A 55966-nucleotide genomic window follows, 5' to 3' on the forward strand; every position below is an offset into this window, starting at 1 on the left:
CACCACGCCGCCCGCCAGCTCCGAGTTGCCGAGCCCGCGGGCGCGCTGAGGCGGGCCGTGGGGGCGTACGGGCCCTGTCAGCCGCCGTCGGCACCGGGGCGGCCCGCGCCGGGACCCGCCGGGCCCTCGCCCACCGCCACCGCGTCCGGCAGCCAGCCCGTCGCGCCGAGGACCGCCGCCGCCACCTCGCCCACCGTGCGGCCGTCCGTCGCCACCCGGTGCGTGCCCGCGGGGACGCGCGCGTCCAGGTGCCGCGCCATGTGCGCGCTGCGGCGCAGCTGCCGTGCCAGCTCCGAACCCCGCTCCCGGGCCGTCAGGCGCTGCTCGGCCGTCGCGTCCGTGGCCGTGAGCAGGACGCGGACGAGGCGCGGCGACCCGAGGGCCTCCGTGAAGATCCACTCCTCGCTGCCGAGCACGGCTGCCGTGTTCGTGTACACGAGCCGACGGCAGCCCAGAGCCGCGTAGTTCGCCCACAGCGCCGCGAGGTTGCGGGTGGTGAGCCGCGAGCGGTCCGGGTCGTCCGGCGGCGCGGGATGCACCGTGTCCAGTACGTCGCCCTCGATCAGGGCGTGACCGACGTCGGCGGCCCGCAGCCGGGCCGCGACCTCCCAGCCCACGGACGTCTTGCCGACCCCGGAACGGCCCCCGATGAGCAGGACCTCCGGGTGTGCCCCACCCAGCGGCTGTGCTTCCCTCAGCGCATTCATGACCGCGAGCGTCCCAAGCAGGGCTGCCCTCACGCCACCCGGTATTCCTGCACCTCCCCCGACCGCAGCGCGAGCCCGTGCCCCACACCCCCGTCCGGCCGCACCGCCCCGCCCGTCGGGTCGAGTACGCCGTCGAAGAACATCGACTCGATCCGCACGTGGTCGTGGAACCACTCCACGTGCCGCAGGTTCGGCACGCACGCCGCGGCCGCCGCGTGCGCGTGCGGGGCGCCGTGCGCCGACACCTCCAGGCCGTGCGCCTGGGCCAGGGCCGCCGCGCGCAGCCACTCGGTGAGGCCGCCGCAGCGGGTCGCGTCGACCTGGAGGCAGTCCACCACGGGGACCATGCGGGCGAAGTAGGGCAGGTCGCAGCCGTACTCGCCGGCCGTCACGTCACAGACGAGGGCGTCCCGTACGAGGGCGAGCCCGCGCAGGTCGTCGGACGACACCGGCTCCTCGAACCAGCCGACGCCGTGCTCGGCGAGGACCCGGCCGACGCGCACCGCCTGCTTGCGGGTGTAGCCGCCGTTCGCGTCGACGTACAACTCGGCCTGCCGGCCGATGACCTGGCGGGCCGCGCGGACCCGGGCGATGTCACGGGCCGCGGCGCGGCCCCAGTCCTCCCCGACCTTGATCTTGACGCGGGGGATGTGCTGGCCGTGCACCCAGCCGTTGAGCTGCGCCGCCAAGTGTGTGGCGTGGTACGTCGTGAAGCCGCCGCTGCCGTACACCGGCACGTCGGCGCGGGCCGCGCCGAGCAGCCGCACCAGCGGCACCTCCAGGAGGCGGGCCTTGAGGTCCCACAGGGCGATGTCGACCGCCGAGAGCGCGCGGGTCGCGATGCCGGGGCGGCCCGCGTCGCGCACGGCCTTGGCCATCGCGTCGTGCGCCGCCGGAATGTCCAGGGCGTCCCGGCCCGTGAGGACCGGCGCGAGCTGTTCGCGCACCACGTCGACGGCGGCGCTGGGCGCGTACGTCCAGCCGGTGCCGGTGGTGTCGGCGGCGCGGACCTCCACGACGGCGATCGTCGTGGCGTCCCAGGCGAACGTGGCGTCGGCCTCCGGCGCGTCGGCGGGCACCGTGTACGCGGACACGACGGGCGGCTCCAGAGGGACCGCGTCCGACGGGGACGGACCGGGCGGCTTCATCGGACGGCCTCTCTCACGACGGGACGGACGGGCCCGCCCGCGACGGGACGTCCGCGACTTACGCGCCCGCGCGCCCCGCGAGAGCCCCGCTGGGGGCCGGTCCGCCCCGCACGGGTAACCCGTGCTTCCACGCGGCAAACGGCGGGGCGTTTCACCCCGGCGGCCACGGGCACCTGGGAGGTCCGTGCGGGAGCACACGCACCGTCGCCCGCACCGGTAGCCCAGAGGCATCCGTGCGCGAACACCGTACGGATGCCGTGCCGCACTCCACCGGAGGCGCAACGTGAGCCGAGCATCCCACCGCCCGCACGTCGTGATCGTCGGTGCCGGCTTCGCCGGGTTCCAGGCCGCGCGCACCCTCGCGCGGCTCGCCCGCCGCCGGGCCGACGTCACCCTGCTCAACCCCACCGACTACTTCCTCTACCTGCCCCTGCTGCCACAGGTCGCCGCGGGCGTCCTCGAACCGCGGCGCGTCACCGTGTCGCTCTCGGGCGCCCTCAAGCACGTCCGGCTCGTCCTCGGCGAGGCCGACGGCATCGACCTGGAACACCGCGCCGTGCGCTACACCGGCCCGGAGGGCGAGCGCGGCGAACTGACCTACGACCGCCTCGTCCTCGCCGTCGGCAGCGTCAACAAGCTGCTGCCGGTGCCCGGCGTCGCCGAGCACGCGCACGGCTTCCGCGGCCTGCCGGAGGCGCTGTACCTGCGCGACCACGTGACCCGGCAGATCGAGCTCGCCGCCGCCGCGCCGGACGCCGCCACCTGCCGGGCCCGCTGCACCTTCGTCGTCGTCGGCGCGGGCTACACCGGCGTCGAAGTCGCCGCGCACGGGCAGCTGTTCACCCGGTCCCTGGTGCGCCACAAGCCGCTGCGCGCCGGGATCGAACCCCGCTGGCTGCTCCTGGACATCGCGCCGCGCGTCCTGCCGGAGCTCGACCGGCGGCTCTCGACGACCGCCGACCGCGTCCTGCGCGGCCGCGGCGTGGAGGTCCGCACGGGCACCTCCGTGAAGGAGGCCACGCGCGAGGGCGTCCTCCTCGACGACGGCGACACGGTCGACACGCGCACCCTCGTGTGGTGCGTCGGCGTGCGCCCCGACCCGCTCGTCGCCGGGATCGGCGAGCCCCTGGAGCGCGGGCGCCTCGTCGTCGACCCGTTCCTGAACGTGCCGGGCCACCCCGAGGTGTTCGCCTGCGGGGACGCGGCGGCCGTGCCCGACCTGGCCGAGCCGGGGAGGTTCACGGCCATGACCGCCCAGCACGCCTGGCGGCAGGGCAAGGTCGCGGGCCGCAACGTGGCGGCCTCGCTCGACATCGGCAGGCGCGGCGCCTACCGCCACCACGACCTCGGCTTCACCGTCGACCTCGGCGGCGTCAAGGGCGCCGCCAACCCGCTCGGCGTCCCGCTGTCCGGGCCGCTCGCCGGGGCCGTCACCCGCGGCTACCACCTGGCCGCCATGCCCGGCAACCGCGTGCGCGTCGCCGCCGACTGGCTCCTCGACGCGGTCCTGCCGCGCCAGGGCGTGCAGCTCGGCCTCGTCCGGTCGTGGTCGGTGCCGCTCGACACGGCGTCGCCCGAGCTCGCCCGGGTGCCCGGCGGGCCCGCCCCCGGCCGGAGCCCCGAGTCCGCGCCCGAGACCAAGCCCGAGGAGTGAACGACCATGACCGAGACCACCCCGCGCGGCTCCACCGCGCCGGACCAACTCAGCGAACTGGCGCGGCAGTTGCGCGTCGACTCCGTGCGCGCCGCGGCCGCCGCCGGATCCGGGCACCCCACCTCGTCCCTGTCGGCGGCCGACCTGGTGGCGGTGCTCTTCGCCCGCCACCTCAAGTACGACTTCCAGCGCCCCGACCACCCCGGCAACGACCGGTTCATCCTCTCCAAGGGACACGCGTCGCCGCTGCTGTACGCCGCGTACAAGGCGGCGGGCGCGCTCGGCGACGAGGAGCTGCTCACCTTCCGCAAGCAGGGCAGCCGCCTCGAAGGCCATCCGACGCCGCGCCGCCTGCCGTGGGTCGAGGTCGCCACCGGCTCGCTCGGCCAGGGCCTCGCCGTCGGCGTCGGCATGGCCCTGTCCGGCAAGCGGCTCGACCGCATCCCCTACCGGGTCTGGGTGCTGTGCGGCGACGGCGAACTGGCCGAGGGCGCCGTGTGGGAGGCCGCGGAGCACGCCGCGTACGAGCGCCTGGACAACCTCACCGCGCTCGTCGACGTGAACCGGCTCGGTCAGCGCGGGCCCACCCGGCACGAGGGCGACCTCGACGCGTACGCGCGCCGCCTGAAGGCCTTCGGCTGGCACGTCGTCGCCGTCGACGGGCACGACATCGAGGCGGTCGACCGCGCCCTGCACGAGGCGCGCTCCACCACCGGCCAGCCCACCGCCGTCCTCGCCCGCACCCTCAAGGGCAAGGGCGTCGCGTCCGCGGAGGACCGCGAGGGCCTGCACGGCAAGCCGCTGCCCGACGCCGACGCCGCGGTCGCGGAGCTCGGCGGCCCCGGGCGGCTGCGCGTCAACGTCCAGGTGCCGCCCGCGGCCCGCGTGCTGCGCGCCACCCGCAGCGGCCACCTGGAGCTGCCCCGGTACGAGGTGGGCGCCGAGGTGGCGACCCGGGACGCCTTCGGCCAGGCGCTCGCGGCGCTCGGCACGGCACGCGGCGACGTCGTCGCCCTCGACGGCGAGGTCGGCGACTCCACCCGCGCGGAACTCTTCGCCAAGGAGCACCCCGAGCGGTACTTCGAGTGCTACATCGCCGAACAGCAGCTGGTCGCCGCCGCTGTGGGCCTGGCCCGGCGCGGCTGGGTGCCGTACGCGGCCACGTTCGCGGCGTTCCTCACCCGCGCCCACGACTTCGTGCGCATGGCGGCCGTCAGCGGCGCCGGCATCGGCCTCGTGGGCTCGCACGCGGGCGTCGCCGTCGGCCAGGACGGGCCGTCCCAGATGGGCCTGGAGGACCTGGCGATGTTCCGCGCCGTGCCCGACTCCACCGTCCTGTACCCGTGCGACGCCCCGCAGACGGCGCGGCTCGTCGCCGCCATGGCCGACCTCGACGGCGTGCGCTACCTGCGCACGACGCGCGGCGCGACCCCCGTCCTCTACGGCCCCGGCGAGGAGTTCCCCGTCGGCGGGTCCAAGGTGCTGCGCTCCAGCGACGCCGACCGGCTCACGGTCGTCGCCGCCGGAGTGACCGTCCACGAGGCGCTCGCCGCCGCCGGCGCCCTCGACCGCGAGGGCATCCCGGTGCGCGTCGTCGACCTGTACTCGGTCAAGCCCGTCGACCGGCGCACGCTGCGCGAGGCCGCCGAGCGGACGGGCTGTCTGCTCACCGTCGAGGACCACCGGCAGGAGGGCGGCATCGGCGACGCCGTCCTGGACGCGTTCAGCGACGGCAGCCCCGTGCCGCGCCTGGTGCGCCTCGCGGTCACCGGCGTGCCCGGGTCCGCGTCGCCCGCCGAGCAGCTGCGGGCCGCGGGGATCGACGCGGAGTCCATCGCGGCGGCCGTACGGCTGCTCGTGGAACACGTGGTGCGCTGACGGGGGAGCGGACATGAGCGAGACGCGCACCGTGCGGGCGGGCCGCCGCACCGTCGCACTGCACCGGGCCCGGAAGCCGTTCATCCCCGAGGGCGCGGGAGACGCCGCGGGAGGCGCCGTGTACACGAAGGGGGACCTCTTCGACTACTACCGGTCCGTCGCCCCCTTCATGCTGCCGCACCTGCGCGGCCGCCCCCTGATGCTGGAACGGCACCCGGACGGGATCCGCGGGCCGCGCTTCATGCAGAAGGACACGCCGGACCACTACCCGGACTGGATCGGCCGCGCCGAGGTGCCCAAGGAGGGCGGCACCGTCACGCACACCGTGTGCGACGACAGCGCCACGCTCCTTTACCTCGCCGACCAGGCCTGCGTCACCCTGCACCGCTGGCAGTCCCGCGTCGGCCGCGTCGACCGGCCCGACCGCATGGTGTTCGACCTGGACCCGGCCCGGGACGGCACGCCGCAGGACGTGTACGGCGCGGTGCGCGACGCCGCCGGGCTGCTCGGCGAACTCCTCGACCAGGTGGGCCTGCCGTCCGCCGTGATGACCACCGGTTCGCGCGGCCTGCACGTGGTCGTCCCCGTCAACGGCCGCCACCACGTCGACGACGTCCGCGACTTCGCCAAGGAGCTCACCGGCGTCCTCGCCGCCGCGCACCCGGACCGGTTCACCACCGCGGTCCGCAAGAAGGACCGCGGCGGACGGCTCTACCTCGACGTGCTGCGCAACGGGTACGCGCAGACGGCCGTCGCGCCCTTCTCGGTGCGGGCCAGGCCCGGCGCGCCGGTGGCCGTGCCGCTCGCCTGGGAGCAGCTCGACGCCCCCGGCACGCACGCGGCCCGCTGGACCATCACCGACGCGGTCGCGCAGGCCCGCACGGACCCCTGGGCGGGCCTGCTGCGCTCGCCCCGCGCGCTCGGCCCGGCCCGCCGCAAGCTGCGGGCGCTGCGGGGCGGCTGAAGGACCGGCGGAGGTTTGCCCCCGCGCGACCCGGTCACTCGGGTCAGGAGGTGGCCATGACGCATACGTCCCGCAAGCAGAACAACACGACAGCGGAGTCCGAAGACCTGCCCGGCCCCGTTCAGGTGCTGCGGCACGCGCGGGAGCAGCTCTCCGAACTCACCGGCCTCGCCGCCGAGTCCGTCTCGTCGTTCGAACGCACCGACGACGGCTGGGAGCTGGAGGTCGAGGTCCTCGAACTCGCCCGCGTACCGGACACCATGAGCCTGCTCGCGACCTACGCCGTGAGCCTGGACCCGGGCGGCGGGCTCACCGCCTACCGCCGGGTGCGCCGCTACGAGCGCGGCCGCGCCGACCCGCACCGCACGGGCGGCTGACCGGCACCCCTACCGACAGCCCAGCAGACCGACGACATCCCAGACACCCTCACCCAAGGCAAGGAGGACCGGTCGGCATGACCGTCGTCCCAGCACAGCAGAGCGGCGGCGCAGGCGGCACCAGCGGCCTGTACGACGTCATCGAACTCATCCTCGACCGCGGCCTTGTGATCGACGCGTTCGTGCGCGTCTCGCTCGTCGGCATCGAGATCCTCAAGATCGACGTGCGCGTCGTCGTCGCCAGCGTCGACACCTATCTGCGCTTCGCCGAGGCCTGCAACCGCCTCGACCTGGAGGCCGGGCCGAAGCGGAGCCCCGGCCTGCCCGACCTGGTCGGCGAGATCACCGAGTCGGGTGCGCGCGGCAAGTCCAAGGGCGCGCTCAGCGGCGCCGCCCAGACCGTGTCGGACGCCTTCAAGCAGGCGCGCGAGGAGGGCCGCTCCGGCGAGGAGGAGGCCGCCCGGCCGCGCCGGCGCAGCACGTCACGCTCCCGGAAGGAGGAGACGGAGTGACCACGTACATCTACGGGATCGCCCACAGCGGCCACCCGGCGCTGCCGGAGGGCATGGGCGGCATCGGCCAGCCGACGCGCCCGGTGCGCGTCCTCAGGCACGGCAGGCTCGCCGCGATCGTCAGCGACAGCCCCGACGACCTGCGCCCCAAGCGGCGCGACCTGCTCGCCCACCAGAGCGTCCTGGACGAGGCGGGCGCGGGCGGCCCCGTCCTGCCGATGCGTTTCGGCAGCCTCGCGCAGGACGACCAGGCCGTGCTCGACGTCCTCGACGAGCTGGCCGACCACTACGAGGAGCGGCTGCGCTCCCTGGAGGGCAGGGCCGAGTACAACGTGAAGGCCGTCCACGACGAGCAGGCCGTCCTGCACCAGGTGCTCGCCGAGAACCCCGAGCTGCGCGCCCTGGCCGAGGCCAACCGCAAGGCGGGCGGCGGCACCTACGAGCAGAAGCTGCGGCTCGGCGAGCAGCTGACCGCCGCCGTGCAGGGCCGCGAGGCCAGCGACGGCATCGAGGTGCGCCGCGCCCTCGAACCGTGCGCGGAGGCCGTAAGCGCGGGCCCCGAGGGCACGGGGTGGCTCGCCAACTACTCGTTCCTGGTGCGTCGCGAGTCCGCGGAGGGCTTCGTGGCCGCCGTCGCGGAACTGCGCAAGACGCAGCCGCACCTGGACGTGCGCGTGCACGGCCCGCTGCCCCCGTACAGCTTCGTCGACTCCGTCGGCCCCGTCGCGCCCGCGGACGACGCGGCGCGGGCGCGCTGAGGCCCGCCCGTGGGACTCGTCGGCGAACTGCTCGCGCTGCCGCTCGCCCCCGCCCGCGGCACCCTCTGGGTGCTCCGCCAGGTGGTCGCCGAGGCGGAGCGGCAGTACTACGACCCCTCGGCCATCCGTGCCGAACTCGCCCGGCTCACCGAGCTGTTGGAGGCGGGCGAGATCGGTGAGGCCGAGTTCGACCGCCGTGAGGACGAGCTGCTGACGCGGCTCGGCTACGGCGCCCGGCGGGGAGCGGCTCCGGAGGCCGCTCCCCGGACCGCCTCCCAGGACGGCCCCGGGACCGCTCCGGAGGAGAACAGGACGGCGACACGATGAACCGTTTGGCAGTGGGCCTCGCCGTAGGCGCGGGGTACCTCTTGGGACGGACCAAGAAGGCCAAGCTGGCCTTCGCCGTCGGCACCATGGTCGCGGGCAGGAAGCTGAAGCTGAGCCCCGCGTCCCTGGCCCGCGCGGTGACCGACCAGCTGGAGAACAACCCGCAGTTCAAGGAGATCGGCGACCAGCTGAAGGAGGACCTGCGGGGCGTCGGCAAGGCGGCGACCGGCTCGCTGCTCGACCGGCGCCTGGAGTCCTTCGCCGACCGCCTGCACGACCGCACCCTCGACGTCCGGGACCGGATGGAGGGGGCGGTGCCCGGCATGGACGGGGCGGACGGGCCGGACGGCGCGTCGGACGAGGAGCCGGAGGGGCCGGAGGGCGCCGACGAGCCCGAGCGGTCGCGCGCGTCGGACGAGAGCGACGAGAGCGACGAGGGTGATGAGCGCGACGAGCGCGACGAGCCCCGTCAGAAGGGCGGCACGGCGGCCAGAAAGACGCGGTCGGCGGCCAAGAAGGCCACCCGGTCGGCCACGGGCAAGAGCGGGGCCGCCACGGGGTCCGGGCAGGCCCGGAAGAAGAGCCCGGCACCCCGCAAGGCGCCCTCCGCCCGCTCCAGCCAGAGCCGGGACGGCGCGCAGCGCGGCACGGCGAAGCGGGCCCCCGCGAAGCGGCCCGCGGCACGGAAGTCCGGCCGCGCGAAGGGGGGCGACGATGCCTGACACGCGCGAGCGGATCCGCGACACCGCGAGCGGGGCCACGGGCTCCGCGAACGGCGCGGGGCCCGGGGGCGCGCTGAGCGCCGCCCTGCACGGCCCGGGCGCCGACCGCCTGAAGGACGAGGTGCGGGCCTACCTCATGGCGCAGGCCGAACGGGCCCTCGTCGGCGTCGGCCGCAAGCTCGGCGACGCCACCGTCAAGCTCAACGACGTGGCCGAGGGCCGCAGCCCGGGCTTCGCCCGCCTCGCCCTCGACGGCGGCCGCAAACTCGCCTCCGGCAAGGGCCCGTTGCGCAGCGCAGTGGAGGTGGGCGGCAGCCATCTGAAGGACGCCGTGACCGGCTCCCTCAAGGGCGCTCTCGACAAGGCGCGCGGCAAGGGCGGCAAGAGCGGCAGCGGGCAGAAGCCCACCGTCATCCTGGAGCACGTCGACGTGGGCGTGCCCGTGCGCGAGGCGTACGAGCAGTGGACGCGGTACGAGGAGTTCGCCACCTTCACCAAGGGCGTACGGGACGCCACCGAGGTCAGCGACACCGAGTCCCACTGGAAGCTCAAGATCTTCTGGTCCAGCAGGAGCTGGACGGCACGCCTCGTCGACCAGGCGCCCGAGGAACGCCTCGCCTGGACGTCCGAGGGCGCCAAGGGCACCACCAAGGGCGTGGTCACCTTCCACCCGCTCGGCGAGCGCCTGACCCGGGTCGTGCTGGTCATCGAGTACTACCCGAAGGGCCTGTTCGAGCGGACCGGCAACCTCTGGCGCGCCCAGGGCCGCAGGGCCCGCCTCGACCTGAAGCACTTCGCCCGCCATGTGTCGCTGCGCTCGGCGGCACAGGACGCCGAATCCGAATCCGACGCCGATACCGACAGCGAGGACGTGGAGCCCGAGGAGGACGCCGAGGACGTGGCGTACCGCGAGGACGACGACACGTACCCGGAGGAGGCCGTCGAGGAAGAGGACGACGACGGCGAGTACGCGGAGGGCGAGGCCGAAGCGGACGAACCCGTGGCGGCGACCCGGAGCCGTCGATGACGACCGCGAGCAGGCTGCCCGATTCGTACGGCCAGGGCGGCGGCACCAACCTCGCCGACGTCCTGGAGCGCGTCCTGGACAAGGGCGTCGTCATCGCCGGGGACATCCGGATCAACCTGCTCGACATCGAGCTGCTCACCGTGAAGCTGCGGCTCGTCGTCGCCTCGGTGGAGCGCGCCAAGGAGATGGGCATCGACTGGTGGGAGGACGACCCGGCCCTGTCCAGCAAGGCGCACAGGTCCGAACTGGCCCGGGAGAACGCCGAGTTGAAGCAGCGTTGGGAGCGGCTCGAACTGACCAGGGGCGGGGCCGCGGCCGAGCGCGGAAGCGATGCCGAACGTGACCGCGGAGGTGAACCGGAACGTGACCGCGGAAGTGAACCAGAACGTGAGCGATGACGTAACCGATGATGTGCCCGATGACGTGACCCACGGTGGGGGCGACGACGCGAGCGGCGAGCTGCGCTACGTCTACGCGGTGTGCCGCCCGCTGCCCGGGCCGCTGCACGCCGACCTCACCGGGGTCGGCGGCACGCCGCCCCGGCAGCTGGCCCACGAGGGCCTGGTGGCCGTCCTCAGCCCCGTCCCGGCCCGGGACTTCGGCCTCGAACCGCTGCGCGCGCACCTGGAGGACCTGGACTGGCTGGCCGAGACGGCCCGCGCCCACCAGCACGTCATCGGCGCGCTCGCCGCCGTGACGTGCCCGCTGCCGCTGCGGCTCGCGACGGTGTTCCGGGACGACAGCGGCGTACGCGCCATGCTGGAGAGCGAGAACGCGCGGCTGCGCCGGATCCTCGACCGCATCGACGGACACGTCGAGTGGGGGGTGAAGGTGTGGCTGCACGCCGACGCCGGCGGCCTCGCGTCCGCCGGGTCCTCGCGCCCGCGCGGCGCTCCCGCCTCCGGGCGCGACTACCTGCGCCGGCGCAGGGAGCAGCGCACGGCGGGCGAGGAGGCCGCCGCGCGGGCCGAGGTGTTCGCGCGGCGGCTGCACGCCGAGCTCGCGCGGTCCGCCGCCGCGTCCCGGCAGCACCCGCCGCAGAGCCCGGCCCTCGCCGACGCGGGCGGCGGCCTGAACATCCTCAACACCGCCTATCTGGTGCCCCGTTCGGAGGCCGAGGAGTTCCTGGAGCGGATCGGCCGCACCGAGGGCAGCCAGCCGGGCCTGCGCGTGGAGGTGACGGGCCCCTGGGCGGCGTACTCCTTCACGGACGACCCGGCTTCCACGGACGAGTCGGCTTCCACGGACGAGTCGGGTTCCAAGGACGATTCGGGTTCCACGGACCGCCCGGCTGCGGGCGGCGGGGCGAGGAAGGGCGCTGAGGGCGGATGACGGCGATCGAGCCCCTGCACGGCCGTGAGATCGCGCTGGTCGACCTCCTCGACCGGCTGCTCGCCGGAGGCGTGGTCATCGCGGGTGACCTCACCCTGCGCATCGCGGACGTGGACCTCGTCCGCGTCGACCTGAAGGCGCTGATCAGCACGGTCGGCGCGGCGGTGCCGTCGCCCTGGCCCGACCGCTGAAAGCCCGGCCGCCGAACGGGAGCGAACCCCCGACCACCGAACGGGAGCCGACCGTGGACCTCGAACCCCAGACCGTGGAGCGCGACCTCGTCGCCCTCGTCCTCACCGTCGTCGAGCTGCTGCGCCAGCTCATGGAGCGCCAGGCGCTGCGCCGCTTCGACACCGGTGAACTGACGGAGGACCAGGAGGAGCGGATCGGGCTCACGCTGATGCTCCTGGAACAGCGGATGGCCGAGCTGCGCGAGCGCTACGGACTGCGACCCGAGGACCTGAACCTGGACCTCGGGCCGCTGGGACCGCTGCTGCCCAGGGAGTGACGAGCCTCCATCGCCCCCGGATCACCTCCGGCACAGCACCTCGCCGTGCAGCACGGCGAACCAGCCGTCCGGCGCCCGCCCCCACTCCCGCCAGGCCTCGGCGACGGCTCGCAGCCGCTCGGCGTCGGCGTGCCCGCTCCCGACGGCGCGGTCCGCGTACGCGGACGCCACCGTCCGGTCCGCCCAGAGCCCGGCCCACCAGGCGCGCTCGTCGGGCGTGCTGTAGCACCAGGTGCTCGCCCCCGCGGTGACGTCGGTGAAACCGGCCGCGAGGGCCCAGGACTTGAGGGCGCGGCCCGCGTCCGGCTCCCCGCCGTTCGCGCGGGCCACGCGCCGGTACAGGTCGAGCCAGTCGTCCATGCCGGGCGTGCGCGGGTGCCAGGTCATCGCCGCGTAGTCGCTGTCGCGGGCGGCGACGATGCCGCCGGGCGCGCAGACGCGGCGCATCTCGCGCAGCGCGCGCACCGGGTCGCCCACGTGCTGGAGCACTTGGTGGGCGTGGACGACGTCGAAGGAGCCGTCCGGGTATTCGAGGGCGTGGACGTCCCCGACGGTGAACTCCACGTTGCCCAGGCCCCGTCCGGCCGCCGTCGCCCGTGCCTGGTCCAGGATCTCCGGCGCCCGGTCGAGACCCGTGACGTGTCCTTCCGGGACGAGCGCCGCGAGGTCGGCGGTGATGGTGCCAGGACCGCAGCCGATGTCGAGCACCTTCATGTGCGCCCGGAGCGAGCCGACGAGGTACGCGGCGGAGTTGGCGGCGGTGCGCCAGGTGTGGGACCGCAGGACCGACTCGTGGTGGCCGTGCGTGTAGACGGCCGCGTCGCGTCGCGGCCCGTCCGCCGACGCGTGCTGAGACCTCTGCTGTGACATGTCTGGACTGTACGCCGCCGTACCAGATCATGAGACCTGCGTATCAAGATATGGACTGTGGGCTACGGGGTGCGGTCGCGGTCCGGCGGCGTCGCACCGGGCCGAGCGGAGCCGCGCTCACACCAGTTGCGAAGGGCGGTACACCGTCAGCGCCTCCGGCAGCTTCTCGATCAGCAGCTCGCCCTCGACCGGTGTGATCTCGCCGTCGTACGCCACCACGGTGCCGGGCGCGAGGCCCGCGACGCGCAGCTTGCGGCGGCGGATCGCGGTCTGCACGGGGGAGCGCTCCACCGGCGAGGTGAGGGCGGCCGCGAGCAGCCGGGCGCCGGGCCTGCGGCCGCCGTGCACGATGCGGACGTCGAGGAGTCCGTCGGCGAGGTCGAACCGCCGCGCGGGCGCGAGGCCCAGGCGGTTGTACACGCAGTTCCCCGCGAACAGCAGCCACAGCGCCCGTTCGGTGCCCTGGAACTCGGCCCGCATCGGCTGCCGGTCCGAGCGCAGCACGTGGGCGGCCGCGAGGACCCCGGCGGGCCAGCCGCCGATCCGGTGCGACCACCGCTCGCGCTCGCGCACGAGGTCGGGGTAGACGCCGAGGCTGAAGGTGTTGAGGAAGTAGCCGTCGCCGTGGCCCGCGCTGAACCGCCCCACGTCCACCGCGACCGCGTCCCCCGCCTCGACCGCGGCGGCGACCTCGCGCGGGTCCTCGGCGCCCAGGTCCTGCGCGAAGTGGTTGAGCGTGCCGCCCGGCACCACCACGAGCGGCACGTCGTGCCGCAGGGCGGCGGCCGCCGCCGCGTTGACGGTGCCGTCGCCGCCGCACACGCCGAGCACCCGCGCGCGCTCCGCCGCCTTGTCGAGCTCGGCGCCCACCTCGTCCGGCGCGCACCGTACGACCTCGGCGTGCGGCAGCGCGTCGAGCAGCGGGCGCACCCGGTCCGGGGTCCGCGCGCCCTCGTTCACGACCACCACCAGGCCGCGCCCGCCCGGCAGGGCGGGGGCGTCGACGCGCGGGCGGCCCGGCGGCGGCAGCTGGGACCGGGTCGGCACCAGGCCGCGCACGGCGTAGGCGGCGCCCGCGCCCAGGGCGGCACCGGCGAGCACGTCGCTGGGGAAGTGCACCCCCGTGTACACCCGGGACAGGGCGACGGCACCGGCGAGCGGCGCGACGGCCGCGCCCAGGCCACGCGACTCCAGGGCCACGCCCGTGGCGAAGGCGGCGGCGGACGCGGCGTGGCCCGAGGGGAACGACGTGGTGATGGGCTGGCGCTTGAGCCGCCGCATCAGGGGCACGCCGTCGAGGAGCGGCCGCGCCCGCCGCACCGAGCGCTTGCCGAGGGTGTTGATGGTCGCGGACGCGAGCGCCAGCGAGGCCACGCCGCGCACGGCGGCGCGCCGGGCCCGGGGGTGCCGGGTCGCCGCGAGCGCGGCGCCCGTGGCGAACCACAGCACGCCGTGGTTCGCCGCCCGGCTCAGCCGCGGCAGGACCTGGTCGGCCCCGGGCCAGTGCTGCTCGGCCACAGCCGTGAAGACCCGGCAGTCCAGCGAGACGAGACGGGCCTTGGGCCCACGGGCAGGGGGCAGGGGAAGCTCGGCGTCAGGACTCATGGAACCCGGGTACCCGGGGAACGCCGCCGCCAACGGCAGAGTGATCCGCCCCACTCCGAACCACCCCGCCCCGAACCACTCCGCCCCGCTCCGCACCGCCCCTACCCGCCCCGAGCGGCCTCGCCGCGCACCCCGCGGCCCGCGACCGGGAGATAACCGTTTGCCGCCCACGCGCGGGCCCACGGACAATCGCCCTCATGGGACATCTAGAGGCCGCGCACATCGAGTACTACCTTCCGGACGGCCGGGCGCTGCTCGGAGATGTCTCCTTCCGCGTCGCCGAGGGCACATCGGCCGCCCTCGTGGGGCCGAACGGCGCGGGCAAGACCACCCTGCTCAAGCTGATCGCGGGCGAGCTGCGCCCGCACGGCGGCACGGTCACGGTCAGCGGCGGCCTCGGCGTCATGCCCCAGTTCGTCGGCTCCGTGCGGGACGCGACGACCGTGCGCGACCTCCTCGTCTCGGTGGCGCACCCGCGGATCCGCGAGGCCGCGCGCGCCGTGGACGCCGCCGAGCACGCCCTCCTCACCGTCGACGACGAGGCGGCCCAGCTCCAGTACGCGCAGTCCCTCGCCGACTGGGCGGAGGCCCGGGGGTACGAGGCCGAGACGCTGTGGGACATCTGCACCACGGCCGCGCTCGGCGTGCCGTACGAGAAGGCGCAGTGGCGCGAGGTCCGCACGCTCTCCGGCGGCGAGCAGAAGCGCCTGGTCCTGGAGGCGCTGCTGCGCGGCACCGACGAGGTGCTGCTCCTCGACGAGCCCGACAACTACCTGGACGTCCCCGGCAAGCGCTGGCTGGAGGAGCGCCTGAAGGAGACCCGCAAGACCGTCCTGTTCGTCAGCCACGACCGCGAGCTCCTCGCCCGCGCCGCCGACCGGATCGTCAGCGTGGAGCCCAGCCCCGCGGGCTCGGACGTGTGGGTCCACGGCGCCGGCTTCGCCACGTACCACGAGGCGCGCCAGGAGCGCTTCGCGCGCTTCGAGGAGCTGCGCCGCCGCTGGGACGAGAAGCACGCGCAGCTCAAGAAGCTCGTGCTCGACATGCAGCAGTACGCGTCGCGCAGCGACGAGATGGCCTCGCGCTACCAGGCGGCCAAGACGCGGCTGCGGAAGTTCGAGGAGGCCGGGCCGCCGCCCGAGCCGCCGCGCAAGCAGGACATCACCATGCGCCTGCACGGAGGCCGCACCGGCGTGCGGGCCGTGACCTGCAAGGACCTTGAGCTCACGGGCCTGATGGAACCCTTCGACCTGGAGGTGTTCTACGGCGAGCGCGTGGCCGTGCTCGGCTCGAACGGCTCGGGCAAGTCCCACTTCCTGCGCCTGTTGGCGGGCGACCCCGAAAGCCCGGTGGCGCACACGGGCCAGTGGCGGCTCGGCGCCCGCGTCGTGCCCGGGCACTTCGCGCAGACACACGCCCACCCCGAGCTCGAAGGCCGCACCCTCCTCGACATCCTGTGGCGCGAGCACGCCAAGGACAGGGGCGCGGCGATGTCACGGCTGCGCAGGTACGAGCTGACCGCGCAGGCCGAGCAGCGCTTCGAGAAGCTGTCCGGCGGCCAGCAGGCCCGCTTCCAGATCCTGCTCCTGGAACTCCAGGGCGCCACCGCCCTGCTGCTCGACGAGCCCACGGACAACCTGGACCTGGAGTCCGCGGAGGCGCTCCAGGAAGGCCTGGAGGCGTACGAGGGCACGGTGCTCGCGGTCACCCACGACCGTTGGTTCGCCCGCTCCTTCGACCGCTTCCTCGTCTTCGGCACCGACGGCCGGGTCCGCGAGACCCCGGGGCCCGTCTGGGACGAGCGCAGGGTGGAGCGCGCGCGGTAGCGTGGCCGACAGCGCAGGGAATTCCGCCGTACGCTGCGCAGTTGGAGACACCGTGTCCGTGAGGACGTCCTTCAGGACGGGCGACGTCGACGAGGCAAGGCAGCTCATCGAGGCCACGTACTACAGCAACTTCATGGACGTGTGCGAAGGGCCGCGGCCCTTCCGCGCGCGGTACGACATCGGGGAGCTGGGGGCGCTCACGCTCGGCGACATGAGCTGCGGCGCCGACGTCCGGATGCGCTTCGGCGAGCTGGGCGCCTACCACGTCAACATCCCGCTCAGCGGACACCTGTCCTGGCGGCAGGGCCCCGTGCCCTCCGCGACGGCGACGCCCGGCAGCGCCGCGGTCTACCAGCCGGTGGGCGACACCGTCCTGGACCGCTGGTCCGGCGACTGCCGCCTGCTCGCCGTGAAGCTGGACCGCGCGGCCCTCGAAGGACGCCTTGAGCAGCTCATCGGCAGGCCGCTGCGCGGCCCGGTGTCCTTCGGCCCGGTCTTCGACACGCGGCACGGCGCCGGACGCGGCTGGGCCCGGCTCGTGCGCACCGTCGTGGCGGACCTGCGCGAGGACGACGGCGTCCTGACCCACCCACTGGTCGCCGAGCCGCTCCAGGACGCCCTCCTGAACGGCCTGCTGCTCGCCGCCGACCACCGCTACCGCGACCGGCTCGCCGACCCCGTGCACCAGCTGCGGCCCGCCCCCGTCAAACGCGTGGTGGACGCCGTCCAGGCGCGCCCCGAGCACCCGTTCACCACCGCGTCCCTCGCCGCCGAGGGCCGCGTCGGCGTGCGCTGGCTCCAGGAGGCCTTCCGCCGCTACGTGGGCATGTCGCCGATGGCGTACGTACGGGACGTGCGGCTCGGACGGGTCCGCGAGGAGCTGCTCGGGGCCGGGCCGGGGGAGCGGTCCGTGAGCGAGGTCGCCCACCGCTGGGGCTTCACCCACCTCGGCCGGTTCGCCGAGCAGTACCGGGGGCGGTTCGGGGAGCTGCCCTCCCAGACGCTGCGGCGCTGACCCGAGCGCGCGGTCCGCAGCGAGCGCGCGGTCCGCAGCGAGTGCGCCGGGCGGAGCGTGTGCGCTATCCGGACGCGGTGCGCTATCCGGACAGACCGTGCGCACAGCGGATCGTCGGCGCGCGGGTGCCCGCCTAACGTGACTCTGTCGCCGGGTGGACCGGTCGTGTCGCGGGGGTCCTAGCCTTCTCCCGGGACGGGCCGTGGACGGAACCTCGGTGCTTCCGGCCCGGCTCCGCTGAGCGCCGGGCCGGTTTCGGACCGGCGGGCCCGGTCGTTCCCCCTGGCATTCCCCCGTGTGCCATCGGGCCCGCCTCTCCGAACGCCGCCGAACCCTTCCAGGCCGCTGCCAGGTGGCTTCCAGGTCCCTTCCCGGCCCCTCCCCGGTGGTTCGCGCCGGGCGTCCCGGTCAGACTCGACAGCACGGCAGCCGCCGGACCGACGGACGGGAGACCGCATGAGCGCCAGCGAGGACCGACGGGTTCTGGAACGGCACGGCCAGGCCCTGGACCAGTTCACCGAGCGGGTCCACGCGGTCCGGCAGGACCAGTGGGACGCCGCGACGCCCTGCGCGCGGTGGACGGTCCGCGACCTCGTCAACCACCTCGTGGCCGAGCAGCTGTGGGCCCCGCCGCTCGTCCGCGACCGCGCCACCGTCGAGGCGGTCGGCGACGCCTTCGACGGCGATCAGCTCGGGCCCGACCCCGTCGCCTCCTGGGACACCGCCGCCGCGGCGTCCCGCGCCGCGTTCCGCGCGCCGGACGCGCTCGCGGGCACCGTCCACCTCAGCTACGGCGACACGCCCGCGCGCGACTACTGCGCCCAGATGACCACCGACCTGGTGGTGCACACCTGGGACCTGGCGCGCGCCATCGGCGCCGACGAGCGCCTGCCCGGCGAACTCGTCGCCGCGGCCGCGCGCGAAGTCGCCCCGTACGCGGCCGACCTGGCGAAGAGCGGCCTGTTCGCCGCCGCGGTGCCGCCACCGCCGGAGGCGGACGCGCAGACGAAACTCCTGTGCCTGCTCGGCCGCACCCCCTGAACCCGCACCCCCTGAACAGGGCCGTGCCGCCCGCTCAGCGGGCGGGGCCCGCGCCGCCGTCAGGCGCGGCACGGCTGATGTCGGCGAGCGCGGACGCCGGGTCCTGCTCGATCGCCAGGTCGCCGAGGCTCACCATGCCCACCGGCCTGCCGCTCTCCACGACCGGCAGCCTGCGCACCGCGTGGTCGCGCATCAGGCCGACCGCCGCCGCCACTTCGTCGTCGGGGCCCACCACCACCGGGTTCGGCGTGCACACGGCCTGCGCGCTGACCGTCAGCGGGTCGGCGCCCTCGGCCACGGCCCGCAGCGTGATGTCCCGATCGGTGAGCACCCCCACCACCTGATCGCCGTTCGCCACGACGACGTCGCCGATGTCCTGGGCGCGCATCAACTGCGCGGCCTCGACCAGCGAGGCGTCGGGCCTGACCGCGACGACCCCCGGTGTCATGACTTCCCTCACGTACTCCGCCATGTCCGCAGAGACCTCCTTCGTCCGTCAGCCTTCGTTCGTCAGCCTTCGTCCGTCACCGATGCGACCCCGCCCGCAGTACCCCTGTGCCGCCCCTCCATGCCTCACCTGGCCGGAGGGGGCGCGATCCGGCGCGCGGCCGAGGTTTGCCCGGATGGGCGGGGGAGACCCGGGGCGCGACCTCCCTCACATCGAAGCCTTCACGCAGAGGGGAGGAGCGGTCATGGCGGTTCTCGCCGTGTTCATTCCGGTGCTGCTGCTGGGCGTGGTGCTCGCGCTCGGCCGGTACGAGGAGCTGTTGCTGCCACCCGCGGAGCGGTCCGAAGAACCCTTCGAGCCCTTCGTGGGCGACGGCGCGCACCGCGCCCTGTGACGGACGCGGCCGGGCGGTGCCCGAGCCCCACACCGGACGCCGCCCGAGCGGACACGGGCCCGCCGTATGCCCTTCGCGTCACTCCCGGGCCTCCCCGGACCGGGTCTCCCCGGACGCCGGGGGAAAACCCGCGCCCTGGCCGTCGCGGCGTTTGGTGCGCGGTGCGAGGGGCAGGCGGAAGGGAGTGCTTCGGAACGGAGGCACGTCCGTGGGAGAGGCTTCATTCGCCCCGGGTGTGCCCTGACGCGGCACGTGCCCGCACTCCCACGGTGACCGTGCGACCCCAAGCACCGCCAAGGGAGTTGTGACGCACCATGCCTACGGACGCAGCACGTCCTGAGGAAGCCGCGGCTGTCCCCGCAGAGACCTCGTCGAGCACGACGAACTCGTCGAGCACGACGAACTCGTCGAGCCGAACGAACTCGTCGAGCACGACGAACTCACCGAGCAAGACGAACTCACCGAGCAAGACGAACTCATCGAGCACGACGCACCGCGAGCGCCCGCACCACGGCCGACCCGGCCAGCAGCCGCAGCGCCCCCAGCGCCCCGCGGCGCGGAGCTCCCGTGCCGGGCGCCCGCGCGCCTCCCGGCACCCCCACGACGACGCCCCCGACACCGCCGCGGCCTTCGCCAGGCTGTGCGCGCTCCCGCACGGCCCCGAGCGGGACGCCCTGCGCGAGGAGGTCGTGCGCGCCTGGCTGCCGATGGCCGAGCGGCTCGCGGGGCGGTTCCGCAACCGCGGCGAGTCCCTCGACGACCTGCGCCAGGTCGCGGCCCTCGGCCTGGTCAAGGCCGTCGACCGCTACGACCCGGAGCGCGGCAACGCCTTCGAGAGCTACGCCGTGCCCACCGTCACCGGCGAGATCAAACGCCACTTCCGCGACCACATGTGGACCCTGCACGTGCCCCGGCGCGTCCAGGACCTGCGCAACCGCGTGCGGTTCGCCTGCCAGGACCTCTCCCAGACCGTGTCCGGGCGCGCCCCGACCATCGCCGAGATCGCCGAGCGGGCCGGGATGAGCGAGGAGGACGCGGCCACAGGCCTTGAGGCCCTCGACAGCTTCACCGCCCTGTCCCTGGACGCCGAACTGCCCGGCAGCGACGACGGCTACGCCCTGCGCGACACGCTCGGCGGCCCCGACCCCGCGCTCGACGTCGTCGTGGACCGCGAGGCCGTCAAGCCGCGCCTCGCTGCGCTGCCCGAGCGCGAACGGGCCATCCTCTACATGCGGTTCTTCGGCGACATGACGCAGAGCCGCATCGCCGAGCACCTGGGGATCTCCCAGATGCACGTGTCGCGCCTCATCAGCCGCTGCTGCGGGCGGCTGCGGGACGAGATCACCCGCGACCTGACGCGGCACCCGGCCCGCCCCCGCCCCGCCGCGTCCGGCGAGATCACCCGGGACGCCGCATAGCGAGCGCGATGTGACGGGACATCACGTCCACGGCGCGCGCCTCCGCCATCGAGAAGGCGAGGCGCGCGCCGGTCCTGAACAGGCTGAGCACCCCCTCGGGCGGACCGCCCGTGCCCGCGCCGAGGGCCACGCACAGCAAGGACGTCACCTGCGCCCGGACGAGCACCGGCGCGCCGGACGCGTCCCGGCCGAAGCCGTCCTCGGGGTGCGGCCGCACCTGGAGGACGGGCGCGCCGCAGCGCACCGTCTCCAGCACCAGCGGGCAGTCGGCGGGATCCTGCGCGAGGACGTCCGCCACCGGCCCGCCCCGGGGCCCGAGCACCGTGGTGCGGCGCGGCCGGGCGGCGCCCTCGTCGGTGATCACCCAGTCCGCGAACGTGCCGTGCAGGACGCCGGCGGCGCGCCGCAGCACCTCGGCCGGTTCGCCCGGCGGGGCGGTGAGCAGCGCCGCCGTCATCGCGTCCGACAGTTCGAGCAGCTCGGCGTGGCGGGTCGCCTCGGCCAGGTCGGGGGCGCGGCCCCGCAGGGCGCCGAACGTGCCGTGCTCGTCGGCCCGCGGCTCACCCGCTCCCACCGGCTGCAGTACGACGAGGACGACCGTGCGGGGCTCCGTGCCGGGCCGCAGCGCGGTCAGGGTCGCCCGCAGCGGCTGCTCGGGGCGCGGCTGGAGGCGCACCGTCAGGCTCCGGTCGCCCTCGCCGCGGGCGACCGCCGCGGCCTGTGAGCGGAACGCGATCCCGTCGGACGGCGTCAGGAACCCGGACAGCGGCCGTCCGGTCGCGTATCCGCCGCGCACCCCCGTCAGGCCCGTCGCCGCGCCGTTCATGCGCCGCACCACGGTCTCGGCGTCGACGAGCACCACGGGCAGCGGGAACCGCTGGAACACCGCGCGCAGCAGCCGCTGTTCGTCGCGGTCGGACGAGACGGCCGCGGCCGGGCCGTCCACCGAGAGCCGCTCGAACCCCGGCCACAACCGCTCGGCCGCGTGGTCCAGTTCGAACAGGGCCGCGTCGAGCATGGTGCCGAGGTCGCCGGACGGCACGGCGCGCGACGCCTTCAACTCCGCGACGCGGCGCACGAAGTCCGCGAGCTCCTCACCGAACTCCTCAGTCTGGGGCATGCGTCGAACGTAACCGCTGGACCCGTTTTCCGGAGGCTTCCGCGGGAAACCGCACAGGTGGGAAGCAAGGAGGAGAGCGCCATGCCGATGCCGATCGGACCGGAGGGACCGGAATCCGTCCTGCCCCAGCGCAGACTGTCCGAACTCGCCGAACAGGCCGTGCGGTGCACCGCCGCGTGCTGCGGCGCGGGCACCACGGTCACCGACGGCGGCGACGAGCTGCCCACCGCCGTCACCCACCCCGACCTCGCCGGGCTCGTCTCCGTCCAGCTCCGCTCCGGCGAGGGACCCATCCCGGCCGCGCAGGAGCGCGGCGCAGCGGTGGACGCCGCCGACCTGCTGCGCGACGAACGCTGGCCCGAATACCGTGCCCTCGCCCTGGACTCCGGCGTCCGCGCGAGCGTGACGCTGCCGTTCAGGCGCTCCGGCCTCACCCTCACCCTCAGCCTGTTCAGCTTCCGCCCCGGCAGCCTGGACGACGTGAGCTGCGGCCCCGCGCAGGCGCTCGGCGACCTCGCGACGGCCGGCCTGGTCCGCGACCGCCACTACCGCGCCGCCCTCACCGAGCTGGACCACCTGGGCGAGGCGCTGCGCACCCGGCCCGTCGTCGACCAGGCGCGCGGCATCATCATGCACGTCCTGAGCTGTGACGCGGACCAGGCCTTCGGCCTGCTGCGGCGCATCTCCCAGACCACCAACCGCAAGCTCTCCGAGGTGTCGGCGGCCCTGGTGGACACCCGCGGCCGCGGCCTGGAGCGCGAGCTGACCACACTGGCGAGGCGGAGCCTTTAGCCCGTCCGGCGCGGGACGACGAGCGCGCGTGGCGCGGAACGGCTCGAATGAACCCATGCGCACTTCCGTCCCGCTGGCCCTGGCCCCCCTCACCCTGGCCCTGTACCCCCTCCTCGCGCTCGCGCCGCCCGCCCACGCGGAGGGCGGCGCGGCCGCCGAGGTCACCCCGGCGCGCGCCGCGCCCGGCGAGCAGGTCACCGTCTCGGTGGCCTGCCCGGCCACCGGCACCACGCCCCCGCAGACGATGGACGCCAGCTCCCAGGCCTTCGAGCAGGGCACCGTCACGCTCCAGCGCGTACCGGACCACCAGAACCGGAACCCCGGCGGCGCCGGTTACCAGGGCACCGCCCGCATCGCCCCCACCACCGGCTTCGACGGCGGCGGCCCGAACGCCGCCGGACCCGTCTCGGAGTGGTCCGTGGACGGCGTGTGCCCCGACGACGGCCAGTGGCAGGCCACGTTCACCGTCACCCGTGCCGCGCCTGGCCCCTCGCACACGGCGCCCGCGCCCGCCGCGCCGCACGGCGTCCGCGCGGGCCGGGGCGGCGCCTTCACCGACTCACCGGCGGCCCTCGCCGCCGGTGGCGTCCTGGTGGCGGGCGCGTGCGCCGCCGCCGTCCACCGACTGCGCCGCGATCGCGCCTCCACGCGCTGACCGCCGCACGGAGCAACGCGTCCGCCCCCGGAAGATGGAGCGGCGCCGCCGTGGGTACGCACAGACCCGACGGCACGCGGATGGTCACACGGGTGGCCAGGGGAGCGCACGGAGGTGCCCATGCGGCGGACGGACCAGGCGGCGCGCGGCCGCGTCCGGTCGGGCCCGCCCCTGCCGGAGCCGGGCCTGCCGGTCCTGCCGGAGCTCGCCGCCGTGGTCGCGGCCGCGGCGGGCCGCACCCACGCGCCCCCGCCCGGCGGCGACCCGGCGCTGCGCGCGGCGGCCGGCGGCTACTGGGACCGCCGCGGCCTGCCCGTCGAGCCCGGGCACGTCGCCGCCGCGCCCGGCGCGGCCCCCCTGCTGCTCGCCGTCGCCGCGGCCGTCGGCGGCGACGTCCTGCTGCCCCGGCCGTGCGCCGCCTGGTGGGAGCCCCAGGTGCGGCTCCTGGGCCGCTCCGTCTACCACGTGCCGACGCCCGCCGAGTGCGGCGGCGTCCCCGACGCGTACGCCCTCCTGGAGACCGTCCGGCGCGTCCGCGCCGAGGGCGGGGCGCCGCGTCTGCTCGTGCTCTCCGTCGCCGACGACCCGACGGCGACGGTGCCGCCGCCCGACGCGGTCCACGAGGCCGTCGAGGCCGCGGCGGGCGAGGGCCTGCACATCGTGAGCGACGAGACGTGGCGCGACACCGTGCACCGCCCGCACGACACCGTCCTGATCGGCCCCGCCGAGATGGCCCCGGGCCGGGTCACCGTCGTCAGCGACCTCGCCGGTGCCTTCCTGCCGCCCGCCCTGCCCGCCGCCGTCGCCCGCTTCCCCGCGGACGGCCCGGGCGCCGCGCTGCGCGCCCGCGCCCTCGACGTGCTCACGGCCCTGGGCGCGACCCTGGCCGCGCCGGTCGCCGCCGCGGCGACGTACGCGCTCGGCGAGCCGGACGAGATCACCGCGCGCCTGGCCGCCGCCAACCGGCTGCACGCGCGCCTGGCCGCCGCCCTGCGCGAGACCGTCGTCGGCGCGGGCGCGCTCGCCCGGCCCCCCGCGGTCGGCCGACACGTGTACGCCGACCTCGGCCCGCTGCGCGCCGGGCTCGCCGCGCGTGGCGTCACGGACGCGCAGGAGCTGGAGGACCACCTCCAGGAGCGGCTCGGCCTGCCCGCCCCCGGCGGCCACCGCTTCGGCGACGACATCGACGCGCTGCGCGTACGCCTGTCCACGGGAGCGCTCCTCGGGCCGGGCCCCGAGGAGCGCTCCCGTGCGCTCAGCGCCCCGGAGCCACTGGAATCGCCGCACGTGGAGCGGGCGTTGGCCAGGATCGGCTCGGCCCTCGACGACCTCCGCGCGGAAGCACAGCGATGGGAGCCTCCTCGGTGACGCAGACACAGCAGCAGCCCCAGGACACGGACGCGGACACGGCGCGGGCACGACGGGCGGACGCGACGGACACAGCGGCCGCGACGGCCGCGACGGACACGACGCCCCCGGCCCGCGCGCCGGGCCGGACATCGACGGACGTCCGCCGCCCGGTCGCCCCGGCGCGCGGGCCCGGCTCGCCGCGCCTGTGGCCCAAGTCGTTCGCGGACCGGCTCACCGCGCCGCTGCCGGGCCTGCTGGCCTTCGCGCGGTTCGCCCGCGAAGGCGCCCTCCGGCCCACCCCCGCGGGCCTCGCCGACATCGCCCGGCTGCCCTTCGCACCGGGGCCGCTGCCCCGCGTCGACGCCCGTACCGTCGCCGTGACCTGGGCGGGCCACGCCAGCTGGGTCGTGCGGATCGGCGGCCTGACCGTCCTCACCGACCCCGTCTGGTCCCGGCGGATCCTCGGCACCCCCGCCCGGGTCACCCCCGTCGGCGTGGCCTGGAGCGCGCTGCCGCGCGTCGACGCCGTCGTCATCAGCCACAACCACTACGACCACCTCGACGCGCCCACCCTCAAACGGCTGCCACGCGCGACGCCGCTGTTCGTGCCCGCCGGGCTCGGACGGTGGTTCACCCGGCGCCGCTTCACGCGCGTCACCGAGCTCGACTGGTGGGAGAGCGCCGAACTCGACGGCGTCCGCTTCGGCTTCGTGCCCGCGCACCACTGGTCCAAGCGCGGGCTCAGGGACACCTGCCGGAGCCTGTGGGGCGGATGGGTGCTCACCGACGGCGAGGGGCAGCGGGTGTACTTCGCCGGGGACACCGGGTACGGGCACTGGTTCGCGCGCATCGGGGAGCGCTACCCCGGCATCGACCTCGCCCTGCTGCCCATCGGGGCGTACGAGCCGCGCTGGTGGCTGCGGGACGTGCACTGCGATCCGGAGGAGGCGGTGCGGGCCGCCCGCGACGTCGGGGCGCGGCGGATGGCCCCCATGCACTGGGGCACGTTCCTGCTGTCCGCCGAGCCGGTGCTCGAACCCCTGGAGCGGGTGCGCGCCGCCTGGGCAGGGGCGGGCCTCGCCCCCGGTGACCTCTGGGACCTGCCGGTGGGCGGGTCGCGGGTACTGGGTCCCGGCTAGGCCCGCTCCGACGCGGCGCCGCGCGGGCGCAGACGGCGCCACAGGGCCGGGGCCGTGCTGATGACGACGGTGAGGCCGACCGCCAGGGCCACGCCCTGCCAGGGCTCCTTGAACAGGGAGCCGCCGAGGATGCCGATGAGCTGGTAGGTGACCGCCCAGGCCAGGCACGCGGGGAGGTTGCCGCGGGCGAACGTGCGCAGCGGCATCCGGGCCAGCAGGCAGGCCAGCATGACGGGAAGCCGGCCCGCGGGCACGAGCCGGGACAGGACGAGGACCAGGACGCCGTGGTCCCGGAGCTTGTCCTGGGCGCGGGCGAGCCGCTCCTCGGGCGCGCGGTCGCGGATCGCCTCGAGCCAGCGCGACCCGTTCTTCGAGCGCATGCCGCGCCGCCCGAGCCAGTACAGACCGATGTCGCCGCAGAACGCCGCGAGCGAGGCCACGCCGAACACGACGAGCAGCGCGAACGGCGAGGTGTCGCTCTGGTGGAAGGCGACCACCGCCGCCGAGCTGACCAGCGCCCCCGTCGGCACCACCGGCACCAGGGCGCCGACCACCACGAGCAGGAACAGCGACGGATAGCCGACCGCCTGCTGCGTGGAGTCCGGCGACACCTGGGCCGCGGCGGCGAGCATCATCGGGCGGCCTCCGGCCGGACGCTCTCGCCGTGCGCGAGGCGGTGCACCGCCACGTCCGGCGCCCGGCGCGCGGCCTGCCGCACGAACTCGTCGCCCGGCGTGTGGAACTCGTGCGGCCGCACCGCGTCCATGCCGATCGGCCAGTACGTGCCGTAGTGCACCGGCACCGCGCTGCGCGGCGCGATCCGCGCCAGGGCCTCCGCGGCGCGGGCCGGGTCGAGGTGGCCGTGCCCCAGATAGGGGCCCCAGCCGCCGACGGGGAGCAGCGCCACGTCGACGGCGCCGACCTCGTCGGCCATCGCGTCGAACAGGCCGGTGTCCCCGGCGAAGTACGTCCGGGCCGCGCCCTGGACGACGTACCCGAGGGCGGGGGAGCGGTGCGGGCCCACCGGCAGGCGGCGGCCGTCGTGCAGGGCGGGCACCACCCGCACGACCACGCCGCCGTCCCCGACGGGCACCTCGTCGCCCGGCGCGACCTCCCTGAACCGCAGGTGGGACAGGCGGCGAAGCCCCGGCACCGAGCGCGCCGCGCCGCGCGGGACAAGCGCCAGGGTGCCGGGCGCGAGCCGGGCGAGGGACGGCACGTGCAGATGGTCGGCGTGCAGGTGGGAGAGCAGCACGACGTCGGCGACGGCGGCCTCGGGGGGCGGCAGGGCGCCCCTGCGGCGGCGCAAGTGCGCGAGCCGGCGCGCGAAGAGAGGATCGGTCAGGACGCGCGTCCCGGAATCCTCGACCGTGCAGGTGGCATGGCCCCACCAAGTGACCGTGACGTCCGGCCGCACCGTTCCTCCTTCGTGTGACTGTCTCCGAGCCTACGGCCAGGAGTAGTGTCGTCGGCTGACGCCAGAGGTGAGGGGGACGCCATGGGAAACACCTGCGGGGGACCGGCCCGCGCGGTGCGGGTGGCCGCCATCGCCAGCCTGACGCCCCTGGAGGAGCTGGACAGCGACCCGTTCCTCGTCGACTCGCGCAGCCAGCACGCGATGTGCGCGCGCTGGGCCGCCGCCCACGGCTACGTGGTGACCCGGGAGCTCGTGGTGCGCGGCCTGCGCGCCGACCACGCCGTCTTCTGGAACGACGTCGACGCGGGCCTCGTCGATCTGTTCGTGGTCCCCTGCCGCCGGGTCCTGGAGCGGGCGCTGCGGTCCGCCGACGAGTTCACCGCGGAGTGCGCCCGGCGCGGCGTCCGCATCGAGACCGCGGGCTTCGAAGAGCCGTGCTACGACTCCCACATGAAGGCCCGCGTCCACCGCCGCCTCTCCATGCCGACCGCGGGCTACGACGGCTGCTGACCCCCGCTCCGGTGCCCTGGCGCCTGCCGGGTTCCCGGGCCTGTGACAGGCTGAAGGGCAAGGTCGGGTCGTGAGGCGGGCGGAGCGCGGTGCGTGGTGGTCGGTGGCGGACGGTGGGGCGCGGCCTCGGGCGGGTGATCGCCGTCTGGGCGGTGAGCACGCTCACGATGCTGGTCCTCGCCGGCATCCTGCCGGACTTCAAGCTCCAGTCGGACGACGGCGACAGCGCCACCCGCATCGCCGTGACGGCGGCCCTCGGCGCGGGCGCCTTCGGCCTCCTCTCCGCGCTGGTGTGGCCGCTGCTCGTGCGGGCCCTGCTGCTCGTCCCCGCCCTGGTCATCGGCCTGCTCACCTTCTTCCTGAACGGCTCGCTCCTGCTGCTCGCGCTGCGGCTCATCCCCGACGGCCGCGGGGACGCGAACGCCGAGACCGCCGTGGTCGTGGCGGCCGTGATGTCGGCGGTGGCGTCGGCGACGGGCGGCGCGCTCGCCGTCCGCGACGACGACGCGTACCGGCGCCGCCTCTACCGCCTAGCGGACCGCAGGCGCCGCCGTGGCGCGGGACCGCAGCACGCCGGCACCCCGGGCACCGTCTTCCTCCAGCTCGACGGCGTCGGCCACGACGTCCTGTGCCGCGCGGCGCGCAAGGGCGTGCTGCCCACCGTCGCCCGCTGGCTCGGCGCCGACGGGGGCCCCGGCGCGCGCGCCACGCACCGGCTCACGCCCTGGCGCACCGACTGGTCGAGCCAGACCGGCGCGAGCCAGCTCGGCATCCTGCACGGCAGCAACCACGACGTGCCCGCCTTCCGCTGGTACGAGAAGGACACCGGCGAGGTCATGGTGTCCAACCGGCCCGCGTCCGCCGTGGAGCTCCAGCGGCGTGCGATCGCCCGCACCGGCGACGGCGGCCTGCTCACCTACGACGGCGCGAGCCGCGGCAACCTCTTCAGCGGGGGCGCCGACCAGCTCGCACTCGTGCTCTCCATGGCCGCGCGGCGCGGCAAGGAGAACCGCTCGCGCGCCGGGTACTTCGCCTACTTCTCCGACCCCGCCAACGCCGTCCGCACCGCCCTGTCCTTCGTCGCCGAGGTCGGCCGCGAGATCGGCGAGTCGACCCGGGCCCGGCTGCGCCGCCGCCGCCCGCGCGTGAGCAGGGGCGGCCTGTACCCCTTCATCCGCGCCTTCGCCACCGTCGTGGAGCGCGACGTCGTGGTCGCCGCCGTCATCGGCGACATGCTCGCCGGGCGGGCCGCCGTGTACGCCGACCTCGTGGCGTACGACGAGGTCGCGCACCACTCCGGGCCCACGAGCGGCGACGCGGAGAAGGTCCTCAGACGGCTCGACCGGTCCCTCGTGCTGCTCTCCCAGGTCGCCGAGCACGCGCCCCGGCCGTACCGCATCGTGCTGCTCTCCGACCACGGCCAGAGCCCCGGCGAGACCTACCGCGCCCGCTACGGCCTGACCCTCGGCGACCTGGTGCGGGCCGGCTGCGGACTGCCCGTGCCGCGCAGGGCCCGCCGCACCCGCAGCGGCGCCGAGGCCCGCGCGGCGGTGCGCGCCGCGCTGCGCAGGCCCGTGGAGGAGGGCACCGGCGAGCACCGGCCGCGCCGCATCGCCGAGCCCGTGGTGCTCGCGTCCGGGAACCTGGGGCTCGTCTCCTTCCCCGACGTGCCCCACCGCATGACGCGCGAGGAGATCGACCGGCGCCACCCCGCGCTCCTGCCGACGCTCGCCAACCACCCGGGCATCGGCTTCCTGCTGGTGCGCAGCGCGGACCGCGGGCCCCTCGTCCTGGGCGCGCGCGGCGCCGAGGTGTACCTGGACGAGCTGCCCGCGGACCCGGGCCCGGACGCCCTGGGGCCGCTCGCCGACTTCGGGCCCGGCGCCGCCGACGCCGTGCGGCGCACCGACGGCTTCCCGCACACCGCCGACATCATGGTCAACTCCGCGTACGACCCGCTGGACGGCGAAGTCCTCGCGTTCGAGGAGCAGATCGGCTCGCACGGCGGGCTCGGCGGCGCCCAGTCCCGGCCGTTCCTGCTGTCCCCGCTCGCGCTCTCGCGGCCCGTCGCCGAGGGCACCGAGCTCGTCGGCGCGGAGGCCGTGCACCGGGTCCTGCGGCGCTGGCTGCGCGAGGCGCACGGGCCGGAAGTGCCCCGCGTCACACCTGCGGATGATCGCCTTCCGGACCCGGTGGCACCGACAGCATTTCCGGCCGCCGACCACGTCGTACAGGACAAAACGCAGTGATTTTGCAGCGCGTCCCCGGTGCCTGACCATGGGCCCGCGCCCGGCGATCCCGGGCGCCCGGCACGACGAGAGGCGCACCACCCCATGCACGACACCGGATCCGCACCACCGTCGGCTCCGGCCCCGAAGCAGGACGCGGCGGCCGCGCCGCACGACGACGGCAAGCACGCGCGCCGCTTCGGACTCCCCATCGCCACCTGCCTCGTCATGGGCAACATCATCGGCGGCGGCATCTTCCTGCTCCCGGCCTCCGTCGCGCCCTTCGGCACGATCAGCCTCGTCGCGTTCGCCGTCCTGACCGCGGGCGCCATCGCGCTCGCCCTGGTCTTCGGCCGCCTCGCCGAGCGGGACCCGCGCACCGGCGGCCCGTACGTGTACGCGCGGGAGGCCTTCGGCGACTTCGCGGGCTTCCTCGCCGCCTGGGCGTACTGGATCACGACCTGGGTGTCGAACGCGGCGCTCGCCGTCGCCGCCGTCGGCTACCTCGACGTCCTGATGCCCGTGACCGACCACAAGTGGACCGCCTGCCTGGCCGCGCTCGTGCTCCAGCTGCTGCCCGCGCTCGCCAACCTCGCCGGGACGCGGTACGTCGGCGCCGTGCAGCTCGTCGCCACCGTGCTCAAGTTCCTGCCGCTGCTCCTCGTCGCCGTCGGCGGGCTCTTCTTCTTCGACCCGGCGAACCTCGGCCCGTTCCGGGCGGGCGACGACAGCGCGCTCGGCGCGGTGTCCGCCGCAGCGGCGATCCTGCTCTTCTCGTACCTGGGCGTGGAGTCCGCGGCCGTCAGCGCGGGCGAGGTGCGCGACCCGCGGCGCAACGTGGGCCGCGCCACCATCCTGGGCACGCTCGGCGCCGCCCTCGTCTATCTGCTCGGCACCCTGGCCGTCTTCGGCACCGTCGCGCACGACAAGCTGATCACCTCCACCGCGCCGTTCTCCGACGCCGTGAACGTGATGTTCGGCGGCTCCTGGGGCGGCACCGCCGTCGCGCTCGCCGCGCTGGTGTCCATGGTCGGCGCGCTCAACGGCTGGACGCTCCTGAGCGCCCAGACGCCGTACGCGGCCGCGAAGGACGGCCTGTTCCCGAGCGCGTTCGCCACCAAGCGGCGCGGCGTGCCCACCGTCGGCGTCCTCGTGACCGTGGTCCTCGCCTCGCTCCTGACCGTGTACAACTACACGGCGGGGCCTTCCGGGGTCTTCGAGGTCCTCGTGCTCGTCACCACGTTCACGGCCAGCGTGCCCTATCTGCTCGCCACCGCCGCGCAGATCTACTTCCTGGCCTCGGGGCAGCGCGAGCGGGTGCGCCGCGGGCGCCTGGTGCGCGACGCCGTGCTCGCCTGCGCCGCGTTCGGCTTCTCGATGTGGCTGGTCGCCGGGGCCGGGTACGCGGCCGTCTACCAGGGCGTCCTGTTCCTCTTCGCGGGCGTGCTCGTGTACGCGTGGATGGCGGCCCGCCGACAGCGGGCCGCCGGTACGCCTTCCTCCTAGTCCCCGCCCCGCCGCGTCACCGCGCGAGCGGCGCCGTCACCCAGCGCCGGGTCCTGAAGCCGTCCTCGGGGCCGATCTCGATCAGCTTGCGGGCGCCGACATAGGCCTCGTTGCCGGTCACCTCGTAGCCCACCTGGAACGTGCCGGGGACGTCCCTGACCTCGGGCCGGGACTCCCGCGCGACCGCCGCCGCGTAGTCGCCGTCCTCGCCCGTGCCGCGCACCGCGAGGTCGGCGAGCAGCCGCTCCTGCGCCACCGCGAGGGCCTCCTGCGGATCGCGCGGGGCCGGTGCCCCGCCCTCCCGGGCGCCCTCGGCCGCGGGCGGCGCGACCCGGCTGCTGGGCTCGCGCGAGGTGCCGACGGCCCCGCGGGTGGCCAGCTGGGCCTCCACGACGTTGCCGTCGTTGTCGAGGCCGACCCGGACCAGACCGCGGTCGGGCGAGATCACCGGGACGCCGTCGAAGGCCTGCCGGAACGTGACGTGGGTGACCAGGCTCTGCGGCACGCCGAGCTCCGAGCCGTCCTTGGTGCCGGAGTTCTGCATCAGGTCGTGCACGCCCTCCACGACCAGCTCGGCGCCGTCCGCGTGCTCCTCGGCGAAGGCGCGGGCCCGCTCGATCGCGATCTCGCTCGGCAGCCGCGTGGTGTTGCGGTGGTTCGGCTCGGCGAGCCGCAGCCAGCGCACCGCGTGCGGGCCCGTGGAGACGGTGCGGTCGCCGGACGTGGCGCTGAGCACGCCCTGCCGCTCGACCTGCACCTCTTCGAGGGCGGCGGCCGGGAAGTCGGCGATGCGCCCGGCCCGGAGCAGCTCCTCGCTGGGGTCGCGCGGTGCCAGCTGGACGACCTGGGCGTCCTGCGGCGCCTCGGTGAACCGGTCGGCGAGCGACTCGCGCGCGTGGTACCAGCGCCACGCGTACCAGTTGTCCGGCACGGCGTCGCGGAAGAAGTTGCGCTCCGTGTTGAGCCGGTTGACGGCCTCGGCCTGGGTGGCGCCGACCGCGCACACGGAGGGGGCCTGGCCGTGGTAGATATCCCAGCTGCCGTTCAGCCACGCGTCGCAGAACGTCTGCCCGGACCGCCACTTCTCCCAGAACTTCTTGCCGTAGTCCGGGTTGTCGATGCTGACGGTCTCGAAGCCGAAGAGCATCCGGAAGCCGACGTTGGGCCCGGCCCAGGTGCGGATCGGGGAGTGTCCGTCGAGCACCCGGAGCGACAGACAGGTCGACCAGAAGACATACTTCGCCTTCTCGTTGCCGAGCGCCATCCGGTTCGAGTAGGCGCGGGTGCGGCCGTCCCAGGCCGCGCCGAGCGGCGCGACGAAGACGCCGTTGCCGTCCATGGTGCCGTGGCCCGAGTGGTACACGGCGCACGCGGCGTCCATGCCGTAGCGGTCCTGCCAGTTGTCGTACGCCTCCTCGTACGCCCACACCTGGACGCCGCCGTCGGCGAACCAGAAGTTGCGGTCGTAGAACTGCTGGAGGTACGCGAGGAAGCCGGTGGCGTCCTCGTGCGTGTACGACAGCGGCGAGGCGTCGGCGAACCTCTCGATGCTGAACGCGCCCCACCAGCCGAACGTCGAGTCCCGCTGTCCGGCCGCGGCCGGTTTCTCCGGTTCCAGCGGAGACGGTCCGCGGTCCGCGTAGTTCATGCGCATGGCCTTACCCCCTGGGTGGTCTCCCCGTCGCGTGGCTGAACCGCACGCGGTCGAGGGGGCCTAAAAGTGTCACCGCGACCGGGGCTTGCCCAGGTGACATTCCGGCCATAGGGAACGCGCCACGGAGGTGCCGCGCCGCCCCAGGGGCCCCGGCGGCCCGGGCGTTCGCCGCCGCCCTGTTCGTACCGGCCCCCGGGCACCAGCGCGGCCCCCTCGAACACTCCGAGGGGGCCGCGCGGCCGGGCGGGAAGCGGAGGCTGTCTACTTGCCGTCTACCGGCCGAGGTAGGCGTCGAGAACCGTCACGGTCGACGCGTTCCCCTGCCGGTCGGTGACCACGGCACGGAAGGAGACGCCCTTCCCGCGGGCCGGGTTCGTCACCTCGGCCTTGCCGCCGCTGACCGTGAGCTCCGTCCACGTACGCCCCTTGTCGTAGCTGGCGTACGCGGTCAGGGACGCGAGGTTGCCACCGGCCGCGTGGCCCTGGACGGTGACCGGGACGGACTGTTTCACGCCTGCCGGGGCGCGGCTGTCCAGACCCAGCTTCGGCGTGAACCGCACGGTGGACACGGGCAGCGCGGCCTCCCCGTCCACGTGCCGCGAGCGGAACGTCCAGCTCGCCTCGACCCGCGAGGACACCGCGGCCAGCTTGGGGGAGCGGGTGACGGACGCCGTCAGGCGGTACTCCGCGTCGTCCGCCGGGACCTTGAAGCCCTCGGCGCCGGTCACCGCGTCGTCCTTCTCCGCGACCTTCACGCCGTCGCGGTACAGGACCGACTTCTGCGCGGTGTAGCGCGACCAGCCGGGGTGCCCCCGGCCGTCGGCGACGACCGGGATCCGGCCGCGCAGTTCGTCGCCCTTGCGGAAGACGCCCGTGCCGGGGCCGAGGAGCGGGCCGAAGACGCCGGTGTTGAACGTCTCGGTGTAGGCCTTCCCGGCCCGGAAGGCCCGCGGGTCCCGCTCGTAGGAGCTCTCCAGGGGACGGTCGCCGCCCGCGTCCTCGTCGCCGTACTGAGAGAACTCGACGCCCCACTTCGCGCCGTCGAGCGCGGACACGTACGCCGTCGTGGTGCGCGGCAGCCGCTGCGGCGGCAGGATCGGCGAGATGCCGCCCGCCTCCGGGAGGTATCCGGCGACGGACAGGTCGCCCCACCGGCCGGGGGCCGACGCGCCGGAGCGGATCGTCAGCTTCGCGAAGTCGGCCTTCCTCAGGTGCCGGGTGTAGCCGGTCGCGAACTTGGTGACCTTGCCGCCGAGCATGACGTCGTAGCGCTGGTCCGCGCCCTTGCGCCAGGTCCCGAGCCACTGCTGGCCGAAGCCGCCCGGCACCGCCGGGCCGAGGTGCGCGGTGCGCAGGCTGCCGAACCTGCTGATGTCCAGGGCGCCCAGCTCGTTGCCCGCGTACGTGTAGCGGGCGTCCAGGAACGCCAGCTCGGCCCCGGGGTCAGGGACGGTGATGTCGACCGGCTTCGCCCTGCGGGCGTCGAGCGTCACGGTCATCTTCTTGTTCACGGTCAGCTTGGGCTGGACCAGCCAGTCGATGCCCTTGTCGCCGTTGTCGGGATCGACGTAGACCGCCGAGTCCAGCAGGTAACTGCCCTTGGCGATGCGGACCTTGACGGTTCCCGAGGGGCTCTGCGGCCACAGGTTCTGCCCCTTGTCGCCGCCGGTCAGGCCCTGGAGCAGGGTCACGTGGTCCGGCGTGGGCCGCCCGTCGCGGCCGACGGTCCTCAGCGTCACCTCGTACCGCTCGATCTCGCGCTCCACGACGGCCGCCGTGCGCACGCTCTGCCCGCCGCCGGTCGCGGTCACGTACGCCGCGTACGTGCCGTTGACCGAGCCGCCGGGCCGGGTGTCCGCGACGAGGTCCACGGCCGCCCTGCCGCCCGCCGGGACCGTCAGCTTCCGCTTGCCGAGGGCGAAGAAGCCGGCGGGGGCCGGGCGGCCCTTCGGGTCGGTCGCCGTCACCGCGAGGTCGAGCGTGACGTCCCGGTCGCCGAGGTTCTCGTACGTGACCTTCTTCGTGACCGGCTTGTCGTCGGCGTGCGGCCACAGCTGCTTGCCGAAGTCGAGCGACACCGGCCGCGCGATCACCGTCTGGTCGACGGCCCGGTCCACGGCGATCCGGCCCGCGCCCTGCTCGAAGGGGCTGTACGCGCCGCCCCGCGCGGACGCCGTCAGGGCGCCCTTCAGCTCGGTGTGCTTCCAGTGCGGGTGCCGCTGCTTGAGCAGCGCGGCGGCGCCCGCGGCGTGCGGGGCCGCCATGGAGGTGCCGGAGATCGTCAGATAGCCGTCCGGCTTCTGCCCGACCTGCTTCTCGATCTGGCTGCCCGGGGCCGCGGCGGCCGTGATGTCCACGCCGGGCGCGGTCACGTCGGGCTTGACGGTGCCGCCGCCCGCGAGCGGGCCCCGGCTGGAGAAGTCCGCGAGCTTGTCGTCGCCGTCGACCGCGCCCACGGTGAGGGCGGCCTTCGCGCTGCCCGGAGAGCCGATGGTGCCGGGCCCGGACTCGCCGTTGTTGCCCGCGGAGACGGCGAACAGGACGCCCTTGTCGGCCGACAGCCTGTCGACCGCGGCCTCCAGCGGGTCGGTGCCCTCCGAGTCCCCGCCGCCCAGGCTCAGATTGACCACGTCGGCGCCCTGCGCGGCCGCCCACTCCATGCCCGCGACGATCCCGGAGTCGTCGCCGAAGCCCTCGTCGTCGAGCACCTTGCCGCTCAGGACCTTCGCGCCGGGCGCGACGCCCTTGAGCTTCCCGCCCGAGGCCGCGCCCGTGCCCGCGGCGGTGGACGCCACGTGCGTGCCGTGCCCGACGCGGTCCTCGACGTCGGGGGCCGCGCTGAAGTTCTTCTCGGCCACGACCTGGTCCTTGAGGTCGGGGTGCGCGGAGTCGACGCCCGAGTCCAGGACGGCGATCGTCACGCCCTTGCCGTCGTACCCGGACCGCCAGACCTTTGGGGCGCCGATCTGCGGGACGCTCTTGTCCAGGGTCGCCTCGCGGGTGCCGTCGAGCCAGAGGCGGCGGACCCCGGGCGCGTACCCGCGGGCGTCCGTGAGGGTCCGCCACAGCAGGGCCGCGTCCCGGCGCGGGGTGCGGACGGCCTCCGCGTTCAGGGACGGCAGGACGCGGCGGACCGTGGTGTCCCCGGCGGCCCGGACACCGGCGCGTGCGCCGCGTGCCGGGCCCTCGTAGCCGACGATCAGCTTCAGGCCCTGCTGCCGGGGCGTGCGGTCGGCCTCGCGGCTCAGCTCGGTGACGTCGAACAGACGCCGGTCCACGCGCCCTTCGGCGACGAGCCGCCGCGCGTCGTACGGCAGGACGAGCGTGCGGCCGCCGACGGTCTGGGTGTGCACCGGGATCCGTTCGCGGCCCTCGGCCGGGCGGAAGCCGGTCACGCGGCCCGCGGCGTCGACGTCGACGCGGTCGCCGGTGACGAGGGTGAGCCGCTGCGCGGGACCGGCCCCGGCGCCGTTCCCGGCCCCGCCCACGCCCTCGGCCCCGGCCGACAGGGCGGGCCCCGCGGCTCCCCCGGGGACCGGTCGGCCGCCCTCGGCCGCCGCCGGTCCCGTCAGGCCCGCCGTGAGCGCCGCGGCCACCGCTGTCGCGACGGCGACCGCGCCCGCTCTGGTTCTGTGATGGCGCACGTGTCCCCCAATCGAGTTCAACTTTGTTACGTAGACGGACAGTTGATGCGGAAGGTTCATCGCGGGGCGCAGGCGGACACCCGCCGGGCACCGCCCGGGTGATCCTTCTTACGGCCCCGTACCGACCCCGTACGCCGCGATTTCCCCCGGAGTGTGATCGGATGGGGGCCACCGAACTTCACTGAAGGGATTTGGCATCGTGGCTACCACGCGCTCCGCACACACGGTCTGGGAAGGCAGCCTGACCGAGGGCTCCGGCACGGTGACCTTCGACTCCTCGGGCATCGGGGAGCAGGCCGTGTCCTGGCCGTCCCGCGCCGAGCAGGCGAACGGCAAGACCAGCCCGGAGGAGCTCATCGCCGCCGCGCACTCCAGCTGCTTCTCGATGGCGCTGTCCCACGGCCTGACCGGCGCGGGCACCCCGCCCACCAAGCTCGTCACGTCCGCCGACGTGACCTTCCAGCCCGGCACGGGCATCACCGGCATCCACCTCACCGTCGAGGGCGAGGTGCCCGGCATCGACGAGGCCGCCTTCCTCGCGGCCGCCGAGAACGCCAAGGCCAACTGCCCGGTCAGCCAGGCGCTCACGGGCACCACGATCACGCTGTCGGCGAAGCTGGCCTGACCCGCCGCGGACACCGCGCGAAGCCGTCGGCCCCGTACACGGGGGCGGCGGCTTCGTCGTGTCTCCTGCGGCACCGTACGCGGCATTGACAATGACCCGCTCAAGTTTTGTGCTGGAGGGCGGAGTACACCGCGTCGGAAGGGGTTGTTGGACATGGCACGTGCGGTCGGCATCGATCTCGGCACGACCAACTCCGTGGTCGCCGTCCTGGAGGGCGGCGAGCCCACCGTCATCGCGAACGCGGAGGGCGCCCGCACCACGCCCTCGGTCGTCGCCTTCGCCAAGAGCGGCGACGTGCTCGTCGGGGAGGTCGCCAAGCGCCAGGCGGTGACGAACGTGGAGCGCACCGCACGCTCCGTCAAACGCCACATGGGCGACCCGGCCTGGCGCTTCCCCGAGGGCGCCGCGGTCGGCGGCCACCGGTACACCGCGCAGGAGCTGTCCGCACGCGTCCTGCAGAAGCTCAAGCGGGACGCCGAGTCCTACCTCGGCGAGGACGTCACCGACGCCGTGGTCACCGTGCCCGCGTACTTCGACGACGCCCAGCGCCAGGCCACCAAGGAGGCGGGCGGGATCGCGGGCCTGAACGTCCTGCGGATCGTCAACGAACCCACGGCCGCCGCGCTCGCCTACGGCCTCGACAAGGGCGACGACCAGACCGTCCTGGTCTTCGACCTCGGCGGCGGCACCTTCGACGTGTCGCTCCTGGAGATGGGCGAGGGCGTCATCGAGGTCAAGGCAACCAACGGCGACACGCGGCTCGGCGGCGACGACTGGGACCAGCGCATCGTCGAGTACCTCGTACGGCAGTTCAAGAACGCGTACGGCGTCGACCTGGCCAAGGACAAGATGGCCCTGCAACGCCTGCGCGAGGGCGCGGAGAAGGCGAAGATCGAGCTCTCCTCGGCCAGCGAGACCGACATCAACCTGCCCTACATCACGGCCTCCGCCGAAGGGCCGCTGCACCTCTCCGAGAAGCTCACCCGGGCCCAGCTGCAGGAGCTCACCGCGGATCTGCTCGACCGCTGCAAGGGCCCCTTCCACCAGGCGGTCAAGGACGCGGGCGTGCAGCTCTCCGCGATCGACCACATCATCCTCGTGGGCGGCTCCACCCGCATGCCCGCGGTCACCGACCTGGTCAAGGAGCTGACCGGCAGGGACCCGCACAAGGGCGTCAACCCCGACGAGGTCGTCGCCGTCGGCGCGACCCTCCAGGCGGGTGTGATCCGCGGCGACGTCAAGGACGTCCTGCTGCTCGACGTGACCCCGCTGTCCCTCGGCATCGAGACCAAGGGCGGCATCATGACCAAGCTCATCGAGCGCAACACGACCATCCCCACGCGCCGTTCGGAGACCTTCTCCACCGCCGAGGACAACCAGCCGTCGGTCGGCATCCAGGTCTTCCAGGGCGAGCGGGAGATCGCCGCGTACAACAAGAAGCTCGGCGTCTTCGACCTGACCGGGCTTCCGCCCGCGCCGCGCGGAGTCCCCAAGATCGAGGTCACCTTCGACATCGACGCCGACGGCATCATGCACGTCTCGGCGAAGGACGAGGCCACCGGGCGCGAGCAGCGCATGACCGTCACCGGCGGCTCCGCGCTGCCCAAGGACGACATCGACCGGATGGTCCGCGAGGCCGAGCAGTACGCCGAGGAGGACCGCAAGCGGCGCGAGGCCGCCGAGACCCGCAACCAGGCCGAGCAGCTCGTCTACCAGACGGAGCGGTTCCTGCGCGAGAACGGCGACCGGATCCCCGCCGCCACCAGGGCCGAAGTGGAGGCCGCCGCGGCCGAGTTGAAGAGCACCCTGGACGGCGGCGACACCCAGGCCGTCCGCGCGGGCGCCGAGAAGCTCGCCACGGTCAGCCAGCAGATGGGGCAGGCCATGTACGCGGCCGCGGGCGCCTCCGGCGGCGGGGCGCGGCCGGAGGACTCCGGCGAGCGGCCGCCCGCCGACGAGGGCGTGGTCGACGCGGAGATCGTCGACGACGAGCGCGACGGGAAGAAGGGCGACGGCAGGAAGGACGGCGGCGACGGGGCGGAGGGCGCCGGGGAGGGGACGCCGTAGGACGCCTCCCGGGCGGGCCCGCCTACCCCTGGTCCTGGAGGTACTTGACCGTCGCCGGGTCGGCCGGCAGCAGGGTCTCGACGGCCAGCTCGGCGACGGTCACGTCCATCGGCGTGTTGAACGTCGAGATGGACGAGATGAAGGACAGCACCCGGCCCTCGTGCTCGATCCTGAGCGGCAGCGCGAAGTGCGGCACCTGCCCGTCCGCCGCCGTGTCCTCGCCCGGGTCCGCCACGGGGTAGGCCGCCACCTCCTCGTACAGCGCGCGCAGCGCGTGCGAGCGCTGGAGCGCGATCTGCCGCTCCATCTGGTGCAGCAGGTGCCCGCGCCACTCCCGCAGATTGCGGATCTTCGGGGCGAGCCCCTCGGGGTGCAGCACGATCCGCATCGCGTTCAGGGGCGGCGCGAGCAGGCGCTCGGGCAGGCCGTCGAGGAGCGCGGCGATGCCGCGGTTCGCGGCGACCACGTCGTACGTCGCGTCGACGACCAGGGCCGGGAACGGCTCGTAGCCCTGGAGCAGCTGCTCAAGGCCCGCGCGCAGCGCGCCCATCGCCGGGTCGTCGAGCGGGGTCTGCGGGAAGCGCGGCGCGTACCCGGCGGCCAGCAGCAGCGCGTTGCGGTCGCGCACGGGCACGTCCAGGTGCTCGGCGAGCTTCAGGACGAACTCCTCGCTGGGCTTGGAGCGGCCCGTCTCCACGAAGCTGATGTGCCGCGCCGACGAGTCCGCGCGCAGCGCGAGCTCCAGCTGGCTGACCCGCCGCTCCTCGCGCCAGCCGCGCAGCAGCGCGCCCACGTCGGACGCCGTGCCCGCGCGCGGGGCACCGCCTTTGCCGTTCCGCCTGCCGGCCGCGAGAGTTGTCATACCCCTGACGGTAATCGACCCCCCGACGGCGATCGAGAAGAGTGGTGCGACCGACATGAACAACCCGTGGGACCCGCTGTCCTGGGAGGCCGCGGCCGTCTACCGCGCGCGCGTGCGCGGCTGTCTGCTGGGCGGCGCGCTCGGGGACGCGCTCGGCTACGCGGTCGAGTTCGACTCCCTCGCCGCCATCCGGGCCGCCCACGGCCCGCACGGCGTGAGGGGTCCGCTGACCGACGCCGACGGGCTGTGCCGGATCAGCGACGACACGCAGATGACGCTGTTCACCGCCGAGGCCCTGGAGCTCGCCCACGCGCGGGAGCGCCGCAAGGGCATCGGAGGCGCGGCGCCCCGGCTCGTCCTGGAGGCGTATCTGCGCTGGCTGGACACGCAGCACCGGCCGGGGCCCGTAGCGGAGGCGCGCGGCGGCCTCGCCGCGCAGCCCTGGCTCTACGCCCAGCGCGCGCCCGGCGAGGCCTGCCTCAGCGGTCTCGCCCACGCCTACGCCCCCGACCCGCGCGCCCCGCTCGGCCCGCGGGGGCCGGTCAACCCGGAGTCCAAGGGCTGCGGCACCGTCATGCGCTCGGCGCCCTTCGGGCTCACCCGCGCCCCCGCGGGGCGGGCCTTCGAACTCGCCGCGCGCTGCGCGCAGATCACGCACGGCCACCCCACCGGCTCCTACGCCGCGGGCGCGCTCGCCGCGATCGTGGCCCACCTGGTCGCGGGGGACTCCCTGGAGGGCGCGGTCCTGCGCACCCTGCGGCTGCTCGCCCGGTACCCCGGGCACGAGGAGACGTCCACCGCGCTCACCCGCGCCGTCGACCTGGCCGCCGACGGGGCGCCGGACGCGACCCGGGTGGAGTCCCTGGGCGCGGGCTGGATCGCCGAGGAGGCGCTCGCCGTCGCGGTGTACGCGGCCCTGGCCGCGCCCCGCGTCGAGGACGCCCTGACCCTCGCCGTGAACCACTCGGGCGACAGCGACTCGACCGGCTCGGTCTGCGGCAACCTCCTCGGCGCGCTGCACGGCGACCACGCGCTGCCCGGCGACTGGCTGAAAGTCACCGAGGGCAGGGCGGCCATCGCGGCGCTCGCGGACGATCTCGCGACGGAATGCTCGCGCCGCTGAGTCCCCGCCTGCGAATCGCTGTGGCAGGCTGACAACAGACCCCCGACACCAAGGTGAGGAGCGCGGCCATGCCCCTTGAACCGCTGTCGCAGAAGGAGATCGAGGACCGGCTCGCCGAACTGCCCGGCTGGTCGCTCACCGGGACCACCGAGAGCACCGGGAACGCTGAGAGCACCGGGAGCACGGAAGCCTCCGGGAGGAGCCTCACCCGCTCCTACCGGCTCGGCTCGCACTACGCGGCCACCGCGCTCGTCGTCCACATCTCCCAGGTGCAGCAGGAGCTCGACCACCACGCGGACATCACCCTCGGCTATGACACGGTGGCGCTCGCGGTGCGCACCCACAGCGCGGGCGGCGCCCTCACCGAGCGCGACTTCGAACTCGCCCGCAGGGTCGAGGAGCTGGCGCCCGGGCACGGTGCCGCGTGACGTCGGGAAGCGGCGGCGTGATGCTCGACTACGGCAAGGAGGCCGTCCGGTACGACGCGTCGCGCGGCGGTGAGCCACGGGCCGCCGCCGCGGCCGCCGCGGTCCTCTCGCTGCTGCCGCCGGGCACCCGCACCCTGCTCGACGTGGCCTGCGGCACGGGCCTCGTCACCCGGCGGCTCGCCGACCGGCCGGGCCTCGCCGTGACCGGCGTGGACGCGACGTACGCCATGGCCCGCATGGCCGCCGAGCGCGTCCCCGGCGCCGTCGTCCTGGGCGACAGCCGCCGACTGCCGTTCCCCGACGGCGCGTTCGACGCGGTGGCCACGGTGTGGCTGCTGCACCTGTTCGCCCGGCCGGAGGAGGCCGGGGCGGTGGTGGCGGAGTGCGCCCGGGTGCTCAGGCCCGGCGGCCGCTTCGTCACCACCGTCGACAAGGCCGCGTCGCACGACGTGGGCAGCGACATCGACGCCGCCCTCGCGGGCCGCCCGGTCCGCACGCCCGTGGACGGCGCGGCCCGCGTCGAGGGCTACGCCGCGGCGTGCGGGTTCGTCCCCGCGGGCCGCGCCCGCTTCACCGGGCACGGCCAGGGCCGCAGCCCGCGCAGCACCGCCGAGGACCTGTTCCGCGGCTGGTTCACCAGCATTCCGACGGACAGCGCCATGGCGCGGGGGTACGCTGCGCGGCTCGCGGAGCTGCCGGACCAGGACGTGCGGCGGCCCGACCCGGAGTTCGCGCTGCGCGCGTTCACGAAGAGCGCCTCCTGACCGCCCCGGAACGGCACCGCTCGGTTTGCCGAAACAGCAACGGAACTGGCCGTCCTCGGCAAGCCGACGCAGGCTGGCAGCGTTCGCGAAGACCAGGTGAGAGGGCGGCGGAACGATGACGGCGTACGAGACCGAGACCGAGACCGACGGACACGGCTCCCACGGCTCCCATGAGGGCCACGGCCATGGACACAGCCACGGGCACGGCCACAGCCACGGCGACCACGACATCGACTGGGCCGAGATGGCCCCCGTACTGGAGCAGAACGCCGAGGTCACCGCCCCGGTGTACCGCCAGGCCGCCGCGTGGCTGCGGGAGCTGCGCGCGGCGGGCGCCGAGCCCTCCCTGGTCGTCGACGCGGGCAGCGGCCCGGGCGTGGTCAGCTGTCTGCTCGCGGAGGCGTTCCCCCAGGCCGAGGTGGTCGCGGCGGACCCGGAGCGGGCCCTGCTCGACCGGGCCGAGGCGCGCGCGGCCCGCCTGGGGCTCGGCGGCCGGGTGCGCGCGCACCGCGCGGAACTCCCCGACGGCCTGGGCGAGCTGCCGCCCGCCGACCTGATCTGGGCGGCGCGCTCCGTGCACCACGTGGGCGACCAGGTCGCCGCGCTCACCGCGCTCGGGGAGCGGCTCGCGCCGGGCGGCGCGCTTGCGGTCCTCGAAGGCGGCCTGCCGCCGCGCAGCCTGCCGCGCGACATCGGCATGGGCCGCCCGGGCCTGCAGGCCCGCCTGGACGCGGCCAACGAGCAGTGGTTCACGCGCATGCGCGCCTCCCTGCCCGGCGCCGCGGAGGTCACGGAGGACTGGGCCGCGCTGCTCGGGGCGGCGGGCCTGCGCCACGTGGCGACGCGCACGTTCCTGCTCGACCTGCCCGCGCCCCTGGACGAGCGGGCGCGGGCGCACGCCATCTCCACCTTCGAGCGCTACCGCGACCTGGCGGCCGCCGAGGGGCCCGAGGAGCTCGCGGCGGACGACGTGGCGGTCCTGAACCGGCTGCTCGACCCCGATGACCCGCAGGGCCTGCACCGCCGCAGGGACATGTTCCTGCTGGTGGCGCACACGGTGCACGTGGCGGTGAAGGAGGGCTGACCCGGGCGCCCGGGGCGCCCCGCGGCCGGTGGTCCGCCCTACGACCGCAGCTCGTCGAGCCGGGCGAGCGCGTCGCGCACCGCCTCCCGCTCCTCATCGCCGAGCCCGTCCAGGGCGGCGTCGTCGAGCCCGATCCCGGCGGCCCGCTCCAGGAGGTGCCGCGCGCGCTCGTCGTCCCCCTGCCGCTGGGCGATGTCCCCGCGCAGCACGAGCAGCCGCAGGTGCTGCGCGGGCGTGGGCCGCTCGTCCGTCAGGCCGAGGGCGCGGTCGATGACCTTGGCCGCGCCCGCCAGGTCCTCCTTGGAGTCGACGAAGAGGTCGGCGACGTGCAGCGCCCGCGCGAAGGTCTCCTTCGGCGCGGGCCGGTGGCTCTGGTCCTCACCGATCTGCTGCCCGACGCGGATGCTGTTGCCCGCGGGGTCGGTCAGCAGGAACTGCCGCACGCCGTACGACATGTCCTTCAGCGGCCCGATCCGGGGCAGCCCCCGCCTCGGCACCTTGCCGTACGCGGCCTTGAGCCCGGCCCGGAACGTCGCGTACAGCGCGTCCACGTCGTCGGTGAGGACGTAGCACCCCGAGTACGAACCGGCGGGGTCGTACTGCTTCATGCCGAAGAACTGGAGCTCCACGGAGCCGCGTTCGACGACGGCGTACGCGTACGGGCTCTTCTGGAGGTAGGTCGTCTCGAAACCGAGGGCGGTGTAGAAGTCGACGACCGGCTGGACGGACTGACAGGGGAGCAGCGGGATGGTTTTCTCAGCCATCCCGCCAGTCTAGTCAAACTTGAATAATTGGCGGGCGGGGATGCGTATTCACGCGCCGTGGCGGACGTAGATTTCGCCACTTCGCCCTTAGGGAAGGCCACTTGGGGCTACGTTCTGCCGCATGAGGGAGCTGATGCGCTGGGAGTCCGACGACGGGCCCGTCGTCGTGGAGGTGGACTCGCGGGACGTGGGCTACCGGTCCGTCTCGCGCCGGGACGAGGACGGGATCCGGGAGGTGGAGGGCCGCTTCGAGGCGGCCCTCGGCAATGTGCGCGGCGCCGCGCTCTCGGCGCTCCGGACGTTCCGGGAGCGGGCGCTCGACCCGGACGGGATCGAGCTGGAGTTCGGCGTGAAGCTGAGCGCCGCCGCGGGCGCCGTCATCGCCAGGACCGCCGCCGAAGGACATCTGACGGTCAAGCTGACGTGGTCGAAAGGGGACGCCCCAGGGGGCGCGGAAGGCGCCGCGCGGGGCGAATAATGGCGGACATGCACTGGCGTGCCCGCATCCGCGCGGTCGGCGGCGGCCCGCCGTTGGGGGCGGGCGTGCTGGTCGACGGCGAGCGGGTGATCACCTGCGCCCACGTCGTCGACGGCCGCGACGAGGTCCGCGTGGCCCTGCCCGGAGTCGCCGGTGAGGAACCGGCGCGCGTCGTGTGGACGGGCCGCTGGCGTGAGCTGGGCGACCGCGGCGACATCGCGGTGCTCGCTCTCGACCGCCCCGTGGCCGTGCCGCCCTGCGCCCTCGCGCCCCTCGGCGCGCTCCGCCCGGACCGCGGCCGCGCCGCCCACGTGCTGCGCGCCCTCGGCTTCCCCGAGGGCCACGAGCGCGACGGCACGTACGTCACGGTGACCACCAGCGCCGACCGTCAACTGCACGGCGAATGGCTGGAGCTGGACGTCGACAAGGCCCATCTGCGGCGCCTCGGCGAGGGGTTCAGCGGCGCCGGGGTGTACGAGCCGGTGACCGGGGAGGTCGTCGGCATCGTCACCGACGCCGATCTGGAGGGTGAGCGCGGGGGCGCGCAGGGCCGCATGCTGCCCCTGGAGACCGTCCGCCGCCACTGGGAGGGCCTGGACGACCTGCTGCCCCTCGACTGGATGGAGCCCGCGCCGCGCCGCGAGCTGCGGGCCGTCTTCGACGGGGGCGAACTGAAGCCCGCCGCCGTGGCGTTGGCGGTGCGCCGGGCCTTCCCGACGTTCCTGCGGCAGCTGCCCGCCTTCCGGTCGCCGTGGCACGCCGTGCGGCACGTCGCCGAGGAGCTGACCGGCGAGGGCCGCGTCGAACGGCTGCTGCGCGAGCTGCGGGACCACGCGCCCGCCGCCGTCGCCGCCCGTCTCGCCGCCTGGCTGCGACGCTGGCAGCCGGAGCAGCCGGGCGCCGCCCCGGGCGGCCCGGAAGTGCGGGCCGCGCGCACCGGGTCCCTCATGGTCCGGGTGGAGCCGATGACGAAGGCCAAGAGCCTGGACCTGTCCGTGTGCGCCCTCGTCGACGGGGTCCCGGTCGGCCGGGCCGGACCCGTCCGGGTGCGCCCCCAGCAGCTGCGGACGAAGGTCGAGGCGCTCCTCGCCGAACAGGTCGGCGCCGTCGCCGCCTTCGACTGGATCGCGGAGTTCGTCGTGCCGCAGGGGCTCATGGGCGAGCCCTTCGAGGAGTGGCTGCTGCACGAGCCGGGCGCGGCCAGGCCCCGGCCGCTGCGGGCCGTGCCGGTCGTGGTCCGCCACACGGACCGCCTCAAACCCCTCATGGTCTGCCGCTTCACCCGTGAGCGCTGGGAGACCGTGCGGGCTCGCGGCGAGACCCGGCCCAAGCCCGTCGCCTGCTCCCTGACCTGGGACTACCAGGAGTTCTACGACTGGCTCGACGGCCAGGAGCAGCTGTGCGCCCTCGCGTACGCGGCGACGCCCGTCGACGCCTGGCTGTCGGCCGCGCTCGACATCGGCATGCCCATCATGCTGTGGCGGCGGCGCGACTGCGACGGACCGGGGCACGAGGACTGCGCGTCCGGCACCTTCCTCCGCCGGCTCACCGGGGCGGTGTCGGGACTCGACCCCGACCGGCTCCCGTACGAGGTCATGAGGTTGCGCAAGGAGGCCCGCTCCCCGGAGCGGGGCGGCGACGGCCACTGCGGGCACCGGCTGACGCTGTTCTGGGACGACCCGGAGCGCAGGCCCGATCCGCCGCTGGCCATGGGGAACAAGGAGAGGGGCTGAGGTGACCGCACACCCGTCGCACGCCTGGCACGTCTACACCGGCGGCCGCACCCCGCACGACCGCGTCGACCAGCTGCCCGACCCGCCGCCCTGGCGGCGCTTCACCGGCGGCCCGCCGCTGCCCACCCCGCCCGGCGACAGCGGCAACCGGCACGCCGCCGTCAGCTACCGCCCCGGTCCCGACGCCGTACGCCAGGTCAACGCCGCCCTCTACCTGCGCAGGCCGCTCCTGGTCACCGGCGCCCCCGGCACCGGCAAGTCGTCCCTCGCCTACGCCGTCGCCCACGAACTCGGGCTCGGCAAGGTCCTGCACTGGCCCATCACCAGCCGCGTCACCCTGCGCGAAGGCCTGTACGCGTACGACCCGCTGACCCGTCTGTACGCCGCCGGGCGCGCCCGCGAAGGGGCCGCGGAGCCAGCGGCGGCCGACGACATCGGCGACTATCTGCGCCTCGGCCCGCTCGGCACCGCCCTGCTGCCCTACGCGCGCCCCCGGGTGCTGCTCGTCGACGAGATCGACAAGAGCGACATCGACCTGCCGAACGACCTCCTCACCATCTTCGAGAAGGGGTCGTACGAACTCGTCGAGCTGGCCCGGCGCGCCGAGCCCACCGCCGAGGTGATGACGGCCGACAGCACCACGGACCGCGTCGAGATCCGCGACGGCACCGTCACCTGCCGCGCCTTCCCCTTCGTGGTCATGACCAGCAACGGCGAGCGCGAGTTCCCGCCCGCGTTCCTGCGCCGCTGCGTGACCGTCGACCTGAAGCAGCCCGCCACCGTCGAGGAGCTGACCGCGATCGTCAGCGAGCACCTCGGCGGAGTCGTCGGCGACGGCTCGGGCGCGCTGCCCCAGGGCGCGCACGACGTCATCCAGCGCTTCTTCGACCGGCGCGGCGGCGGGCTGCTCGCCAACGACCAGCTCCTGAACGCCATCTACATGTGCCATCATGCGGCCTTCGGTGAACCGCCGGAGTCCGTACGGGAGCTGGCCGACCAGGTCGCCCCGTACCTGAGCAGCGAGGCGACCGGCGCCGATGACGCTTGACCGGCTGCGCGCCACCCTTGAGGCCCTCGGCCCGCCGGTCACGCCCCTCGAACTCGCGGAGATGCTGTGGCTCGCCCGCCTGCTGCCCGAGGCCACCGAGAGCCCCGACGGCACCCGGACGCAGCGCCCGGGCGGACCCCGACTGCCGCCGGACGCCCTCGCGCCGGGCGGCGCACGGGACCCGGAGCACCGGCGCCGCCCGCGGCCCGGGCATCCCGACGACGACGCGGAGGAGGCCGCGGCCGAGGACGCCCCGCGGGCCGACGGGACCGGCGGGCGGCCCCTGCACCTGCCGCGCGGTGCCGCGCGGCCCGGCACCGACGCCGACGACGTGCTCGTGCCCGCCCCGCAGGCGCTGCGCCACGAACTCGCCATCCAGCGCGCCCTGCGCCCCCTCAAACGGCGCGTGCCGGACGCCCGCCGCCGCGTCCTGGACGAGGACGCCACCGCCGCGCGCGCCGCGGAGCGCGCGGGACGCCGCCCCTGGGTGCCCGTCCTGGTGCCCGCCGCCGACCGCCCGCTGCGCCTGGCCCTCGTCGTCGACACCGGCTCCGCCATGACCGTGTGGCGGCCGCTGGCGGGGGAGCTGCGGGCGGCACTCCAGCGCACCGGCGCGTTCCGCGACATCCGCCTCTGGTACGTCGCCGACCTCGCCACCCGCGTCGGCCTGCGGTCCGCGCCGGGCCGCCCCGCCGTGCCGCCCGCCGCCGCGGTCGACCCCACGGGGCGTCAGCTGACCCTGGTCCTCAGCGACTGCTCGGGCCCCCACTGGTGGGCGGGGCGCGCAGGCGAGGCCCTGCACACCTGGGCGCGGCGCGGGCCCACCGCCGTCCTGCAGCCGCTGCCCGAACGCCTCTGGCGGCGCACCGCGGCGCCCACCGTGCCCGGCCGGGCGATCGCGGCCCGGGCCCTCGCCCCGAACGCCGCGCTCCGCTTCCTCCCGCACCACGGCCGCGCCCACCGCCCCGCCGGGGCCCTGCCCGTGCCCGTCCTCGAACTCGCGCCGGAGTGGCTCGCCGACTGGGCCGCCCTGGTGACGGCGGCGGGCGACCGCCCCCGCGACACCGCCGTCACCTACGTCGGCGCCGCCCCGCCCGCCCCCGTCGAACCCCGCACCGACGAGGGCGACCTGCCGATCGCCGAGCGCGTCCTGCGCTTCCAGCTCGCCGCGTCCCGCACGGCCGCCGGGCTCGCCGCGCACGTGGCCCTCTCGGTGCCCGCGCTGCCCGTGATGCGCCTCATCCAGCAGCGCGTCACCCCCGGCTCCCGGCCGAGCGACCTCGCCGAGGTCCTGCTCAGCGGCCTCCTTGAACCCGTCGACCTGGAGCGCGGCCTCTACGACTTCGTCCCCGGCGCCCGCGCCGCCCTCATCGAGACCCTGCCGCGCCCCGAGTCCCTCGCCGTCACCGACCTCCTCACCCGTATCGGCGAGGAGATCGAGGCCCGCGCGGGCTCGGCCGTCCGCTCCTTCCGCGCGGTCGTCCCCGTCGCGGAAGGCACGGGCACCCGCCAACTGGGCGCGGCGGGCGCGCCGTTCGCGCTGGTCAGCGAGGAGGCGCTCGGGGTGCTGCGGGGGCGGGCGATCCGGGTGGCGGAGCGGCCGGCGGCGGCGCCCGCCCCGGTCGTGAGCATGCACGGGCGCACCATGTCGCTGGAGATCCACGACGAGGCCTTGGCCGAGTGGTTCGCCACGTCCGGCGAGGTGTCGGCGCCGCCGGGTCTGACGAACGTTCCCCCGCAGCACACCTTCGTGGGCCGGGCCGCGGAACTGCGGCGCCTGGACGAGGAGTTGCTCGCCCCCTGTCCGGCATCCGGCGACCTCCGCGCGGTGGTCGTGTGCGGCAGCACAGGGATGGGGAAGTCGGCTCTCGCCGCCTATTGGGGCACCCGTGAGTCCGTGCGCGCGTCGCTGAACCCGGTGTGGTGGCTGCGCGCGTCGACCCCGGCCGAAGGGCTGGCGGACCTCGCCCACGCCCTGCGGCCCGAGTCCGCGGACGCCATGTCGCGGGAGGAGGCGAGCGAGTGGGCCGTCGGCTGGCTGGCCGCGCACGACGACTGGGTGCTGCTCCTCGACGGCCCGGAGAGTCCTGCCGACGTCGCCGCGCTCCTGGAACGCCTGGGCGCGGGCGGCCGGGTCCTGGTCACCAGCAGACGGGCCGACGGCTGGGAGGGCGTCGGCCCGGTCCTGGAACTGGGCGTGATGCGGCCCGCAGAGGCCGTCGATCTGCTCCGTGCCCGCCTGGACCGGGACGTGGTGGAGGGGGACGCGCACGGCCTCGCCGAAGCGCTCGGGCACCTGCCGCTCGCCCTGTCGAACGCGGCCGCGTACATGGTGCGGGAAGGGGTGTCGCCCGCCCAGTACCTGATGCTCCTCGAACGCGACCGGTCCATCCTGAGCGAGGACCGGCCCGGCGTCGGAGACGCCATCCGGGCGGTCCTGCGTACCGTGGACGACCGGCTGGCACGCCGCGTCGTGAACGTGTTCGCCTGGCTCGCCCCCGAACCGGTCCCGCTGGGCCTGCTGTCCCGCATGGGCAGTGCCGCCGCTCTGGCCCGCGCCGCCGAGACGCTGGCGGGGCTCGGCCTCGTCAGCCGCGACGGCGACGCGCTGCGGATGCACCCCCTGGTGCAGGACGTCGTCCGCGAGCCGGACGAGAACGACGCGTGGCGCAGCGCGACGGCCCTCCGGGGCGCCCGGTTCGAAGCTGTGGCCTGCCTCGACGGCGCCCTGCCCGGAGGCGCCGAAGACCCCGCGACCTGGCCGCGCTGGCAGGCGCTGCTGCCGCACATCGACCACCTGGCCGAGCGATCGGAGCCCGAGAACGACTTCGCGGACCTCGCCCCCCTTCTGGAGGAGGCGGCGGACTTTGTCAGCGTGCAAGGAGAGGTGGAGCGCGGCATCGTCATGCTGCGCCGCGCGGTGGCGGGCAGAGAGCGCAAGGCCGGGGGCGTCTCCACGGAGAGCCTGCGCGCGACCCGGCGCCTCGTGAACGCGCTGCGGCGGGCGGGCCGCCTCGAAGAAGCGGTGCGCACGTGCGAGGAGGCGCGCTGGTTCCCTGCTCCGGACGCTCCGGAAGCCCTGCTCCTGCGGGTCGAACTCGCCGAGCTGAAACACCAGGCGGGCGAGCGGGACGAGGCGTGGCAGCAGTTCGCGAAGCTGCACGCCCTGGCCCGCCACGCCCTGCGCAGGCCATCCCCCGCCCTGTTCACCCCCTGCGCGGCCATCGCGGGCCTGGCCCTCACCCTCGGGGAGCCGCGCACGGCCGTGGAGCTGTACGAGGCCACCCTGGCCGCCGTCCGCCGGGAGCTGGGGGAGGACCATCCGGACACCCTCGCCGTCCGGGGCCGCCTCGCCGCGGCCCTGTACGCGGTGGGCGAGCGGGGGCGGGCCTCCCGCGAGGGGACGCAGGTCCTCGTCGACCTCACCCGGGTGTTCGGCGCGGACCACCCCCGGGTGATCAGCGCCCTCAGCGACGTCGCCCACGCCCTGGAGGGTTCGGAGGACGGGCTGCCCGATGCCATCAACGCGTACGGCGAGGCCCTGCGGCGCAGCCGGGCGGCGCGCGGCGAGGCGCACCCGGAGACCCAGCGCCTCTGGGGCCGTCTGGTCGACGCCGAGGTACGGGCCGGGAACCGGGAGAGCGCCGTCGAGGTGGCGGAGGAGTGGCGGTCGGCGGCGGCGGACGCGCTGGGCACCGACCACCCCGCCACCCTGCGCGCGTCAGCGCGCCTGGCCTACGCGTACGGGGCGAACGGCGACTGGAGCCTGGCCATTCCGACGTACGAGCGCACGCTGGAGCTCCAGCGCGAGGTGCTCGGCGAGGACTCCCCGGAGACCTGGGAGTCGTACGACCGCCTCGCCGCGCTCTTCGCGGAGGTGGGCGACGAGGACCGGGCGCTGCCCCTGTACGAGCGGGCGCTGCGCGCGCGGCGGGTGAGCCTGGGGGAGGAGCACGAGGAGACCCTGGCCGCGCTCGACCGCACGGCCATCGCGCTCCTCGGCAGCGGGCGCCACGAAAGGGCCGTCGAACTGCTCGACCAGGCGCTGGACGCCCGCCGCCGCAGGCTCGGCGAGGCGCACGCCGACGTGCTCAAGACGTACAGCTACCTCGGGTTCGCGCACCTGGAGGCGGGGGACCCCGCGCGGGCCGTCGTGACGTACCGCACCGCGCTGCACGGGTGCGCCCGCATGTTCGGCGAAGGGGACGCCCGCACCGTGGCGATGACCAGGAACCTCGTCGACGCGCACCTCTCCGGGGGCGACCGCTTCGGGGCCGTCGAGGTCCTGGAACACGCGGTGGCCGCCCTCGCGCCCGAACTCGGCGCGGACCACCGCGACGTCCGAGCCCTCAAGGACGAACTGGCCCGGTCGCGCCCCCGGGAGACCGGGGGCGCGACCGGGCCGTGATTCCGCTCGCGCGCCCTACGCGACGTGGAAGTCCGCCGGGTCGGGGCCGATCCGCCGGTCCTCGTTCAGCGCGCTGATCGCCGCCATGTCCTCCGGGTCGAGCTCGAAGTCGAACACCGTGATGTTCTCCTCGATGCGGGACGGGGTCACCGACTTGGGGATGACCACGTTGCCCAGCTGGAGGTGCCAGCGCAGGACGATCTGCGCCGGGCTGCGGCCGTGCTTCTGGGCGATCGCGACGATCGCCGGGACCTCCAGGAGCCCCTTGCCCTGGCCGAGCGGCGACCAGGCCTCGGTGGCGATGCCCTGCTCCGCGTGGTACTCGCGGGAGGCGCGCTGCTGGAGGTGCGGGTGCAGCTCGATCTGGTTCACGGCCGGGATCACCGACGTGGCGTCGATGAGGCGCTCCAGGTGCTCCGGAAGGAAGTTGGAGACGCCGATCGACTTGGCGCGGCCGTCCGCGAGGATCTTCTCGAAGGCCTTGTACGTGTCGATGTACGCGTCCTTGTCCGGCATCGGCCAGTGGATCAGATACAGATCGACGTAGTCGAGGCCGAGCTTGCTCAGGGACTCGTCGAACGCCTGGAGCGTCGAGTCGTACCCCTGCGCGCTGTTCCAGAGCTTCGTGGTGACGAAGAGCTCCTCGCGGGCGACGCCGGAGGCCGCGATGGCCTTGCCGGTGCCCGTCTCGTTCTCGTAGACGGCCGCCGTGTCGATGCTGCGGTACCCGGACTCCAGGGCCGTCGCGACCGCCCGCTCCGCCTCGTCGTCCGGCACCTGCCAGACGCCGAAGCCGAGCTGGGGCATCTCGATGCCGTTGTTCAGGATGATCGGGGGGACCTTGCTCACGGGCTCTCGATCCTTATGCGTCGTCGGGTGGTACGTCCATGGTCAACGATCAAAGGCCGTGCCGCATTCCTGGCGGGGGGCCCGGGCCGCGGCGGCCTCTTCAGAATGGCCAGATATGGCTCCGACCTTATCGGTCCGAACCATTGACCGCGTCCCGTCATGCCGCGACTCTGTTGCACGTCACTGAACGCAGGCCATCCATGTGAACACCCTACGCACAGCGGTGGTGGTGTATCCCAGTGGCTCCTGAACCCCCACTTCTTCAGGAAAGGCAGGCACGCCCATGAACAGCCACGACAAGGAGACGTCGGAGCTTCCCCCGGGCCCGACCGACCGCACGGCCTGGCAGACCCCCGAGTACACGGTCGTCGAGACCTCGCTCGAGGTCACCGCGTACCGCCTCGCCGACCGGTAAGCACGGACCGTGCTGCTGCAGGTGCTCGGCACCGCGGCGGGCGGCGGGCTGCCCCAGTGGAACTGCGCGTGCCCCGGCTGCGCCGGGGCCCGTGCCCACCCCGGGCGCCGCCGACGCCACGCCTGCCTCGCCGTCCGGGCGGGCCCGGGCCGCTGGTACCTCGTCAACGCGACGCCCGACATCGGCGAGCAGGTCGAGGACTGCCCCGAGCTGCTGCCCGACCCTGGGGCCGACGTCCGCCGCTCCCCCCTCGCGGGCGTCCTGCTCACCGACGCGGAGCTCGACCACACCCTCGGCATCGCCCGTCTGCGGGAGGCCCGCGACGGCGTGGACGTGGTCGCCACCGCGCCGGTGCGCCGCGCGGTCCGCGAACGGCTCGGCCTCGGGGCCGTGCTCGGCCCGTACACCACGGTCCGCTGGCGCGAGCTGACGGACACGGACACGCCCCTGGGCCGGGAGGCGGAGGTCGCCGTCAGCGCGGTGCCCGTTTCGGCCAAGCGCCCGCGCTACGCGGCCGACGCCACCGGGCCCGCGGCCGACGGGGACGCCTGGTCCGTCGCCCTGCGCCTGCGCGACACCCGCTCCGGCGCCACCGCCCTGTACGCCCCGGCCCTCGCCGCCTGGACCGACGCCTTCGAGCGGGCCGCCCGCGAGGCCGACCTCGTCCTCGTCGACGGCACCTTCTGGGACGACGACGAGCCGCTGCGGGCCGGGTTCTCCCGCACCACCGCCACCGGGATGGGCCATGTGCCGATCACCGGTCCGAGTGGTACCGCGCACCGGCTCGCACGCCTGCCGGGCCGCTGTCTGTACACGCATCTGAACAACACGAACCCCCTCGGGGACCCCGGCGCCGAACAGCACAAGCAACTCGCCGACCTGGGACTCGACGTCGCGGCGGAGCGGATGGTGATCGAGCTGTGAGCACAGCCACCCTGAACGGCACGGTGTCCGGCGAGCGCGAGCCGTGGACGCCCGACGAGCTGACCGAGCGGCTGCGGGCCGTCTCCGCCGAGCGCTACCACGACCGCCACCCCTTCAACGTCCGGATGCACGAGGGCGGCCTGAGCCCCGGCGAGCTGCGCCGCTGGATCGCCAACCGGTTCCACTACCAGCGCCACATCCCCGTCAAGGACGCCCTGATCCTGGCCAAGTTCGACGATCCGGGGCTGCGCCGCGGCTGGCTGCGCCGGATCCGCGACCACGACGGCGAGCGCCCCGGCGACGGCGGCATCGAGCGCTGGCTGCGGCTCGGCGAGGCGGCGGGCCTCGGCCGCGACGAGCTGGAGGACGCCTCCCGGGTGCTGCCGGGGGTGCGGCTCGCCGTCGAGGGATACGTCAACTTCTGCCGGCTGCGGCCCGCGCTCGACGCCGTGGCCGCCTCGCTCACCGAGCTGTCCGCGCCGGACCTGATGCGCACGCGGATCGTCGCGTTCGAGCAGCACTACCCGTGGATCGACGCCGACGGACTCGCCTACTTCCGCGGCCGGGTGGAACAGGGCGGCCGCGACGGGCAGGAGGCGCTCGGCCTGGTCCGCGCGTGGGCGCGCACCCGCGAGCAGCAGGAGCGGGCCGTGGCCGCGCTCGCCTTCAAGTGCGACGTGCTGTGGGCGCTGCTCGACGCCGTCGACCGGGGCCCCGCCGGGGCCGCACCGAAGGAGTGAGCCGCCGTGACCGACCTCGTACGACTCGACTGGCGGCCCGTGCTCGCCCGCTCGGTGCTGCTCCGGCACGACCGGGTGCGCGGCGTCGACCTGCTCGTCCTGCCCGAGCGGGTGGTGGTCCTGCGCGGCGCCGCCGGGAGCATCGTGGCGCTGTGCGACGGCGAGCGCGACGTGGAGGCGATCGTCGCGGACCTCGCCCGGCGCCACCCGGGAGCCCCGGTCGCTGCCGAAGTGCCCGTGTTCCTTGAGCAGTTGCGGGACGAGGGGTGGCTGCGGTGACCGCCGCCGCGCCGCCCCCGGCGCCCGGTCCGCCCCCGGCCCCGGAGCCGCCCTGGGCACTGCTCGCCGAGCTGACGCACGGCTGCCCGCTGCGCTGCTCCTACTGCTCCAATCCGACCAAACTGGTCAGTCGGTCAGCGGAGTTGTCCGGCGCGGAGTGGGCCGACGTCTTCCGGCAGGCCGGTGACCTGGGCGTCGTCCAGACCCATCTGTCCGGGGGCGAGCCGCTGTTGCGCCGCGATCTGCCGGGGATCGTCGCCGCCGCCGACGGCGCCGGGATCCACACCCAGCTCGTCACGAGCGGCGTCGGCCTGCACGAGGCCCGGCTCGCCGAGCTGCTTGCGGCGGGCCTGCGCAGCGTGCAGCTGTCCGTGCAGCACACCGACCCGGACGCCGCCCGGCGCATCGCCGGGGCGCGGGCGTCCGGCGCCAAGGAGCGGGCGGCCCGCCTCGTCCGCGCGGCCGGACTGCCGCTCGGCCTGAACGTGGTCCTGCACCGCGCCAACCTGGACGCGCTCGACGCCCTCGTGGAACTCGGCCTGGCCTGGGGCGCGGAGCGGATCGAGCTCGCCAACACCCAGTTCTACGGCTGGGCCCTGCGCAACCGCGACGCCCTGCTGCCGCACCCCGAGCAGGTGGCCCGCGCCCGCCGCTCCGTCGAGCGCTGGCGGGCCGAACTCGCCGGACGCATGGAGCTGGTGTGGGTGGCGCCCGACTACGTGGACGCCACCGCCAAGCCGTGCATGGGCGGCTGGGGCGCGGTGTCCCTGACCGTCGCGCCCGACGGCACGGTCCTGCCCTGCCCGGCCGCCGCCGAACTGCTCGGCGC

General features: G+C 75.1%; 54 protein-coding genes (2 of these 54 only partly in view). 41 read left to right on the forward strand and 13 right to left on the reverse strand.

Translation table 11 applies throughout. The features are described from left to right. Window positions 1–49 carry the end of a phage holin family protein gene (locus IG74_RS45390; protein ID WP_078868478.1) on the forward strand. It extends 569 nt beyond the left edge of the window, so only the last 49 of its 618 coding nucleotides appear in the window; its start codon lies beyond the left edge, outside the window; its stop codon occupies window positions 47–49. 28 nt (window positions 50–77) lie between these two features. Here the strand turns inward: IG74_RS45390 and IG74_RS0100750 are convergent, their stop codons facing one another. Further along, window positions 78–707, reverse strand: a complete 630-nt coding sequence (locus IG74_RS0100750; RefSeq protein WP_051854432.1) for a hypothetical protein — start codon at window positions 705–707, stop codon at window positions 78–80. Between the two features lie 29 nt (window positions 708–736). Beyond that, entirely contained in the window at window positions 737–1855 is a 1119-nt protein-coding gene (locus IG74_RS0100755; protein ID WP_030667742.1) for an enolase C-terminal domain-like protein, read from the reverse strand. 283 nt (window positions 1856–2138) lie between these two features. On the opposite strand from IG74_RS0100755, the gene IG74_RS0100760 reads away from it, so the two are divergent. The 13 genes from IG74_RS0100760 (at window position 2139) to IG74_RS0100820 (ending at window position 11914) form a co-directional block, all read left to right on the forward strand. After that, window positions 2139–3509 carry an NAD(P)/FAD-dependent oxidoreductase gene (locus IG74_RS0100760; RefSeq protein WP_037824142.1) on the forward strand — a complete coding sequence of 457 codons (1371 nt, stop codon included), beginning with the start codon at window positions 2139–2141 and terminating at the stop codon, window positions 3507–3509. Between the two features lie 6 nt (window positions 3510–3515). After that, window positions 3516–5387, forward strand: coding sequence for a transketolase (locus tag IG74_RS0100765; RefSeq protein WP_051854414.1), 1872 nt, complete (start codon window positions 3516–3518; stop codon window positions 5385–5387). 13 nt (window positions 5388–5400) lie between these two features. Next, complete coding sequence (gene ligD / locus IG74_RS0100770; protein ID WP_030667750.1) at window positions 5401–6351, forward strand: non-homologous end-joining DNA ligase; 951 nt, start codon at window positions 5401–5403, stop codon at window positions 6349–6351. 56 nt (window positions 6352–6407) lie between these two features. Beyond that, on the forward strand, window positions 6408–6728 hold the full coding sequence (locus IG74_RS0100775; RefSeq protein ID WP_030667753.1) for a gas vesicle protein: 321 nt from the start codon (window positions 6408–6410) through the stop codon (window positions 6726–6728). 77 nt (window positions 6729–6805) lie between these two features. Continuing rightward, a complete protein-coding gene (locus IG74_RS0100780; RefSeq protein WP_030667756.1) occupies window positions 6806–7240 on the forward strand; it encodes a gas vesicle structural protein GvpA in 435 nt (144 codons plus the stop codon). Continuing rightward, the gene (locus IG74_RS0100785; RefSeq protein ID WP_030667767.1) at window positions 7237–7998 is read left to right on the forward strand and encodes a GvpL/GvpF family gas vesicle protein; all 762 of its coding nucleotides are present in this window, start codon (window positions 7237–7239) and stop codon (window positions 7996–7998) included. The genes IG74_RS0100780 and IG74_RS0100785 overlap by 4 nt, the downstream gene beginning before the upstream one ends. A gap of 9 nt (window positions 7999–8007) precedes the next feature. After that, complete coding sequence (locus tag IG74_RS0100790) at window positions 8008–8325, forward strand: gas vesicle protein GvpG (RefSeq protein ID WP_078868479.1); 318 nt, start codon at window positions 8008–8010, stop codon at window positions 8323–8325. Then, window positions 8322–9047 carry a hypothetical protein gene (locus IG74_RS0100795; protein ID WP_030667771.1) on the forward strand — a complete coding sequence of 242 codons (726 nt, stop codon included), beginning with the start codon at window positions 8322–8324 and terminating at the stop codon, window positions 9045–9047. The genes IG74_RS0100790 and IG74_RS0100795 overlap by 4 nt, the downstream gene beginning before the upstream one ends. Beyond that, window positions 9040–10074, forward strand: a complete 1035-nt coding sequence (locus IG74_RS0100800) for an SRPBCC family protein (protein WP_078868480.1) — start codon at window positions 9040–9042, stop codon at window positions 10072–10074. The genes IG74_RS0100795 and IG74_RS0100800 overlap by 8 nt, the downstream gene beginning before the upstream one ends. Further along, complete coding sequence (locus tag IG74_RS0100805; protein WP_030667778.1) at window positions 10071–10472, forward strand: gas vesicle protein; 402 nt, start codon at window positions 10071–10073, stop codon at window positions 10470–10472. Before IG74_RS0100800 ends, IG74_RS0100805 begins: the two co-directional genes overlap by 4 nt. Before the next feature lie 61 nt (window positions 10473–10533). After that, complete coding sequence (locus tag IG74_RS0100810) at window positions 10534–11406, forward strand: GvpL/GvpF family gas vesicle protein (RefSeq protein ID WP_037824222.1); 873 nt, start codon at window positions 10534–10536, stop codon at window positions 11404–11406. Next, complete coding sequence (locus IG74_RS0100815; protein WP_030667784.1) at window positions 11403–11597, forward strand: gas vesicle protein; 195 nt, start codon at window positions 11403–11405, stop codon at window positions 11595–11597. The genes IG74_RS0100810 and IG74_RS0100815 overlap by 4 nt, the downstream gene beginning before the upstream one ends. A gap of 53 nt (window positions 11598–11650) precedes the next feature. After that, the gene (locus tag IG74_RS0100820; protein WP_030667787.1) at window positions 11651–11914 is read left to right on the forward strand and encodes a gas vesicle protein K; all 264 of its coding nucleotides are present in this window, start codon (window positions 11651–11653) and stop codon (window positions 11912–11914) included. Window positions 11915–11935: 21 nt separating this feature from the next. Here the strand turns inward: IG74_RS0100820 and IG74_RS0100825 are convergent, their stop codons facing one another. Both IG74_RS0100825 and IG74_RS0100830 read right to left on the reverse strand, forming a co-directional pair. Then, entirely contained in the window at window positions 11936–12784 is an 849-nt protein-coding gene (locus IG74_RS0100825) for a methyltransferase domain-containing protein (protein WP_030667789.1), read from the reverse strand. Window positions 12785–12901: 117 nt separating this feature from the next. Further along, window positions 12902–14389, reverse strand: coding sequence for a bifunctional phosphatase PAP2/diacylglycerol kinase family protein (locus IG74_RS0100830; RefSeq protein WP_030667792.1), 1488 nt, complete (start codon window positions 14387–14389; stop codon window positions 12902–12904). Window positions 14390–14586: 197 nt separating this feature from the next. On the opposite strand from IG74_RS0100830, the gene IG74_RS0100835 reads away from it, so the two are divergent. The 3 genes from IG74_RS0100835 (at window position 14587) to IG74_RS0100845 (ending at window position 18271) form a co-directional block, all read left to right on the forward strand. Beyond that, on the forward strand, window positions 14587–16215 hold the full coding sequence (locus tag IG74_RS0100835) for an ABC-F family ATP-binding cassette domain-containing protein (protein ID WP_030667795.1): 1629 nt from the start codon (window positions 14587–14589) through the stop codon (window positions 16213–16215). A 52-nt stretch (window positions 16216–16267) separates the two neighbouring features. Next, window positions 16268–17230, forward strand: a complete 963-nt coding sequence (locus IG74_RS0100840) for an AraC family transcriptional regulator (RefSeq protein ID WP_063761196.1) — start codon at window positions 16268–16270, stop codon at window positions 17228–17230. Window positions 17231–17686: 456 nt separating this feature from the next. Continuing rightward, window positions 17687–18271: a TIGR03086 family metal-binding protein gene (locus IG74_RS0100845; RefSeq protein ID WP_030667800.1), complete on the forward strand. Its 585-nt coding sequence runs from the start codon at window positions 17687–17689 to the stop codon at window positions 18269–18271. Between the two features lie 34 nt (window positions 18272–18305). On the opposite strand, the gene IG74_RS0100850 is transcribed toward IG74_RS0100845, so the two are convergent. Next, window positions 18306–18743, reverse strand: a complete 438-nt coding sequence (locus IG74_RS0100850; protein WP_030667803.1) for a CBS domain-containing protein — start codon at window positions 18741–18743, stop codon at window positions 18306–18308. Between the two features lie 220 nt (window positions 18744–18963). Here IG74_RS0100850 and IG74_RS52640 point away from each other — a divergent pair, with 220 nt between their 5' ends. Together IG74_RS52640 and IG74_RS0100860 are read left to right on the forward strand one after the other, a co-directional pair. Continuing rightward, window positions 18964–19113, forward strand: a complete 150-nt coding sequence (locus IG74_RS52640) for a hypothetical protein (RefSeq protein WP_170316535.1) — start codon at window positions 18964–18966, stop codon at window positions 19111–19113. A 638-nt stretch (window positions 19114–19751) separates the two neighbouring features. Beyond that, on the forward strand, window positions 19752–20531 hold the full coding sequence (locus IG74_RS0100860; protein ID WP_051854433.1) for an RNA polymerase sigma factor SigF: 780 nt from the start codon (window positions 19752–19754) through the stop codon (window positions 20529–20531). Here the strand turns inward: IG74_RS0100860 and IG74_RS0100865 are convergent. After that, window positions 20512–21651 carry a PAS domain-containing protein gene (locus tag IG74_RS0100865; protein WP_030667808.1) on the reverse strand — a complete coding sequence of 380 codons (1140 nt, stop codon included), beginning with the start codon at window positions 21649–21651 and terminating at the stop codon, window positions 20512–20514. The genes IG74_RS0100860 and IG74_RS0100865 overlap by 20 nt on opposite strands. Before the next feature lie 81 nt (window positions 21652–21732). On the opposite strand from IG74_RS0100865, the gene IG74_RS0100870 reads away from it, so the two are divergent. From IG74_RS0100870 to IG74_RS0100885, 4 genes are all read left to right on the forward strand, one after another. Further along, the gene (locus tag IG74_RS0100870; RefSeq protein WP_030667810.1) at window positions 21733–22443 is read left to right on the forward strand and encodes an ANTAR domain-containing response regulator; all 711 of its coding nucleotides are present in this window, start codon (window positions 21733–21735) and stop codon (window positions 22441–22443) included. Window positions 22444–22498: 55 nt separating this feature from the next. Further along, on the forward strand, window positions 22499–23098 hold the full coding sequence (locus tag IG74_RS0100875; RefSeq protein ID WP_030667813.1) for a hypothetical protein: 600 nt from the start codon (window positions 22499–22501) through the stop codon (window positions 23096–23098). 120 nt (window positions 23099–23218) lie between these two features. Continuing rightward, the gene (locus IG74_RS0100880; RefSeq protein ID WP_030667816.1) at window positions 23219–24466 is read left to right on the forward strand and encodes an aminotransferase class I/II-fold pyridoxal phosphate-dependent enzyme; all 1248 of its coding nucleotides are present in this window, start codon (window positions 23219–23221) and stop codon (window positions 24464–24466) included. Then, window positions 24448–25587: an MBL fold metallo-hydrolase gene (locus IG74_RS0100885; RefSeq protein WP_037824145.1), complete on the forward strand. Its 1140-nt coding sequence runs from the start codon at window positions 24448–24450 to the stop codon at window positions 25585–25587. The genes IG74_RS0100880 and IG74_RS0100885 overlap by 19 nt, the downstream gene beginning before the upstream one ends. Here the strand turns inward: IG74_RS0100885 and IG74_RS0100890 are convergent. After that, the gene (locus IG74_RS0100890) at window positions 25584–26219 is read right to left on the reverse strand and encodes a DedA family protein (RefSeq protein ID WP_030667820.1); all 636 of its coding nucleotides are present in this window, start codon (window positions 26217–26219) and stop codon (window positions 25584–25586) included. The genes IG74_RS0100885 and IG74_RS0100890 overlap by 4 nt on opposite strands. Continuing rightward, on the reverse strand, window positions 26219–27004 hold the full coding sequence (locus tag IG74_RS0100895) for an MBL fold metallo-hydrolase (RefSeq protein ID WP_030667823.1): 786 nt from the start codon (window positions 27002–27004) through the stop codon (window positions 26219–26221). The genes IG74_RS0100890 and IG74_RS0100895 overlap by 1 nt, the downstream gene beginning before the upstream one ends. Window positions 27005–27085: 81 nt before the next feature. Here IG74_RS0100895 and IG74_RS0100900 point away from each other — a divergent pair, with 81 nt between their 5' ends. From IG74_RS0100900 to IG74_RS0100910, 3 genes are all read left to right on the forward strand, one after another. Further along, on the forward strand, window positions 27086–27514 hold the full coding sequence (locus IG74_RS0100900; RefSeq protein ID WP_030667826.1) for a hypothetical protein: 429 nt from the start codon (window positions 27086–27088) through the stop codon (window positions 27512–27514). A gap of 89 nt (window positions 27515–27603) precedes the next feature. Beyond that, window positions 27604–29763 carry a phage holin family protein gene (locus IG74_RS0100905; protein WP_030667829.1) on the forward strand — a complete coding sequence of 720 codons (2160 nt, stop codon included), beginning with the start codon at window positions 27604–27606 and terminating at the stop codon, window positions 29761–29763. A gap of 84 nt (window positions 29764–29847) precedes the next feature. Continuing rightward, window positions 29848–31248, forward strand: coding sequence for an amino acid permease (locus tag IG74_RS0100910; RefSeq protein WP_030667832.1), 1401 nt, complete (start codon window positions 29848–29850; stop codon window positions 31246–31248). A gap of 16 nt (window positions 31249–31264) precedes the next feature. On the opposite strand, the gene IG74_RS0100915 is transcribed toward IG74_RS0100910, so the two are convergent. Beyond that, window positions 31265–32902, reverse strand: coding sequence for a DUF6345 domain-containing protein (locus tag IG74_RS0100915; RefSeq protein WP_030667834.1), 1638 nt, complete (start codon window positions 32900–32902; stop codon window positions 31265–31267). 272 nt (window positions 32903–33174) lie between these two features. After that, a complete protein-coding gene (locus IG74_RS0100920; RefSeq protein ID WP_030667836.1) occupies window positions 33175–36546 on the reverse strand; it encodes a S8 family peptidase in 3372 nt (1123 codons plus the stop codon). 199 nt (window positions 36547–36745) lie between these two features. Between IG74_RS0100920 and IG74_RS0100925 the strand changes: the two genes are divergently transcribed. Next, window positions 36746–37171, forward strand: a complete 426-nt coding sequence (locus IG74_RS0100925; protein ID WP_030667837.1) for an OsmC family peroxiredoxin — start codon at window positions 36746–36748, stop codon at window positions 37169–37171. Window positions 37172–37324: 153 nt separating this feature from the next. Further along, entirely contained in the window at window positions 37325–39238 is a 1914-nt protein-coding gene (dnaK, locus tag IG74_RS0100930; RefSeq protein WP_037824148.1) for a molecular chaperone DnaK, read from the forward strand. A 22-nt stretch (window positions 39239–39260) separates the two neighbouring features. Here dnaK and IG74_RS0100935 read toward each other — a convergent pair whose 3' ends face one another. Then, window positions 39261–40100 (reverse strand): helix-turn-helix domain-containing protein, encoded by an 840-nt coding sequence (locus IG74_RS0100935; protein ID WP_030667841.1) that lies wholly within the window; start codon window positions 40098–40100, stop codon window positions 39261–39263. 55 nt (window positions 40101–40155) lie between these two features. On the opposite strand from IG74_RS0100935, the gene IG74_RS0100940 reads away from it, so the two are divergent. The 4 genes from IG74_RS0100940 to IG74_RS0100955 all read left to right on the forward strand — a co-directional run bounded on the left by IG74_RS0100940 (window position 40156) and on the right by IG74_RS0100955 (window position 43499). Further along, entirely contained in the window at window positions 40156–41223 is a 1068-nt protein-coding gene (locus IG74_RS0100940) for an ADP-ribosylglycohydrolase family protein (RefSeq protein WP_030667843.1), read from the forward strand. 68 nt (window positions 41224–41291) lie between these two features. Beyond that, entirely contained in the window at window positions 41292–41651 is a 360-nt protein-coding gene (locus IG74_RS0100945) for a 4a-hydroxytetrahydrobiopterin dehydratase (protein ID WP_030667846.1), read from the forward strand. Window positions 41652–41671: 20 nt separating this feature from the next. After that, entirely contained in the window at window positions 41672–42415 is a 744-nt protein-coding gene (locus IG74_RS0100950; RefSeq protein ID WP_030667850.1) for a class I SAM-dependent methyltransferase, read from the forward strand. 115 nt (window positions 42416–42530) lie between these two features. Continuing rightward, on the forward strand, window positions 42531–43499 hold the full coding sequence (locus IG74_RS0100955) for a class I SAM-dependent methyltransferase (protein WP_051854417.1): 969 nt from the start codon (window positions 42531–42533) through the stop codon (window positions 43497–43499). 38 nt (window positions 43500–43537) lie between these two features. Here the strand turns inward: IG74_RS0100955 and IG74_RS0100960 are convergent, their stop codons facing one another. Next, window positions 43538–44263 (reverse strand): bleomycin resistance protein, encoded by a 726-nt coding sequence (locus IG74_RS0100960; RefSeq protein WP_030667855.1) that lies wholly within the window; start codon window positions 44261–44263, stop codon window positions 43538–43540. Window positions 44264–44384: 121 nt separating this feature from the next. Between IG74_RS0100960 and IG74_RS0100965 the strand changes: the two genes are divergently transcribed. From IG74_RS0100965 to IG74_RS47560, 4 genes are read left to right on the forward strand one after another with little or no spacing between them, the layout of a single operon-like run. Further along, window positions 44385–44741 carry a CU044_2847 family protein gene (locus tag IG74_RS0100965; RefSeq protein WP_030667859.1) on the forward strand — a complete coding sequence of 119 codons (357 nt, stop codon included), beginning with the start codon at window positions 44385–44387 and terminating at the stop codon, window positions 44739–44741. A gap of 8 nt (window positions 44742–44749) precedes the next feature. Next, window positions 44750–46474, forward strand: a complete 1725-nt coding sequence (locus IG74_RS0100970) for a trypsin-like peptidase domain-containing protein (protein ID WP_158857371.1) — start codon at window positions 44750–44752, stop codon at window positions 46472–46474. A 1-nt stretch (window position 46475) separates the two neighbouring features. Further along, window positions 46476–47522: an AAA family ATPase gene (locus IG74_RS0100975; protein ID WP_030667865.1), complete on the forward strand. Its 1047-nt coding sequence runs from the start codon at window positions 46476–46478 to the stop codon at window positions 47520–47522. Beyond that, window positions 47512–51930: a tetratricopeptide repeat protein gene (locus IG74_RS47560; RefSeq protein WP_051854418.1), complete on the forward strand. Its 4419-nt coding sequence runs from the start codon at window positions 47512–47514 to the stop codon at window positions 51928–51930. The genes IG74_RS0100975 and IG74_RS47560 overlap by 11 nt, the downstream gene beginning before the upstream one ends. Before the next feature lie 15 nt (window positions 51931–51945). On the opposite strand, the gene IG74_RS0100990 is transcribed toward IG74_RS47560, so the two are convergent. Next, on the reverse strand, window positions 51946–52737 hold the full coding sequence (locus IG74_RS0100990; RefSeq protein ID WP_051854435.1) for an aldo/keto reductase: 792 nt from the start codon (window positions 52735–52737) through the stop codon (window positions 51946–51948). Between the two features lie 325 nt (window positions 52738–53062). Between IG74_RS0100990 and pqqA the strand changes: the two genes are divergently transcribed. The 5 genes in view from pqqA to pqqE are tightly spaced (at most 11 nt apart) and all read left to right on the forward strand, a layout consistent with a single transcriptional unit that may run on beyond the window. Beyond that, window positions 53063–53194 (forward strand): pyrroloquinoline quinone precursor peptide PqqA, encoded by a 132-nt coding sequence (pqqA, locus tag IG74_RS48675; protein WP_063761197.1) that lies wholly within the window; start codon window positions 53063–53065, stop codon window positions 53192–53194. A 9-nt stretch (window positions 53195–53203) separates the two neighbouring features. Then, window positions 53204–54118 (forward strand): pyrroloquinoline quinone biosynthesis protein PqqB, encoded by a 915-nt coding sequence (gene pqqB / locus IG74_RS0101000; RefSeq protein ID WP_030667881.1) that lies wholly within the window; start codon window positions 53204–53206, stop codon window positions 54116–54118. Window positions 54119–54129: 11 nt separating this feature from the next. Beyond that, a complete protein-coding gene (pqqC, locus tag IG74_RS0101005) occupies window positions 54130–54858 on the forward strand; it encodes a pyrroloquinoline-quinone synthase PqqC (protein WP_037824226.1) in 729 nt (242 codons plus the stop codon). A 6-nt stretch (window positions 54859–54864) separates the two neighbouring features. Continuing rightward, entirely contained in the window at window positions 54865–55137 is a 273-nt protein-coding gene (gene pqqD, locus IG74_RS0101010) for a pyrroloquinoline quinone biosynthesis peptide chaperone PqqD (RefSeq protein ID WP_030667901.1), read from the forward strand. Beyond that, window positions 55134–55966, forward strand: the 5' portion of a protein-coding gene (gene pqqE / locus IG74_RS0101015) for a pyrroloquinoline quinone biosynthesis protein PqqE (protein ID WP_037824156.1). Its footprint extends 295 nt past the window's final position; 833 of the gene's 1128 nt are visible here — the first part of the coding sequence; the start codon lies at window positions 55134–55136; its stop codon lies beyond the right edge, outside the window. The genes pqqD and pqqE overlap by 4 nt, the downstream gene beginning before the upstream one ends.

Origin of the sequence: Streptomyces sp. NRRL B-1347 (assembly GCF_000720325.1) — a bacterium.
Lineage (GTDB): Bacteria > Actinomycetota > Actinomycetes > Streptomycetales > Streptomycetaceae > Streptomyces.

Coding starts and splice junctions, on each gene's coding strand:
- IG74_RS0100815 (WP_030667784.1), top strand. CDS start 11,403: ATGACGGCGATCGAGCCCCTGCACGGCCGTGAGATCGCGCTGGTCGAC.
- IG74_RS0100805 (WP_030667778.1), top strand. CDS start 10,071: ATGACGACCGCGAGCAGGCTGCCCGATTCGTACGGCCAGGGCGGCGGC.
- IG74_RS0100955 (WP_051854417.1), top strand. CDS start 42,531: ATGACGGCGTACGAGACCGAGACCGAGACCGACGGACACGGCTCCCAC.
- IG74_RS0100755 (WP_030667742.1), bottom strand. CDS start 1,855: ATGAAGCCGCCCGGTCCGTCCCCGTCGGACGCGGTCCCTCTGGAGCCG.
- IG74_RS0100850 (WP_030667803.1), bottom strand. CDS start 18,743: ATGGCGGAGTACGTGAGGGAAGTCATGACACCGGGGGTCGTCGCGGTC.
- IG74_RS0100835 (WP_030667795.1), top strand. CDS start 14,587: ATGGGACATCTAGAGGCCGCGCACATCGAGTACTACCTTCCGGACGGC.
- pqqA (WP_063761197.1), top strand. CDS start 53,063: ATGAACAGCCACGACAAGGAGACGTCGGAGCTTCCCCCGGGCCCGACC.
- ligD (WP_030667750.1), top strand. CDS start 5,401: ATGAGCGAGACGCGCACCGTGCGGGCGGGCCGCCGCACCGTCGCACTG.
- IG74_RS0100945 (WP_030667846.1), top strand. CDS start 41,292: ATGCCCCTTGAACCGCTGTCGCAGAAGGAGATCGAGGACCGGCTCGCC.
- IG74_RS0100845 (WP_030667800.1), top strand. CDS start 17,687: ATGAGCGCCAGCGAGGACCGACGGGTTCTGGAACGGCACGGCCAGGCC.
- IG74_RS0100880 (WP_030667816.1), top strand. CDS start 23,219: ATGCGGCGGACGGACCAGGCGGCGCGCGGCCGCGTCCGGTCGGGCCCG.
- IG74_RS0100875 (WP_030667813.1), top strand. CDS start 22,499: ATGCGCACTTCCGTCCCGCTGGCCCTGGCCCCCCTCACCCTGGCCCTG.
- IG74_RS0100865 (WP_030667808.1), bottom strand. CDS start 21,651: ATGCCCCAGACTGAGGAGTTCGGTGAGGAGCTCGCGGACTTCGTGCGC.
- IG74_RS0100900 (WP_030667826.1), top strand. CDS start 27,086: ATGGGAAACACCTGCGGGGGACCGGCCCGCGCGGTGCGGGTGGCCGCC.
- dnaK (WP_037824148.1), top strand. CDS start 37,325: ATGGCACGTGCGGTCGGCATCGATCTCGGCACGACCAACTCCGTGGTC.
- IG74_RS0100950 (WP_030667850.1), top strand. CDS start 41,672: ATGCTCGACTACGGCAAGGAGGCCGTCCGGTACGACGCGTCGCGCGGC.
- IG74_RS0100885 (WP_037824145.1), top strand. CDS start 24,448: ATGGGAGCCTCCTCGGTGACGCAGACACAGCAGCAGCCCCAGGACACG.
- IG74_RS0100990 (WP_051854435.1), bottom strand. CDS start 52,737: ATGCCCCAGCTCGGCTTCGGCGTCTGGCAGGTGCCGGACGACGAGGCG.
- IG74_RS0100965 (WP_030667859.1), top strand. CDS start 44,385: ATGAGGGAGCTGATGCGCTGGGAGTCCGACGACGGGCCCGTCGTCGTG.
- IG74_RS0100890 (WP_030667820.1), bottom strand. CDS start 26,219: ATGCTCGCCGCCGCGGCCCAGGTGTCGCCGGACTCCACGCAGCAGGCG.
- IG74_RS0100780 (WP_030667756.1), top strand. CDS start 6,806: ATGACCGTCGTCCCAGCACAGCAGAGCGGCGGCGCAGGCGGCACCAGC.
- IG74_RS0100935 (WP_030667841.1), bottom strand. CDS start 40,100: ATGACAACTCTCGCGGCCGGCAGGCGGAACGGCAAAGGCGGTGCCCCG.
- IG74_RS0100830 (WP_030667792.1), bottom strand. CDS start 14,389: ATGAGTCCTGACGCCGAGCTTCCCCTGCCCCCTGCCCGTGGGCCCAAG.
- IG74_RS0100765 (WP_051854414.1), top strand. CDS start 3,516: ATGACCGAGACCACCCCGCGCGGCTCCACCGCGCCGGACCAACTCAGC.
- IG74_RS0100970 (WP_158857371.1), top strand. CDS start 44,750: ATGCACTGGCGTGCCCGCATCCGCGCGGTCGGCGGCGGCCCGCCGTTG.
- IG74_RS0100800 (WP_078868480.1), top strand. CDS start 9,040: ATGCCTGACACGCGCGAGCGGATCCGCGACACCGCGAGCGGGGCCACG.
- IG74_RS0100775 (WP_030667753.1), top strand. CDS start 6,408: ATGACGCATACGTCCCGCAAGCAGAACAACACGACAGCGGAGTCCGAA.
- IG74_RS0100910 (WP_030667832.1), top strand. CDS start 29,848: ATGCACGACACCGGATCCGCACCACCGTCGGCTCCGGCCCCGAAGCAG.
- IG74_RS0100960 (WP_030667855.1), bottom strand. CDS start 44,263: ATGGCTGAGAAAACCATCCCGCTGCTCCCCTGTCAGTCCGTCCAGCCG.
- IG74_RS0100915 (WP_030667834.1), bottom strand. CDS start 32,902: ATGCGCATGAACTACGCGGACCGCGGACCGTCTCCGCTGGAACCGGAG.
- IG74_RS52640 (WP_170316535.1), top strand. CDS start 18,964: ATGGCGGTTCTCGCCGTGTTCATTCCGGTGCTGCTGCTGGGCGTGGTG.
- IG74_RS0100825 (WP_030667789.1), bottom strand. CDS start 12,784: ATGTCACAGCAGAGGTCTCAGCACGCGTCGGCGGACGGGCCGCGACGC.
- IG74_RS0100750 (WP_051854432.1), bottom strand. CDS start 707: ATGAATGCGCTGAGGGAAGCACAGCCGCTGGGTGGGGCACACCCGGAG.
- IG74_RS47560 (WP_051854418.1), top strand. CDS start 47,512: ATGACGCTTGACCGGCTGCGCGCCACCCTTGAGGCCCTCGGCCCGCCG.
- IG74_RS0100940 (WP_030667843.1), top strand. CDS start 40,156: ATGAACAACCCGTGGGACCCGCTGTCCTGGGAGGCCGCGGCCGTCTAC.
- IG74_RS0100795 (WP_030667771.1), top strand. CDS start 8,322: ATGAACCGTTTGGCAGTGGGCCTCGCCGTAGGCGCGGGGTACCTCTTG.
- IG74_RS0100870 (WP_030667810.1), top strand. CDS start 21,733: ATGCCGATGCCGATCGGACCGGAGGGACCGGAATCCGTCCTGCCCCAG.